Annotated in this window: 51 protein-coding genes and 2 riboswitches (2 of these 53 cut by a window edge); of the genes, 10 read left to right on the forward strand and 41 right to left on the reverse strand. The window is 25.2% G+C overall.

Annotated features, from left to right (window positions below):
* The 8 genes from SFLOR_RS04345 to SFLOR_RS04380 form a co-directional block, all read right to left on the reverse strand.
* On the reverse strand, nt 1–1275 hold the 5' portion of the coding sequence (locus SFLOR_RS04345; RefSeq protein WP_100916852.1) for a hypothetical protein. It extends 9 nt beyond the left edge of the window; only the first 1275 of its 1284 coding nucleotides appear in the window; the start codon lies at nt 1273–1275; its stop codon lies off the left edge, out of view.
* A gap of 128 nt (nt 1276–1403) precedes the next feature.
* A complete protein-coding gene (locus SFLOR_RS05950) occupies nt 1404–2561 on the reverse strand; it encodes a phosphatase PAP2 family protein (RefSeq protein WP_169919196.1) in 1158 nt (385 codons plus the stop codon).
* A gap of 149 nt (nt 2562–2710) precedes the next feature.
* On the reverse strand, nt 2711–4126 hold the full coding sequence (locus tag SFLOR_RS04355; protein WP_100916853.1) for an NADP-dependent glyceraldehyde-3-phosphate dehydrogenase: 1416 nt from the start codon (nt 4124–4126) through the stop codon (nt 2711–2713).
* A gap of 18 nt (nt 4127–4144) precedes the next feature.
* Complete coding sequence (locus SFLOR_RS04360; RefSeq protein ID WP_100916854.1) at nt 4145–4882, reverse strand: TrmH family RNA methyltransferase; 738 nt, start codon at nt 4880–4882, stop codon at nt 4145–4147.
* A 1-nt stretch (nt 4883) separates the two neighbouring features.
* The gene (locus tag SFLOR_RS04365; RefSeq protein ID WP_100916855.1) at nt 4884–5990 is read right to left on the reverse strand and encodes a hypothetical protein; all 1107 of its coding nucleotides are present in this window, start codon (nt 5988–5990) and stop codon (nt 4884–4886) included.
* Nucleotides 5991–6008: 18 nt separating this feature from the next.
* Complete coding sequence (locus SFLOR_RS04370; protein ID WP_100916856.1) at nt 6009–6512, reverse strand: dUTP diphosphatase; 504 nt, start codon at nt 6510–6512, stop codon at nt 6009–6011.
* 69 nt (nt 6513–6581) lie between these two features.
* The gene (locus SFLOR_RS04375) at nt 6582–7862 is read right to left on the reverse strand and encodes a glucose-6-phosphate isomerase (protein ID WP_100916857.1); all 1281 of its coding nucleotides are present in this window, start codon (nt 7860–7862) and stop codon (nt 6582–6584) included.
* A 20-nt stretch (nt 7863–7882) separates the two neighbouring features.
* The gene (locus SFLOR_RS04380; RefSeq protein ID WP_100916858.1) at nt 7883–8206 is read right to left on the reverse strand and encodes a S1 RNA-binding domain-containing protein; all 324 of its coding nucleotides are present in this window, start codon (nt 8204–8206) and stop codon (nt 7883–7885) included.
* A gap of 89 nt (nt 8207–8295) precedes the next feature.
* Between SFLOR_RS04380 and SFLOR_RS04385 the strand changes: the two genes are divergently transcribed.
* A complete protein-coding gene (locus SFLOR_RS04385) occupies nt 8296–8538 on the forward strand; it encodes a NifU family protein (RefSeq protein WP_245858710.1) in 243 nt (80 codons plus the stop codon).
* A gap of 17 nt (nt 8539–8555) precedes the next feature.
* A complete protein-coding gene (locus SFLOR_RS04390) occupies nt 8556–9008 on the forward strand; it encodes a hypothetical protein (protein WP_100916859.1) in 453 nt (150 codons plus the stop codon).
* Between the two features lie 13 nt (nt 9009–9021).
* On the opposite strand, the gene sufB is transcribed toward SFLOR_RS04390, so the two are convergent.
* Genes sufB through sufC form a run of 5 tightly spaced genes read right to left on the reverse strand, consistent with a single transcriptional unit; the run spans nt 9022 to nt 13614 of the window.
* Complete coding sequence (gene sufB, locus SFLOR_RS04395) at nt 9022–10434, reverse strand: Fe-S cluster assembly protein SufB (RefSeq protein WP_100916860.1); 1413 nt, start codon at nt 10432–10434, stop codon at nt 9022–9024.
* Between the two features lie 3 nt (nt 10435–10437).
* Nucleotides 10438–10872 (reverse strand): Fe-S cluster assembly sulfur transfer protein SufU, encoded by a 435-nt coding sequence (gene sufU, locus SFLOR_RS04400; RefSeq protein WP_100916861.1) that lies wholly within the window; start codon nt 10870–10872, stop codon nt 10438–10440.
* A 14-nt stretch (nt 10873–10886) separates the two neighbouring features.
* Complete coding sequence (locus tag SFLOR_RS04405) at nt 10887–12101, reverse strand: aminotransferase class V-fold PLP-dependent enzyme (RefSeq protein ID WP_100916862.1); 1215 nt, start codon at nt 12099–12101, stop codon at nt 10887–10889.
* Nucleotides 12101–12871, reverse strand: a complete 771-nt coding sequence (locus tag SFLOR_RS04410) for a SufB/SufD family protein (protein ID WP_100916863.1) — start codon at nt 12869–12871, stop codon at nt 12101–12103. The genes SFLOR_RS04405 and SFLOR_RS04410 overlap by 1 nt, the downstream gene beginning before the upstream one ends.
* A complete protein-coding gene (gene sufC, locus SFLOR_RS04415; RefSeq protein ID WP_100916864.1) occupies nt 12871–13614 on the reverse strand; it encodes a Fe-S cluster assembly ATPase SufC in 744 nt (247 codons plus the stop codon). The genes SFLOR_RS04410 and sufC overlap by 1 nt, the downstream gene beginning before the upstream one ends.
* A gap of 177 nt (nt 13615–13791) precedes the next feature.
* On the opposite strand from sufC, the gene SFLOR_RS04420 reads away from it, so the two are divergent.
* From SFLOR_RS04420 to SFLOR_RS04430, 3 genes are all read left to right on the forward strand, one after another.
* Nucleotides 13792–16101, forward strand: a complete 2310-nt coding sequence (locus SFLOR_RS04420; protein ID WP_100916865.1) for a lipoprotein — start codon at nt 13792–13794, stop codon at nt 16099–16101.
* Nucleotides 16101–17840, forward strand: a complete 1740-nt coding sequence (locus SFLOR_RS04425) for a lipoprotein (RefSeq protein ID WP_100916866.1) — start codon at nt 16101–16103, stop codon at nt 17838–17840. The genes SFLOR_RS04420 and SFLOR_RS04425 overlap by 1 nt, the downstream gene beginning before the upstream one ends.
* 64 nt (nt 17841–17904) lie before the next feature.
* On the forward strand, nt 17905–18306 hold the full coding sequence (locus tag SFLOR_RS04430; RefSeq protein ID WP_100916867.1) for an HIT family protein: 402 nt from the start codon (nt 17905–17907) through the stop codon (nt 18304–18306).
* Between the two features lie 10 nt (nt 18307–18316).
* Here the strand turns inward: SFLOR_RS04430 and SFLOR_RS04435 are convergent, their stop codons facing one another.
* Nucleotides 18317–19285: a 3'-5' exoribonuclease YhaM family protein gene (locus tag SFLOR_RS04435; RefSeq protein WP_100916868.1), complete on the reverse strand. Its 969-nt coding sequence runs from the start codon at nt 19283–19285 to the stop codon at nt 18317–18319.
* A gap of 402 nt (nt 19286–19687) precedes the next feature.
* Between SFLOR_RS04435 and SFLOR_RS04440 the strand changes: the two genes are divergently transcribed.
* From SFLOR_RS04440 to SFLOR_RS04455, 4 genes are all read left to right on the forward strand, one after another.
* Nucleotides 19688–20362, forward strand: a complete 675-nt coding sequence (locus SFLOR_RS04440) for a GntR family transcriptional regulator (protein WP_100916869.1) — start codon at nt 19688–19690, stop codon at nt 20360–20362.
* A gap of 173 nt (nt 20363–20535) precedes the next feature.
* The gene (locus SFLOR_RS04445; protein ID WP_100916870.1) at nt 20536–20958 is read left to right on the forward strand and encodes a hypothetical protein; all 423 of its coding nucleotides are present in this window, start codon (nt 20536–20538) and stop codon (nt 20956–20958) included.
* A 2-nt stretch (nt 20959–20960) separates the two neighbouring features.
* Nucleotides 20961–22619 carry a PTS transporter subunit EIIC gene (locus tag SFLOR_RS04450; protein WP_100916871.1) on the forward strand — a complete coding sequence of 553 codons (1659 nt, stop codon included), beginning with the start codon at nt 20961–20963 and terminating at the stop codon, nt 22617–22619.
* A gap of 9 nt (nt 22620–22628) precedes the next feature.
* Nucleotides 22629–22967 carry a hypothetical protein gene (locus tag SFLOR_RS04455; protein ID WP_100916872.1) on the forward strand — a complete coding sequence of 113 codons (339 nt, stop codon included), beginning with the start codon at nt 22629–22631 and terminating at the stop codon, nt 22965–22967.
* Nucleotides 22968–22999: 32 nt separating this feature from the next.
* Here the strand turns inward: SFLOR_RS04455 and SFLOR_RS04460 are convergent, their stop codons facing one another.
* The 12 genes from SFLOR_RS04460 to ftsY form a co-directional block, all read right to left on the reverse strand.
* The gene (locus SFLOR_RS04460) at nt 23000–23668 is read right to left on the reverse strand and encodes an HAD family hydrolase (protein ID WP_100916873.1); all 669 of its coding nucleotides are present in this window, start codon (nt 23666–23668) and stop codon (nt 23000–23002) included.
* A gap of 3 nt (nt 23669–23671) precedes the next feature.
* Nucleotides 23672–25939 (reverse strand): glycoside hydrolase family 65 protein, encoded by a 2268-nt coding sequence (locus tag SFLOR_RS04465; protein WP_100916874.1) that lies wholly within the window; start codon nt 25937–25939, stop codon nt 23672–23674.
* Nucleotides 25940–26094: 155 nt separating this feature from the next.
* Entirely contained in the window at nt 26095–27963 is a 1869-nt protein-coding gene (locus SFLOR_RS04470) for an acyl-CoA carboxylase biotin carboxyl carrier protein subunit (RefSeq protein WP_100916875.1), read from the reverse strand.
* Between the two features lie 81 nt (nt 27964–28044).
* The gene (locus SFLOR_RS04475; RefSeq protein ID WP_100916876.1) at nt 28045–28752 is read right to left on the reverse strand and encodes a hypothetical protein; all 708 of its coding nucleotides are present in this window, start codon (nt 28750–28752) and stop codon (nt 28045–28047) included.
* A 26-nt stretch (nt 28753–28778) separates the two neighbouring features.
* Complete coding sequence (gene trmFO / locus SFLOR_RS04480; protein ID WP_100916877.1) at nt 28779–30089, reverse strand: methylenetetrahydrofolate--tRNA-(uracil(54)-C(5))-methyltransferase (FADH(2)-oxidizing) TrmFO; 1311 nt, start codon at nt 30087–30089, stop codon at nt 28779–28781.
* The gene (locus tag SFLOR_RS04485) at nt 30086–30748 is read right to left on the reverse strand and encodes a copper homeostasis protein CutC (protein ID WP_100916878.1); all 663 of its coding nucleotides are present in this window, start codon (nt 30746–30748) and stop codon (nt 30086–30088) included. Before SFLOR_RS04485 ends, trmFO begins: the two co-directional genes overlap by 4 nt.
* Nucleotide 30749: 1 nt before the next feature.
* On the reverse strand, nt 30750–31883 hold the full coding sequence (gene metK / locus SFLOR_RS04490) for a methionine adenosyltransferase (RefSeq protein ID WP_100917138.1): 1134 nt from the start codon (nt 31881–31883) through the stop codon (nt 30750–30752).
* A gap of 53 nt (nt 31884–31936) precedes the next feature.
* A riboswitch (SAM riboswitch) is annotated at nt 31937–32030 on the reverse strand.
* Between the two features lie 36 nt (nt 32031–32066).
* On the reverse strand, nt 32067–33032 hold the full coding sequence (locus tag SFLOR_RS04495; protein ID WP_100916879.1) for a serine aminopeptidase domain-containing protein: 966 nt from the start codon (nt 33030–33032) through the stop codon (nt 32067–32069).
* 69 nt (nt 33033–33101) lie between these two features.
* Nucleotides 33102–33467: a hypothetical protein gene (locus SFLOR_RS04500; RefSeq protein WP_100916880.1), complete on the reverse strand. Its 366-nt coding sequence runs from the start codon at nt 33465–33467 to the stop codon at nt 33102–33104.
* Nucleotides 33468–33588: 121 nt separating this feature from the next.
* A complete protein-coding gene (locus SFLOR_RS04505) occupies nt 33589–34353 on the reverse strand; it encodes a TIGR00282 family metallophosphoesterase (protein ID WP_100916881.1) in 765 nt (254 codons plus the stop codon).
* Nucleotides 34353–34676, reverse strand: coding sequence for a YlxM family DNA-binding protein (ylxM, locus tag SFLOR_RS04510; protein ID WP_169919198.1), 324 nt, complete (start codon nt 34674–34676; stop codon nt 34353–34355). Before ylxM ends, SFLOR_RS04505 begins: the two co-directional genes overlap by 1 nt.
* The gene (gene ftsY, locus SFLOR_RS04515; protein WP_100916883.1) at nt 34669–35655 is read right to left on the reverse strand and encodes a signal recognition particle-docking protein FtsY; all 987 of its coding nucleotides are present in this window, start codon (nt 35653–35655) and stop codon (nt 34669–34671) included. The genes ylxM and ftsY overlap by 8 nt, the downstream gene beginning before the upstream one ends.
* Nucleotides 35656–35734: 79 nt before the next feature.
* On the opposite strand from ftsY, the gene SFLOR_RS04520 reads away from it, so the two are divergent.
* On the forward strand, nt 35735–36619 hold the full coding sequence (locus SFLOR_RS04520) for a hypothetical protein (RefSeq protein WP_100916884.1): 885 nt from the start codon (nt 35735–35737) through the stop codon (nt 36617–36619).
* A gap of 64 nt (nt 36620–36683) precedes the next feature.
* Here SFLOR_RS04520 and SFLOR_RS04525 read toward each other — a convergent pair whose 3' ends face one another.
* From SFLOR_RS04525 to SFLOR_RS04595, 15 genes are all read right to left on the reverse strand, one after another.
* The gene (locus tag SFLOR_RS04525; RefSeq protein WP_100916885.1) at nt 36684–37625 is read right to left on the reverse strand and encodes a DHH family phosphoesterase; all 942 of its coding nucleotides are present in this window, start codon (nt 37623–37625) and stop codon (nt 36684–36686) included.
* Nucleotides 37626–37629: 4 nt separating this feature from the next.
* A complete protein-coding gene (locus tag SFLOR_RS04530) occupies nt 37630–40260 on the reverse strand; it encodes a PhnE/PtxC family ABC transporter permease (protein WP_100916886.1) in 2631 nt (876 codons plus the stop codon).
* Entirely contained in the window at nt 40261–41025 is a 765-nt protein-coding gene (gene phnC / locus SFLOR_RS04535; protein WP_100916887.1) for a phosphonate ABC transporter ATP-binding protein, read from the reverse strand.
* Between the two features lie 63 nt (nt 41026–41088).
* Complete coding sequence (locus tag SFLOR_RS04540; RefSeq protein WP_100916888.1) at nt 41089–42378, reverse strand: PhnD/SsuA/transferrin family substrate-binding protein; 1290 nt, start codon at nt 42376–42378, stop codon at nt 41089–41091.
* A 130-nt stretch (nt 42379–42508) separates the two neighbouring features.
* Nucleotides 42509–42603, reverse strand: a riboswitch (purine riboswitch).
* Between the two features lie 58 nt (nt 42604–42661).
* Nucleotides 42662–43327: a LemA family protein gene (locus tag SFLOR_RS04545; RefSeq protein ID WP_100916889.1), complete on the reverse strand. Its 666-nt coding sequence runs from the start codon at nt 43325–43327 to the stop codon at nt 42662–42664.
* 34 nt (nt 43328–43361) lie between these two features.
* Nucleotides 43362–45188, reverse strand: coding sequence for an MAG1210 family protein (locus SFLOR_RS04550; RefSeq protein ID WP_100916890.1), 1827 nt, complete (start codon nt 45186–45188; stop codon nt 43362–43364).
* A gap of 108 nt (nt 45189–45296) precedes the next feature.
* Nucleotides 45297–45983, reverse strand: coding sequence for a phosphate signaling complex protein PhoU (gene phoU / locus SFLOR_RS04555; protein WP_100916891.1), 687 nt, complete (start codon nt 45981–45983; stop codon nt 45297–45299).
* A gap of 11 nt (nt 45984–45994) precedes the next feature.
* Nucleotides 45995–46879: a phosphate ABC transporter ATP-binding protein PstB gene (pstB, locus tag SFLOR_RS04560; protein ID WP_100916892.1), complete on the reverse strand. Its 885-nt coding sequence runs from the start codon at nt 46877–46879 to the stop codon at nt 45995–45997.
* Between the two features lie 3 nt (nt 46880–46882).
* Nucleotides 46883–49006 (reverse strand): phosphate ABC transporter permease PstA, encoded by a 2124-nt coding sequence (gene pstA / locus SFLOR_RS04565; protein ID WP_100916893.1) that lies wholly within the window; start codon nt 49004–49006, stop codon nt 46883–46885.
* A complete protein-coding gene (gene ptsS, locus SFLOR_RS04570) occupies nt 48999–50192 on the reverse strand; it encodes a phosphate ABC transporter substrate-binding protein (protein WP_157806958.1) in 1194 nt (397 codons plus the stop codon). Before ptsS ends, pstA begins: the two co-directional genes overlap by 8 nt.
* Nucleotides 50193–50219: 27 nt before the next feature.
* Entirely contained in the window at nt 50220–53171 is a 2952-nt protein-coding gene (locus SFLOR_RS04575; RefSeq protein ID WP_100916895.1) for a chromosome segregation protein SMC, read from the reverse strand.
* A gap of 131 nt (nt 53172–53302) precedes the next feature.
* Nucleotides 53303–53995 (reverse strand): ribonuclease III, encoded by a 693-nt coding sequence (rnc, locus tag SFLOR_RS04580; protein ID WP_100916896.1) that lies wholly within the window; start codon nt 53993–53995, stop codon nt 53303–53305.
* Nucleotides 53995–54999, reverse strand: coding sequence for a phosphate acyltransferase PlsX (plsX, locus tag SFLOR_RS04585; protein ID WP_100916897.1), 1005 nt, complete (start codon nt 54997–54999; stop codon nt 53995–53997). The genes rnc and plsX overlap by 1 nt, the downstream gene beginning before the upstream one ends.
* 75 nt (nt 55000–55074) lie before the next feature.
* Entirely contained in the window at nt 55075–55293 is a 219-nt protein-coding gene (locus SFLOR_RS04590) for a hypothetical protein (protein ID WP_100916898.1), read from the reverse strand.
* A gap of 45 nt (nt 55294–55338) precedes the next feature.
* A protein-coding gene (locus tag SFLOR_RS04595) for an ABC transporter permease (protein ID WP_100916899.1) crosses the window boundary here: on the reverse strand, nt 55339–57671 show its 3' portion. 1393 nt of this gene lie beyond the right edge of the window; the window shows 2333 of its 3726 coding nt (coding positions 1394–3726); the start codon falls outside the window, past its right edge; the stop codon is at nt 55339–55341.

Here is a 57671-nt window from a genome sequence, read left to right on the forward strand (position 1 = left end):
TCAATCAATTGTTGGTGTGAATTGATCGTCTTTTTTATTATTTACAGGATCTAAAATATTATCCATATTTATTTCCATAGTTTTTGTTTTTCCTCTACTTAAATTATTTACAGTGCTTGATTTGCTTAAACCTTGATCTGTTTTAAGTTTTTTTGGAGTCAATTTTCTATTTTGTTTTTTCATTGCCTCTCAAATTCTATCTGAGTCTCCTAAAAAGACTTTCCCTTGATAATTTTCATCTAATTTAGCTGTTTTTCTTATATTTCTTTGAACATAAGTTGGTTTTACAACATTTCCAATGGGTTGATCAAATTCTCCTGCTCTTTGAGCAGATCTTCTAGGAACTATAGTTTGTTTATATGGATCCTTAGGTTCTAAAATAGGAGGTAATTCTTCTAACTTAGGAATATCGTTAACAGGTGCTACATTTTTCATTGCCTTATTTGTTGCTTTTTTAATTGAGTTATTTTCAAATTCTTCATACTTATCTTCTTTTAAAATTGGTTTTTCTACTTTAAAAATTGGATTATTATCTAAAAATTCAACATCTAATGAGTTGTTTTCATATGCATTATTTTCTAAAGGAACATTTTCTAATGAATTGTCATCAAAAAAATCTTTTTCTAAAGGAATATTTTTTTCTTCTATCAACTCTTCTTCATGAAATTTATTATTATTAATATCTTCTTTTAATTTAGCAAGTTTATCTACCATATTAAATGTTTTTTCATTTGGAGTAGAAGTAAACTCTGGATTAAATTCAGGGCTTTTTTTTGAATTTTCACTAGAAGTAATTGATGATAAATCATTTAGTGATTTTTTTGATAATATATTATCTTTTTCTTTAATATTTTTATCAGTTTTTTTTGATAATAGGAAAATAGGTACTATTGAAGTTAACAAAAGTAATGAACTAATTGATAAAGTTATGATATTTTTTAAAAAATAACTTACTATTGATATTTGTAAACTTAATGAAGTAAATTTTTGCATTAAATTTACTAAAAAAACTATGTTTAAAATTGCTAAAACTATAGCTGGTATTGTATATAAAATTGGAATAATAACACCTTTTTTTATAGAAACTTCCAATATTCCAAAAATAAACAATAATATGATTAATAAAATTGAAGTTATTTGTAAACTTCTAAGTAATGAAAGTTCAGATGTTGAAACGAATATACCAAACTGTTCACCAATCAGAAAAAATCCTAAAAAACTTAAAACTGACGCTGTTACTCAACTAAATACGCTAAAAAATATATTAATTTTCATTTAAATGCCCCTATCTTATATAGCCCTAAAATACATAAATATTTTAGCACTTAAAAAAATGAAAGACAAGTAATAAAATTATAAAAAGAAAACGCCTAATAAAAGTTTTTTAATATCTATTCTCTAATTTAAATAGCTTTTGTGATATTTTTTTGTTTATTTTGCTTTATTTTTTGATTATTAGCAATTTTTTGCCTTAGTAAATCAATTATCCTTCCATTAAAAATTAATACTACCAAACATAAAATAATAGAAAATGATGTATCAGATATTCAGTGTGTTCTTGAAATTATTTGAGTGTATTGAATAATATTTAAATGAATAAATCAAATTATAATAGCAGATCAAATTTTTCAATTTAATTTCCTATTTCTTCCCATAAAAAAATAACATGCATATATCATTGTGAAACAAGATATCATATGACCTGATGGAAAATCTAAGTTTCATCATCCAGCTTTACCAGTTCCTAACGGATTAAAAAGATCTCCAATATTTGAAAAAAAATCATTTATTTGTCATCACTCTAAATAATTTACTCCATTTACACGCCCTGTTGTTTGGTTAATAACTCCCCAACTTTTTATTTTATGACCTGTTTCTAATCAATACTGTCTTCATAAAGGATCTACTCTGTCTGAATAAAAAATATTTTCAAAATCGACACTATAAAAATAAGGCCTACCAAAAATTACTTTCATTAAATAAACAACAAGACTAGTAAAAATAAAAGCACTAAAAGCTTTAATAGTATCAACTTTGTATTCGCAAAGAATAGAATAAGGCTTTTTAATAAAAATAAATCTTATATATCAAAATACAGCTGCTATAGCAAATGATTCAATTATAAATAAAACTATAAGTATTATTTGTCTGATATCATATGATTCTAAAAATCAACCACTAATTCCAATACCATAACCATCATCAATTTTAGTTGTAGTTACAATTCATATAGAATTTGCTGTAATTCAAAATATTAAAACAGCGCTATAAAATGCTCAAAGAACATATTTTCAAATTTTTTTATCTTTTTTTTCAATTACTTTTATCTCAAAATAAATAGCTATAAATAAAAATATAAATAAATAAGATTGTGTCATTCCAATTTCTTCATAAACTCAAGTTAAAATTTTTAATCAATATATATCCATTCCCTTTGCAAATCATGTATTTATTTTAAGATCATAAAAACTTGATAATATAAATGAAATTATTGAAAAAATTAAAAAGGATAGGAATAAAATTTTAAAAGTTGTATAACTTTTGTTACTTTTTTTAAACATTTTACCTCCTATTATAGTGATACTCTTAAAAAAACAAAAGACATCATTAGATGTCTAAAAAGATTATATTGAAAAATAATAAATATATAAAGTATTTATTGAAAATATTTAATTAATGTCTTTTATTGCTAATTCAATAAGTTTTATTTTTAATAATTAATAACAAGACCCTGATATCTTGTCATGCTTAATAGAGACTCTCTAATGCCTTGTACACCTTCTCCAGAGTCTTTAATTCCTAGAAAAGGAAAACTATCAGGTCCTCGTTGTGGTCTTGAGTTAATATTTACTGTACCTGTTTTTATTCTTTTGGCAGTCGATAGTGCTATTGAGATATCTTGACAAAATACACTTGCTTGCAAACCAAATTGTGAGTCATTTGCAATTTTAATCATTTCATCTATTGAATCAATTCTCATAACTGGTAAAACTGGTCCAAACGGTTCTTCTCATGCTACTTTCATATCAATTGTTACTTTATCAATTAATGTAGGTCACATTAAATTTTTTTCCCTCTTATTTCCTGTAATAATTTCCGCACCTTTATTTTTTGCATCATCAATTAAACCTTGAATAAAATCTGCTGATTTTTCATCAATTACAGGAGTAATAAATGCATTATCTTTTGGCATTCCAACACTCAATGAATTAATTTTCGTTTTTAATATAAGCACCAATTTATCAGCTATTTTATTGTTAACAAGAACTCTTTTAACTGCTGTACATCTTTGTCCAGAATATCCATAGGCACCATTTATTATTTCATCTGCATATTTTTCTAAATTCAAATCATCTAATACTAGAGCAGGATCTTTTCCTCCTAATTCTAATACTAAATCAGTTGTACTTCCCATTTTTCTTATTTGATTTCCTATTCCAACACTTCCAGTGAAAGAAATCATATCAATTTCTGGATTTGAAGTAATGATATCACCAATTTCTCTTCCTCTACCTGTAACAATATTAAAGATACCTTTTGGAAGTCCTGCTTGTATTACTAAATTAGACATATATGCTCCAACTAAGCTCCCTGCTGTTGCAGGTTTAAATACTACTGTATTTCCCATTACTAATGCTGGAATAATTTTTGCAAAAGCTAAATTAAAAGGATAATTAAAAGGTGAAATTGCAAGTACAACTCCTTTTGCAACTCTTGAAAAAATTCCAATTTTGTTTTTAGCTCCCATTCCTTCTCCAGTTAAAGCTAATGGTTCAATTCTTTTAGCTTCTTCAAAAGTATAATCTATAATTTCAATTGTTCTAATAACTTCTGAAAGTGATTCTTTTAAGTTTTTTGCAATTTCTTCTGAAATTATTTGAGCTATTTCATTTTTATTTTCATCAATTAAATCTCTAAATTTTCTTAAAATAGAGATTCTATCAAGTAACAGTACCTCTTCTCAACTTTGTTGAGAGTTTCTTGCAACACTAAAAGCTTTATTAATCTCTTCAGCAGTTAATGCTGTTACTTTTCCTGCAACATTTAAAGTTGCTGGATTCATTATTTCTAATCATTGTCCATTATCTATTAGTTCATTATTAATTAAGGCATTATATTGTCTCATTATTAAATTTCCTTTCCTTTATTTTAATGAATAGATATTGTTCATTAAAATTGATCCTGCAATTGCAACATTTAAGCTTTCCAATTCTGAATCTGTGTTTATTATTATATTTTTATCAATAGTTTTAGATACTTCTTTTGAAATACCGTTACCTTCATTTCCAAGTATTAAAGCTATTTGTTTATTTTTAATTTCATTTAGATTACAACTGTTTTTTCTTAATAAAGTACCTAAAATTATTATATTCCTTTGCTTTAATTTATTTATGAAATTTATTAGTTCTTCATTTTTAAGATTTAAATCAAAATGATTAGATTGAGTTGCTCTTAAAACTTTTGAATTATAAAAACTTACACAATCATTTGAGCAAATTATATTTTTAAAACCAAAAGCGAAAGCACTTCTTATTAAAGTTCCAAGATTTCCTGGATCTTGAACACCATCTAAAATAAGATAATTTCCTGGTAAATCTTCTTGTTTTATAATTTTGCAAACAGCAAAAATAGACTGAGTGGTTTTTAAGTCAGATATTTTTTTTGAAACATTATCAGATATTTCAACTACATTTTCAAAGTTTTTGTATTTTTCAAATAATTTTGTTTCCACTAAAATCATTTCAACTACATTTTTCTTTATAGCTAAATCAACCATTTTTATTCCTTCAATAAGATATTTATTTGTTTGTTTTTGAGTTTTTGTATCTTTGTAAGATAAAATTTCTTCAATTAAACTATTAGTAACCGATGTAATTTTCATTTTATTCAGTAAGAGCAAACCCTATTTCATATAATTTATTTTCAGGGTTTGCAAAATCCTTTCCTTTATATTTAGGATTATTAACAGGATATCCAAAAACTAATGATGCTCTTCGTGGTGGATCTAGCAATTTTGCTTGTATTGTTGACATACCAGATAATTTTTCACCTTTTTGTCTTTTTAATCTGTTTTCTTCCATTAAATCTTCAATATCTTTAACCTTAGTTTGTTTAACTAAAATTCGAATTTTATTTTCTTTATATCATTTAACTATTTTTTTATATTCTGCAAAAGTAAATTGAGTTGGTTTATCTGCTGCATAAAATCTATTTTTTTCTTTATTTCATCCAATCACAAAATCTCTTCAAATTATATTTCCTGTTTTACCTTTTATCATTAAATTTTTTGTTTTTTCAATCATTTCATCAAAATCATTATAACCATAACCTATAAAAGCATTTCCATTTCATAAATTTGAATAAGTACTTTTAATAGGATTTCAAATTTCTTCAAAACACGATGCTACAACCCAATATCGATTATCAGATGAGTTTTTAAAAATTTCAAAACCATACTTACTATTTTTAAGCACAACTTCTTTTTGAGTAACTTTTATAACTTTAATTTTAAAAGTACTTAAAATCTTTTTTATTTCCTTTTCTGTAAGCTTTATTCTAACCTCTTTGCGAGTTTTTTTAATTGTTTCTCTAGTTTTTGCTATATTTTCCATACTTCTATACTTATTATTTCTAATTATATTCAAAATATTTAATTCAGAGGTTGGATCTGGCATTATAAGTTCATTTGTTACAAGTTCATCATCTTGTGTTTTAGGTGAATTTTTTGATTCATTAAATTCTTTAATTCTAGCTATTATACTATTTGCATTTTGTTTATTATCTTCTAATCCTTCAATTAGAACTTCTGAATCGTTTTTAGAATTTTCAACAATATTTTTATTAATACTTGATTCAAAATAAAATTTGGAGTCATCAAATGAGCTAATATATTGATTACTTAGTTCTTGATCAAAAGAAGGTATTTTAGGATCATCTGGATTTGAGGGTTTATAGTTATAAATGTTTTTTAGATCTTTTTTTTCTGACATATAATACCCCCTTATATTTTAATAACCTGTATCTTGTCTATTAAAATTAATTTCGTTTTTTTTATTATAAACACTTAAGATTTCATCATTGCTTATATTTAATATATAAGTTATTGATAAAAATTCATCTAATAATTCATCATATGTTTGAACATTAAATTTCTCTTCAAAAAGTAAAGTTTTTTTATAAACATTAATGCTTCAAGAATCTATATCAGTTGCTTTTGTCATTTTACTGTCAAATTTAGAAAAATCAAAATTTACGTTAGTTCCTAAACTAATAATAAAATGTAAACAATCAATTAATTCTTCTAATATAGTTTGTCTTTCACTTGGACCTTTATTAGATCAGTATTTGAATTCTCTATATTCATTTATAAATTCAGAAATTTCTACTAGAAAAGCAATTATTTTCTTTTTAATTATTATTTTATTTAAAACTAAATTTTTTGCTTCCATTATATAGTTATCTAAAATTTTTTGTTTATCTCTTAAATAGATTAAATTATCTTTTGTTAACATATCTCATACTCCTATAACTTAATTTTAGTTTAAAAAAATGATAGTTTACTATCATTTTTTTATTTTTTTCTAAAATCCTGGTTTTTTAAGTAATTTAAACATATTTGTTTTATAAACTTCAACTCCTGGTTGATTAAAAGGATTAATTTCTAATAAATATCCGCTTAAAGCACAAGCCTTCATAAATCAGTAAGCTGCATAACCAAACATTTCAGCATCCATTTTTTCAAATTCCAATATTATATTAGGAACTTCCCCTGCATTTGCATGAGCATCAATTACACCTTCAATTGCAACTTCATTAATTTCATGAAAAGATTTGCTAGTTAAGTAATTTAAACCATCTAAATCTTCTTTATTCTTTGGTACATTTAAATCAAGATTTGGTTTTTTAACACTAATTATTGTTTCAAATAAAATATTTTTTGTTCCCTCTTGAATAAATTGTCCTAGTGAATGTAAATCTGTTGAAAATACACAGCTTGTAGGAAATAAACCTTTACCATCTTTTCCCTCTGATTCAGCAAATAATTGTTTTCATCATTCTGTAAACATTTGCATTTGCAATTCATAACTAATTAAAGTTTCTGCTTTATATCCTTTTTGAGCATTTAATATATATCTCGCAACTGCATACTTATATGCTTCATTGCCAATATTTTTTGTATCCTCCATAGCTTTTTTAGCTCCTTTAAAGATATCATCAACATTAATTCCCGATACTAGTAGAGGAAAAATCCCAACTGGAGTAAACACTGAAAATCTACCTCCAATATCATCTGGTATTGTAAAAGTTTCATAACCTTCAGCTGTTGCTAACTGTTTTAAAGCACCTTTTGTTTTATCTGTTACTGCAACAATTCTTTCTTTTGCTACTTCCTTTCCTTTTAAATCAACTAAAAGTTTTTTAAAAACTCTAAATGCAATACCAGGTTCTGTTGTAGTTCCTGATTTTGATATATTTACTATTCCAAATTCTTTATTTTTAATATAATTAACTATTTGCTCAGTGTATGTAGAAGATATTGTATTTCCAATATAAATTAGTTCAACTCTATCATTTGAGTATAATCCTCTAATCATCTCTTCTGCTGCACGAGCACCTAAATAACTTCCCCCAATACCAACTACTAATAAAACATTTATTTTTGTTCTTAAGTTATTAGCCACTTTTTTCATTTTACTTAATTCATCTTTATCAAAGGTTATTGGTCAGTTAACTCATCCTAGAAAATCACTTCCAACTCCTGTTTTATTTTCAATCATTTCATGTACTTTTTTTAATTTAGATTCATCAAATGATTTAACTTCCTTTTCAATTTTTGAATACTCCAAATTTATTTTTATCATTTTAATATTACTCCTTGTTACTATGATTCTACGCTATTTTTTAGGTTATCAAATCCACTTTTTGTTTCTTTAATTTTAGTTTCTGGTGTTTTTAATAACTCTGGTCTAATTGATTTATAGCTTAATTTAACTTGATTTTTATCAGTTAAAGTTTCTATAACTTCAACTTCATATTCTTCATTTAAAGCTAAAAATTCATCTACACTTTTAACGAAAAAATCTGATATTTCTGAAATATGAATTAAACCTTTTATTACTTGATCTTCATCTATTACTTCACAAAAAGCTCCATAGTTCACTATAGCAGTAATTTTAGCATTTACTTTTTGTCCTTTATTTAACATCCTATTGCTCTCCTTACAAATTAATTATAAACTTAATTTGTAATATCAATAAGAATTTTAAAAAAAATTTTTAAAAGAGAGGTGAAATTTTGGAAAAAATTAGCAATTTAGAAGAAAAAGTAAAAGCAACTCTTGAGCAATTAAGAATGTATATAACACAAGATGGTGGAGATATGGAATTTGTTGCTATAAAAAATAGATTAGTTTATATAAGGCTTAAGGGTAATTGTGTTGGTTGTGGTTTAACAGAACTTACTTTTAAAGAAGGTGTTGAAGGAGTTCTTATTGAAGAATTTCCTTATGACATTGATGGCGTAGAACTTGTGATGTAGAAAAGAGGACTTATTATATGATTTTTTTGACTCCAGAAACAGATATTATAATTGCAATATGCAATGGAATTTCAGCAACAACTTTAGTTACAGTATCTTTTATACTTCCATTTTTAATTAAAAAGTATAATGACAAAAAACAAAAAATTGATTCAGGAGAACGTTCACTTGCAGATGCTTTTGATAAATATTTTTCAGATCAATATCCTAAAAATGATTTTGAATGATATGTAGCAGAAATTAAAGCTATTATTAAAAGAAATGAAATTAAAACAATAAATTGTACAAATTGTAAGAAAAAATGTACAAGTAGTAAATATATGGAGTGATTTGAAACTGTTGACAAAACGATACCTGAAGTAAATAACTTCTCATTTAAAGTAGGAAAAATCGGATTTAAAATTGAACTTTCTGTTTTATTCTGCTATAAATGCATAACAAAAAAAGTAACAAAAAAAGCAATTAGTTAATTGCTTTTTTTTATTATCCTACAGAACCTTCCATATCCATTTTTATCAATTGATTTAACTCAACTGCATATTCTAATGGTAATTCCTTTGTAAAGGGCTCTAAAAAGCCCATAACAATGATTTCTAAGGCTTGTTGTTCATCTAATCCTCTACTCATTAAATAAAATAATTGTTCTTCACTTACTTTTGAAACTGTAGCTTCATGTTCAATTTGTGATTGATTATTGTGTACTTTATTTTGAGGAATAGTATCTGAATGTGATTGATTATCTAAAATTAACGTATCACATTCAACTCTTGCTTTAGAATTTATGGCATTAGGTCCAATATAAGCTAAACCTCTATAATTTGCAGTTCCACCTTGAAATGTAATTGATTTTGAAACAATTTTGGATTTTGTCTCTTTTCCTAAATGAATCATTTTACTTCCAGCATCTTGATAAACACCTTTTTTAGCAACAGCAATAGAGATTGTGTCTCCTTGTGCTCTATCTCCTTTTAAAATACATGATGGATATTTCATGTTTACTTTTGAACCAATATTTCCATCAATTCATTCCATTCTTCCATCTTCTTCAACAAGACTTCTCTTTGTAACTAAATTTAAAACATTATCACTTCAGTTTTGCACTGTTGTATATCTAACACTTGATCTTTTACCAACAAATATTTCAACTATAGCTGCATGTAAATTATTTTCTGAATAAATTGGAGCAGTACATCCTTCAATATAGTGTAATTCTGCATCATCTTCAACAACTATTAAAGTTCTTTCGAATTGACCTGATGCTTGATAATTAATTCTAAAATAAGCTTGTAAGGGTTTTTCTAATTTAACACCTTTTGGTACATAAATAAAAGTTCCCCCTGATCAAACAGCTCCATTTAACGAAGCATATTTGTTATCATCATTTTTAACTAATTGCCCAAAATATTTTTTAAATAATTCTGGATATTTGCTTAAAGCACTATCACAGTCTGTAAAAATAACTCCTTGTTTTTCTAACTCTTCGTTCATTCTTTCATAAACTGGGCGAGCATCTCATTGTGCATTAATACCTGCTAAAAAGTTCTTTTCAGCCTCTGGAATTCCTAAACGATCAAAAGTTCTTTTAATATTATCTGGTATTTCATCTCAAGTTTTTACAGTTTTGCCAGCACCTTCTGTATAGTAATAATAATCATTAAAATTAATTCAATTTAAGTCAGGTCCAAAGTTTGGTTGTGGTTTTTGTTCAAATATATTCAAACTTTCTAATCTATAATCTAACATTCATTTTGGTTCATTTTTATGTTTAGAGATCTCTTTTACAACATCTACATTTAATCCCTTTTGTACTTTATATGTAGAAACTTCACCTTCATTAAAACCATATTTATAGTCAGATATTTGTTTTATTTCTTCTTCTTGTTTTAATTTTTTCATTTTCTACACCTCCTTATTTAAAATAGATTTAAATCCATCTGCTCCTAATAGAGCACAATTTATTCTATTTCCTTGTTTGTTTATTTCTCAAAATGCTATTAATTCATCTAAAATTAGCTCATTATATTCATTTCCTGAAATCATATTGTAGTAATTTACAAGTTGTTCTTGAGCTTCTTTTATCTTTAAACCCTTTATTTTAGAACAAAGTATATCTGTTGAAGCTGTTGAAATAGCACATGCATTTCCATCAAATCTAGCATCAACAATATTGTCATTTTCTATTAATAGTTGAACATTTATTTCATCACTGCATGTAGGTGAATCTTGAAACTTTATAAGTGCTTTATCATTTTCAATTAAACCTTTAAAGTCTGGTTCAGTATAATGTTCCATTATTATTTGTCTTAACTGTATTTTATCATTTTTATCAAACATTATATTAAACCTCCTTATATTAATTCGTTGATTCAACTATCACAATCTTTTAATGCTTCTATAAACTTATCAATATCTTCTTTTGTGTTATATATTGAAAAACTTGCTCTTATTGTTGAATTAACTTTAAGCAAATCAGTTGCTAATCTAGCACAATGTTTACCAACTCTAACTGATATATTATATTTTTTATTTAAAAAAGCTCCAAAATCTTGTGAATTTACATTTTTTAAGTTAAATAAAACAATTGGTTGGTCATTTTCTATATTATAGAATTCAAATTTTGTTTTATCTATTTGTTTTAATTTACTTCTAAAATATATTTTTAATTCTTTTTCATAAGCGATTAAATTTTGCATTTTTATTGTATTGATAATATCTAAACACTTATTAAAAGCATATATGGCAGATAAATTTAAAGTTCCTGCTTCAAATTTATCTGGAATAGGAGCAAGTTTATAATTGCTAATATCAATACTCGCATTATTTCCCCCACCATAAAATATTGGTTTTAACCACTGTAAAATTTCTTTTTTGGCTCACAATATTCCTAAACCAAAAGGTCCATAAACTTTGTGTGTTGAAAATGCTATACAATCAACATTCAAATCTTTTACGTTTATTATATTGTGAGCAATTGATTGAGCTAGATCTAATATTACGATTATTTCTTTATTAAAACTTTTTATTTTCTTTACAATTTCTTTAACGTTATTTAAACCTGCAGTAGTGTTTGAATTCATTGCAAATGAAATAACTTTTGTATTTTTTGTTAATTTGTCTTTAATTTTTGAAATATCTATTAAAAAATTCTCATCTAATTCTAAATAATCTATTTTTAATTGACACTCATCGCTTAAAACTCTTCAAGGCAATAAATTTGAAGAATGTTCAATTTTTGTCAATAAAATTTCATCATTTACTTTTAAGTAATTTCTCATTCCAAATGCTAATTGATTTAGTGAATGAGTTGTTCCACTTGTAAAAATAATCTCATTTTTATCTTCTACACCAATAAAATTAGCTATTTTTTCTCTTGTTTCACTCAATATTTGATTAGCTTTATAAGCATTATTAAATAAATTATTATGAGCATTTGCACCTATTTTTAAGTCATACTCACTTTGTGCTTTAATAACTTCATCAAATTTAATAGAAGTTGCTGCTGAATCAAAATAAATTTCATTAGAATTATTTTTAAAATATGAGAAGTTATCTTTAAAATTCATTAAATCATTTCCTTTAATTTTTCTTTTAAGTAGTCAAGTAATTTTTCATCTTTAATTTCTTGAAATATTGGTTCAAAATAACCATTAATAATTAACTCCTGAGCTTGTACTTTATTTAAACCTCTTGATAACAAATAAAATACTTGATCTGGGTCAAGCATGCCAATAGCATTGGCATGACTTGCTACAATATCATTTTCATCAATTAATAAAACTGGATCAGAATCTGCTTTTGCCTCTTTATCTAGAACTAATAATCTTAATTCTTGATGAGCTTCAGCTTGATTAGAACCTTTTTTAATATCACTAATACATCTTATAAAACCTTTTGAAGTATCTTTTAAAACTTCATAAGTTTTAATATTTGAATAAGAGTTTCGAGCATTATGAATTGATTTAATAATTGAGTTTTTATTAAAATTCTTATTAATGATGGTTGCATTGTAAAATTCCACTGCTGTATTTTCTTCATTCAAATTAATTGAAAAATTATCATCACAATTATAATTTGCTATATTTGATATTTTTAAATTTAATTTTGAATTTTTACTTAAGTTAAAATTAATATTAAAGTCTTTTTTTGAATTGTTCTTTGATGGAAGAAATAAAATAATAATAGTTATTTCAACATCTTCTTGTAAATTTAAATCAACTGTTCCAAATTTATTTTCCAACAATATTATTTTATTTTCATTGCTATCAAAAGTAAAACTTGAAGGTAAGTTATCTCTAAAATCTATATATGATTTATTTAGTTCAAAATTAGTCATTATTTAGCTAATTCCTTTACTCATGAATAACCTTCTTTATTAATTCTATCAACAATTTCATTTCCTCCACTTGTTACTATTTTTCCCTCAATAATAACGTGTGCATGTGTAGGTTTTACTTTTTTGAAAAATCTATCATAATGAGAAACAATAATCATAGCATTTCTTGCTAAATCAACTTGGTTTAGGTTTTTTGAAACCACTTTCAATGCATCAACATCTAGTCCTGAGTCAATTTCATCAATTAAACTAAATATGGGGTTTAACATTTTTAACTGTAAAATCTCATTTTTTTTCTTTTCCCCCCCACTAAATCCATCATTTACAAATCTTTTAAGCATATTTAAATCAAAATCTAAATCCTTTGCTCCAGATTTAATATCTTTAAAAATCTCTTGCAGTTTTTTCTTTTCATCACTGTGAGCATTGACAATATATTTTAAGAACTCCAAATTTGATACTCCAGGAATAGTTTGTGGATTTTGCATTGCTAAAAATAATCCAGCTTTACTCCTTTCATCAACGCTCATTTCTAAAATTGATTCCCCATCAATCAAAACATCTCCTGATATAATTTCATACTTCGGATGTCCCATAATAGCCATAAGTAATGTTGATTTTCCATTACCATTAGGACCCATAAGAGCGTGAATTTCTCCTGAATTAACAGTTAAATTAACTCCTTTTAAAATTTCTTTTTCTTCTATACTTACATATAGATTTTTTATTTCTAATTTATGCATTTCAAAAACTCCTTGCTTTATTATTATAAATACTTATCAATGAAAAAATTATTCATTTTTAAATGGTTTCTTAATAACTAAGTAATATTTTATTTAATAATTAATTGTTAATTTAATGTCTTTTTATTTATTTTTTCTTTATAATTATTTTGATACAAAAACCAAGGAGTGAATGGTGTGAAAAAATTATTAACACTGTTAGGAAGTGTTAGTTTAGTTGCAACAACAGCACAAATGGCTGTTGCTTGTAGTACAAACTATGACAAAAAAGATAAAGACGGAAACTCAATTCTTATTCAATTTTTACAATCAATAAATGGAAAAGCACAAATTAGTACAAATGATATACTTGTTAAACTAATTAATGCTGAAAATGGTCCAAAAAATAAAGAAAAACTTACTTTGGATCTTTTAAAAATGATAAATTTATCTATTTTAGCAAATTCAGATAAAAATACAGATCTTATAAATGATAAAAACATTTATACAAATTATGATTTATCAACAATCTTGAAAGATAGATGAAGTGCTTTAAATGACGCAGTAGATAGACAAATATCTTCTGAAAAAGATAAATATAAAAAAGACAAAGGTAAAAAATGAGAAAAAGAATGAAATAAAATGCTTGTTAACAAGTATAGTGTTTATCAAGATGATGTAAAGTCAATGGACAAAGACTTCCTAGAAAACAAATATAAATCAGATATTTTATTGTCAGATGCAAATAATAATGCTTCAAAAACATTATTAGATATTTTAATTAACACAGATCAAATGGGTGTTACTTGAATAAGCTCAAACGATATTGTTAAAAAATATAGTTCTTTAGAAAGAATTGTTAAGGCAACAGATGCAAATGATTCAAGTATTGCAAATTATTTGAGAACAGATTTAGATCAATTATCTCAAATTAAAAACTCAGTAGAAAAAGACACAAATAACTGAGAACAAACAAAAATAAATTCATCAATGTCAGATAAAGAATTAGCTGACAAAGCTAGAGAAGTTATTAATGATACAAATATTACAAGAGAAAAAATTCAATATGATGCACCAGTTAATTTAAATAACTTCACAGTTAGTGATACAAATAGTTCAAGAGCTGGATTCTTAAGTAATTCTCAAAGATTCTTTTTGGACAAATGATACAATACACAAGCTCCACTTGCAATAAGTGAAGTTGTAATACCTTTTTCTGAAGGTGGAACATTTGATAAAGGATTTACTAAAAATAGTTTTATGTCAAAAGATAAACAAGATGAATCTAAAACTAATAATCTTTTAAAAGCAGCAGTTGATACTACTTATGGAGATGCTAGTTGAAATCGTTGAATGATAGCAGGAAAAGCAGACTATAGAGAAGATGCTACTGTTAAACATTATGATAAATTAATGACTTTAAGTAACTCAACAGACTTTACTCAAGATATGAGAACTGTTGTTTATGATTATGTTTTGGGTGGTAATGAAAAAAATGGTATAGCATTACCACTAGATGAAACAACAAAAGCACCTACAGTTGAAAGTTTAATTGATAAAATCTCAAGAAAAAAAGGAACTGAAAAAAATTTCTATGCTTACAATGATAAAGGACAAGTATTCTATGTAGATGCTTCAGGACTTCATATTGTTAAAATTGATAGATATGATCTTTTAAATAAAACTGCAACTGATAAAAAAGGTATAAAACAAGAAGGATTAGATGGAACAAAAATAAATTCTAATACAACAAATGAATTAAATACATTTAAAAACTTTAATAAACTAAAACCAGAACAAAAAGTTGAAGAACTTCAAAATATTAGCAATGCAGAAAAAGAAAAAGAAGGAAGTTATTATAGAAGTTTAAACTCAACAGTTAAAAATGATTATCTTCACTATTTAGTTAATACTTCAATGTTAAAAGGTCTTTCTGGATCAGCTTCTAGTTTTGATATTATGACAGAAGTTAAGAAATGAGCTCAAGTAAGTTCAACTGCAAGTGACTCTTCAAGTACTTATTGAATGACTTGTGTATTAGATTATTTCTTTGAAATTTCTATAGGAACTGAAAAAAATCTATCTCAAGAACAATTTATACAAAACTATGTAGAATTTGGTAAAAGTGATAATTCAACAACGCAAGAAACAATAGACAAAACAAAAGACTGATTTGACAGTCAAGTTAGAACAAAGCAAAGTTGAATTGGGCAAAGCTCTTCAAGAGCATTTTATAGTGCAAATAACAAATGAGCTGATGAAATAGAAGCTAAAACAGATGCAAGTAATTATCCAAAAAAAACTATAAAAAATACTTGATATGATGGAGAAATTGTAACAAAAGTAGATGAGAAATTTTGAAAACCTACAAATGATGTTACAGTTTCAAAAGCAAAAAGTAATAAAAAGACATCAGAAACAAATCAACAAATTTCAAGAAACTATAATTTAGTTTATACAAATATTGAAAACTCATATGCTTTTTATAAAAATGGAGGTGCTAAATAATGAAAAAATTACTAGGAATACTTAGTGCAGTTTCATTAACTGTCTCTTCCCCTTCTTTAGTTGTTGCTTGTGCAACAAAAGAAAGAATAACAAGTCCAAAATTAAACAGAGATTTGGCAAAACAATTGCTAGTCTCTATTTCAGGAAATAAAGATTTAGCAAATATTGATTTTGGTTCAATGTTTACTGATTCAGAAATTGAATCAGTAGTAGTCAATATGGTAAATGAATTACTTTCATTACAATATTCATTTGACTCTACAAATAGTATCTATGATAGATTAGGTTTCAAAGAAAAATATACTTCTACTAGTGAAGGTATTGAAAATTTATTTAAAGATAAATATAAATTAGAGACAAGAACAATTGCAGAAAATAAACTTTTTGAAGAATATACTAAATCAATAAAAGGTGACAGACTTGACTATTGAAGTGTTCAAAACAGTTACAGTTTAAATATTCAAAAGGCTACAAAAGTAAAATCATTTGATGGAACAGAAGATATTAGTGTTTCAAAGAAAAATAAATATATTTATTTTAATAGTGGAGATACTGCTAGTGAAGATAAAATTTGAAGATTTACATATGAAGATTCAAAAAATAAATCAGCACATCTTCCAGAAATAAAAGATTTAACAAGTGAATATAGTGGAGAAAAAAAAGCAGTCTTTGGAGTAGTAGATGACAGTGGAAAATATCATAAGATAAGTTCAAAAACAGCTTTATATCTAAGATTCCAAGATTATTTTGAATCAAAAATCTTAGAAGAATTAAATGAAAACTTATTAACAACAGCGTATTTAAAATCAACAATGTTTGATATTAAAGATAGCAAAGACAAAGGAAAAAGTCCATATATAAACTCTTCTTCTTCTGTTTTTTCTAAAACACAAACTTTAAGTGATAGTTCAAGTGAATCATGAAAAACTAATGTTAAAATGGTTTGAACTATTAGATTTGATATTACAGAACCAAGTACAATTGATATAATAAATCAAGAATTAAGAAAACAAAGTATCATTGACCCAAGTAATGGAGCTTTAAAAACAGGAAAATCTATAAGTGAAATATATAATTTATTTCCTACTACATCTTCTAAAGATGGAGTTCCAAAACCAGTAATTGATAATAAATCAGGATATGATTCATACTTTGGTTGAAGTGGATATCAAGGATTAACAATTTATAACGGAGATAGTTCACTAGGTGATAGTCCTATTTCAGGAAAAGCTTATGAAGCAAATGTTAAATCATGAACTAAAGGAGCAGGAATTGTTAAAAATGGTTCTAACTTCTTAACAGTTGATTCATCAAATTCAAATTATGCAGATTTAGTTCTAGTTTTACCAGTTTATATGATCGAATTATTAGGTGGATCAAATCCAACTGAAAGTACATATGAAATAACTGGTAAAGGTAAAGATGACAAAAAAGCAATGATTTTCAGTAATACAATTGGTAATGACAATGTATATACAGATAGATGAAACAATAACAACAATAAAGATCTTCATTCTAAAGATATTCAAGATTTAGTAAATAATCAAAATACAGGAAAACAAGCTCAAGCTGCTTTACTAAATCAAATTATGTATGGAATTTCAAAAGATAGCTCTTCAAGTGATTTGGCAAAAACAATAATATATTCAAAATATTTAGACAAAGACGAAGTATATTATGCAGGATTATGAAATAAAATTGGTTCATACATTAAAAATGAAAATGATAAAGACGAATAAAAATGAAATAAACCTAATTTAAGGTTTATTTTTTTGTAAAATATTAATGAAATGAGGTTTAAAAATGGATTGCATATTTTGTAAAATTATTGATAAAGAGATGAATGCAAAAATTATTTATGAAAATGACTATACATTGGCTTTTTTAGATATATTTCCAAATAGTAATGGTCACTCACTTGTTATTCCAAAAAAACATTTTGAAGATTATGAGCAAACTGATGATTTTTACTTACAAGAAGTTGCAAAAACTAAAAAAATAGTGGCAAAAATATTAAAAGAAAAACTAAATGCTAAAGGGATTAATTATGTCTCAAATCAAGGTTCTGAGGCCTTTCAAGTAGTATTTCATTATCACGAGCATATTGTTCCAAAATATATAAAAGAAAAAGGATATACTTTTAAAATTAATACTGAACCTGGAGATTTATTAGATTTAGATATTATTTATAAAAAATTAAAATAAAAAAAGAAAACTATTTAGTTTTCTTTTTTTGATAATGATTTAAATAACTTCTACCTTCTTCTGAAAGAATTCTTGCAGTTCAACTACCCTTTTCTACTTTTGACAATTCATCATTAATTTTATAAATTCTTGCATCTAAAGCATCTAATGATGAAATTAAAACTGCTTCAATTAAATTTGGTTCAACTGGTGAACCATATTCATTTTTACCATGACTTGCTAAAATAACATGTTGCAGTTTTAAAACATCTTTATTGTCTTTTAAACCTAATTCAATAGCTTTATTAGAAACAAAAGTATTTCCAATTGAAATATGACCTAATAATTTTCCTTCATCTGTATATTCTGATGCATTTTTTCCATCCATTTCAATCACTTTTCCAATATCGTGAAGTATTGCTCCACAATAAACTAATTCTCAATCAATTTCTGCATATTTATATACTTCTTTAATTGCTTTTGCTCCCATTAATAAGGAATAACTGTGTCAAAATAAACCCCCAATAACATTGTGGTGAATGCTTACTGCAGCTGGATAGGATTTAAATTCTACTTCATATTCTTTCAATATAGATAATGTAATTTTTTTATAATGTTCATTTTCAATTGTTTCTAAAAAATCGATTAGTTTATCATAATTTGTTTCAACATTTATAGGAGCACTTATACTAAACATTTCTGCACTAATACTATGTTTTTCGAAATCTTCTTCTTTTATGATTTCATAAGAATTTATTTTTAGTTGCAGTTGTTGTCTATAAACATTTGTTGCTGCTTCAATTTTAACAATTTCTCCTGTTTTTAACTCTTCTACATCAACATCTGTTGAATTTCAAAGTCTTGCTTCAATTCTTCCTGACATATCTATTAAGTTTAAAATTAAGTAATTAGAACCATTATTTCCTGTCGACAAGATTGTTTTTTCAATTCTAGCTATCAAAGTTATTAATTTACTATCTGAATTTATTTGATTAATCATATTTATTCTCCCCAAAGATAAATTAATTTTAACAAAAAATAACTAAATATATCAATTAGAAAAAATTAACAATTTATAAGGTCTTTTAATAATATAAATGATATAAAAATTACAAATAATAGTAATAAAATAGTTTTTATTTAGTTTTTTTTTAAAATATAGCTTATATTGAGAGTTATAAATTAGATATGCAAAAAGTTAACTAATATTTGTATTATTGATCTAATTAAAATACATTCTATTTTTCTAAAGCAGATATTCTTCAAAAGGTAATTCAAATGACAATAAAAAAAATGATTATATAAAAATTAGATATAGTCATAAAGAAATATGCCTTTTATAATCCTATTAAATATTTATAAAACTTGCCTTGTATTTTATATAATTACTTTGGGTGAAAAAATGAATAAAAGTAAAATGATAGAAGAATATCTTTTAAAATTAATAAAGGAAAATAACAAAGTAAAGACTTTTCCAAGTGAAAATTTTTTAGCAACAAAATTCAAAACTACAAGACAAACAGCAAGAAATGAATTGTTAAAACTATTGAATAAAGGATTTTTAAAAGTTAAAAAAGGAAGTGGCTATTATATAAACCCCCATATTTCTACTATAAAGTTAACAAGCATGGGTGAGAAACTTAAAGAAGAGAAAAAAGAGGTATTCGAACATAATTCTGGAAGATTACCCTTGATTCTTGAAAATTTAAATATTAAAAATGCAAATGAGAGTAATTTTCATTCTTATAGAAAAATATATTATAGAGATAAAGAAGAAAGTTTCTACATTGATTCTTTCATTAATAAAGAAGTTATTAGTAGTTTAGATTTGTTTAAAATAAAAAACTCATTAATTGATTTCATTAATGAAAATGAGATAGAACTTGATAATCAAATAAATTATCTAAAAATGGAACCTAAAAATAAAGATGATATAGAAATATTGAAAGACAATGTCTCTAATTTTACCCCTGTTGTTTATGGTATTTTGTTTTCAAAAGAGAACAAAATAATAGAAATCTTTGAACGAAGATATAAAAATAACACTTTTGATGTAAGATTTTCAAAGTTCTACTAATATGTATATACAACATATTTATTTTCATATTCTAAGGAAAAAAATTAAAAAACCCCTATTTTAAAGGGTTTTTTTAATATTTTAGAAAAAATTCCTTATAATCTATGTTTTTTGGAGATTGATTTTTTGCAATAAAAGCTTTTTAATTAAATTGGATACAACCAAAGAAAGGAATGATTACAATTAAAAAGTTATTAAGTGTTTTAGCTAGTTTACAAGTTATTACATTAACATCAAGTACAGTTGTTGCATGCACTGGTCCACATTACAGTCTAAATTATTCAAAAGATTCAGGCAAATTGCAACAAACTATAAAAATTGATAATGAAAAGCTAAAAGAATTTGATAATACTACTACTCTTGTAAATTATATTCAAAAGCAAACAAAGGATTTAAATAAAAAACCATATCAAGTTACAATAAATGTAAAAAATTCATCAAAAAATGAAGTTAAAGAAGAAGATTATGATAAATCTAAGGAAATGAGATTTGTTATAGTTTATCTAAAAGCATTTCTAGAAACAGAGGATGAAAAACAATGAGAAGAAGTGAGTTCTTTAGCAGAAAATGCTTCTTTTGCTTTGTTAAATAAATAATTATGTCTAAAAAAAGGAAATTAGAATTTTTAACTGATGAATATTTAGATACTCTTCTTAGTGCTTTGGGTGGTAAAGAAAATATTGCTTATTCTACTCATTGTATTACACGTTTTAGAATAGTAGCTAAAGATAGTAGTTTAATAAATGAAAATAAAATTAGATCTATGGATGGTGTTAAAGGAACCTTTACAGCTTCAGGGCAATTCCAAATAGTTTATGGAACTGATGTTGGAGATGTATATAATACTTTTACAAATAAATTTAATTTAGAAAAATCAACAAAACAAGATGTAAAACAAATAGTTAATAAGAAAGGTAATTTATTTAAAAGATTTCTAAACTATATGTCAGATATCTTTATACCTATTGTTCCAGTTTTAGTTTCTGGGGGAATAATATTGGGAATAAGAAATATATTTGAAGCTAACTTTAATGAAACATTCTTTACAGGCCGTTTTAATGCTGATGGAACACCTATACTTGGATGAAGTATGGTAAATGTAAGTCAATTCATTAATGGATTAAATGCTTTTCTATGAATACCAGCTCAAGTCTGTTTCTGGTGGCTACCTGTAAGTATTTGTTGAAGTATCTTTAAAAAAATGGGAGCTGATGAAATATTAGGAGTTCTTGTAGGACTTACTTTACTAGTTGGTCCTCTACTTAACGTTTATGATGTTTTCTCATCAGGAGAAATGCAAAGTCTTTGAATCTGAGATATAGTCAAAGAATTAGAAAAAGCGGGAAAAGATGTAGCATTTGATTGAGGATTTATGCAATACCCATGAAAAATTGCATATACATCACAAGTTATCCCAGCAATGGGAGTTGGAGTTGTTGGAGCTTACTTAAACTTATGAATTAAAAGAGTAAGTCCAAATGTAATAAATCAAATCTCTGTACCAACAGTTACACTATTAGGTTCATATACATTAGCATTATTTATAATTGGTCCACTTGGATATATACTTGGTAGTGCTATTGGAATTGGATTTCAATGAGCATTAACAAACTCAGTTGCAAAATACTTCTTTGCATTAATTATTGGTGCTCTACATGCAGGACTGGTCATTACAGGAATGCATCATTTATTAAATGCAGTTATGATACAAAATGTAGCTCAATATGGAGGAGACTTTATATTTATGAGTGTCTGTGCCCAAGCTATTGGTCAAGGTAGTGCAGTAATTGGATGAATGATATTAAACAAAAAAGACCCAAAAGCTCGTGAAGTTGGAGCAGCTTCAGTAACAGCAGCTTATCTAGGAGTAACTGAACCAGCACTTTATGGGGTTAACTTAAAATACTTATTCCCATTCATTGCAGGTTGTATATCAGCTGCTATTGGATTAGAAATCTTAGTAATTAGTGGTGTTACTGCTCAAGCCATTGGTAATGGTAGTTGATTAGGAGTACTTAGTGTACAAATTAACTCTAAAGTTGAAGGAGTTAAAACTTTCCCTGGTACTGCTTACCTATGATTTATGATAGCTAACATAATAAATATGGGAGTTTCAATTGTATTGACTATGGTACTTGGAAAAATCTCATGATTCAAAAAATTTGATCCAAATTATATTGAATTAGAAAATACAAAAAATACAAATCTAGAAAATAAAAAAGCAAATAAAAAAATAAAAGAAGCAGTTACTTCTTAGGAGATAAATATGGCAAGAGCAGTTGATAATTCAGAAAGTATAAAAAAAGGAAGTTTTATGTTAGGTGGTGTTTGATCTGCTACTTTACTTATAGCAACAATTTATATAGCTATTAGTTCAAGATTCCCTTTTTGATGAATTCTGATACTTTTATCTATAGTTAGCATTACTCTATTTATAATTCATATTATTATTTTTATAAATATAGCAATAAATAAAAATACTGAAAAAAATATTAGCAAATTATATTGGCTATGCATAATTCAATTAATTACTTTAAACATACCTCTATTTGCTTATGAGTTAATTGGCACATTACATTTTAAAAAAGCATTCTATACGCTTTAATAAAAAAATCTTGGATTTACTTCAAGATTTTTTTATTTTAAATTATAAGCTTGTATTATTTTATTAATGTCTATTTCATCTAAATTATTAAAGATAATATTGGCTTTTGCCAATAATTGTCTATCTCCAATTCCTATAGAGAAAATATTTGCCTTATTAATTGAAGTTATTCCTGCTTGAGAATCTTCTACTCCTCAACAATCTTTTGGATCTATTTTTAGAACTTCATAAGGTTTAATAAATATTTCTGGGTCAGGTTTTGGTGCTACTTCATCAGGATTAGTTATATATGAAAAATACTTAGTTAATTTTAAAGTATCTAACATTCTTTCAGAGTTTTTAGAAGCTGAAGCTAGAGCCAACTTTATGTTCTTATTATAAAGTTTTTTTATCAAATTTATAGTTCCTTGAAAGACTCTTAAAGCATTTTTATCTGAAAGTGTTTCTAAATATATATAATTTTTTTTATTAACTATTTCATTAAATGAAAATTTAATTTTATCTATATCAATTTTATAATCTTTTAATAAAATCTCAAGACATTTTTCTCTCTTAATTCCTCTAAATTTATCAAGATAAATTTCATCAATTTCAATACCAAAATAATCAAAAAATACTTTATATCATGCTTTAAAATGAATTGGTGCTGTGTCTGCAATTACTCCATCAAAATCAAAAATGACTAGCTTTGGTAATTTCATATTTTAAAGTTCTATTTCCAATTTTTCTGTCAAACTATATTTTTTATCATAGCAAATTATTTCGATTGCTTGATCTGATTTTGATTTTTCTATAACTAACTTTTTGTTTTTTAAACAAAATGATATATCTTCTTGTAAATACTCTATATTTATTTTAAATTCTGATATTATTTCATTATATCTTGGATTTATTGCTATATTATTTTTATGTATGTTTAAGCCTAATAGCCCATATATTATAAACATTCTTGCTCCACCCATATTGGCCATATGAAGTCCTCTGCTTGTATTTTTATGAATGTCTAAAATATCTAAGTTAATACTTTCTTTGAAATAGTCAAAACCAAAGTCTCCTATTTCTAATCTAGCTGCCATAATTGCATAAATACATTTTGATAATGAAGAATCAGCTGTATCTGTTTCATCATAGAATTTTCAATTATTGATCATTGTAGATTTTTTTTCTTTATCAAAAAAGAATAAATTAGCTAAAACAACATCGGCTTGTTTTGTTACTCTTAAAGTATTTATTGATAAAGGATGTAAAGTTCTAAGAAGAGGTTTATACTTCTCAATTTCTTCTTTTGATATTGGTTTTCGTTTTAAAAAATTATCGTGTTGAGGATTTAAATCCAACTTATTATTGTAAGGAATTACTAAGATTTTGCTTAAATAATCTCAATCTTTTATTTCTTGTTTATCAATTTTTAATTGTTCGACTTTTTTATCATATAAATTTTTATTAGTTTTTTCTAATAAATTCAATATCTCTACTGCACTTTGCAAATTATATTTGGCAACACAATTTGTTCAATAATCATCATTTACAAGTATTTGATATTCATCAGGACCTGTAATTGTATTAATGTGACCTTTTTCATTAGTTACTACTATTTTGTCTTCTCACAGTCTTGAGGTCTCTACAAGAATGTCTAAACCATAGTTATAAATAAATTCATAATCTTTTGTGGCATTAAAATAATTCATAACTGTAAAACTTATATCTCCATTTATATGATATTGAGCTGTTCCTGCTGGATAATATGTACTTGTTTCTTCACCATTTATTGTTCTTCAAGGATAAAGTGCTCCCTTAGGATGATTTAGTACTCTTGCTCTTTGTCTTGCCTTATCTAAAGTATTATATCTGAACATTAACATTAGCTTTGCTAATTTACTATCAAAAAGAGTTAAAGCAGTTATTATATAAATTTCTGAATCTCAAAAATAATGTCCTCCATAACCTTCTCCTGAAAGACCTTTAGCTGCAATATTAGTTCAAGCTAACTTACCAACATTAGTTCATAATTGAAACATATTATAATTATTTGCTGTTTCAATTTGCTTATTATTATTTCCAAAATCAGCATATGCCTTTTTTCAAAAGTTTTTAAAAAATAAAATATGTTCTTGTAAGTGTTCAAGATAATTTTTTTTGCTATATGTCTCAACTGATTCTTGTGCAATTTTTACACTAACTTCTTTCAATCTTGATTCATATATTGAACTTATTTTATAAATGTTTACATCTTCTTGTAAAACACTTTTAGTAAAAATTAAACCCTCTTCATCATGATTCAACTCAAAATTTTCTAATCCTTTTATTTTTGTTGAATAAATATAGTTTAATTTTGATTTTAAAGTTTGATAAATAATAGATTGATGATTTTTATTAAAACTTTTTTCAATTGTTGTAAAACTTTCTTGACCTTTTAATAACGATCTTGGATCATTTGGAATACCCTTATCAGTGTCTTGTTCCTTAAATATTAAGGGAAATTTTAATTTTAATTCAGTCTGAACTTTAAAATTTGTTCTAATATTTATATTCTGTAAAAATAAGTCAAAGTTTTTTTGAGATAATAATTTTTTAAATGATAACTCCAAGTAATTTTCACTATTAATAAGTACTTTATAACATCTTCTAATTTCTCCTGTTGACATGTCAAATTCTAATTTATAATCTTGAACTTTTGACTCATCAAATAAATACCTTTCATTATTTACAAAAATCTCAATATTTTGTGCATTAACAATTGGCACCATTCTTTGATATACATCAGGATAGCCTGTATATTTTGCAGCATATTGAATATCAAATAAATCATAAAATGCGTTTATATAGGTTCCTTCAATACTACTTATAGAAGAAATACTACCCTCTTCAAACGAGGCTCTCATTCCTAAATAACCATTTGATATAGAAAAAACAGATTCTTCAACTTGTCTCTCTCTAGCGATAAATTCACTCTTTTTTATTAATAAACTCATTCTTTCACTCCTATTCAACTTAATTTTAATTACTTAACATTTTAGTTTTTGTAAAATTACAATTTTCTTGTATATACAGATAAAATGTTTTTAGAGTTACTATTTTGATTAAAATTAAAAAAACACTGTTAATTAAAAATTAATAGTGTTTCTTATTATATTAAAAATCCTGGATTTCTTAAAATACTTACAAATTCTTTTCCAAACATTACTGCATCTTCTATCTCTATTACATTTTGATTAAATGCAAACGAAATTTTTACAAAACTTGATAAATTTCCATCTTCTTTAAAATAGTTAGATAGAGATGAAATATAAATTGATATTACTGAGTTATTTGATAATCCAAAATTTGCATTATCAATTCCCAAATTTGAAAGATCAAAAATTGATACTTTAATATTATGATTATTCATTTTATTATTTTGAGCTATTTGCTTAGAAATATCTAAAATATTTGAGTCTCTTTCAATTTTAACAACAGTATCTTTTATTGAATTATTATCAGCTTTAATTAGCCTTATAAATGAATCCTTTGAGTCTAATTCATTGTATTTATTTAAAGTTTTTTTAAGAGCTTTTGTATAAAATGCATTAAGTTCTAAATCTACTCCTGATTCTTTTAATGGTTCAATCATAAGTGCTTGTAAATTAACAAGTGCTGTAATATCTAATTTAAATGAAAATGTTGCTATATCTTTTTTAGTTAAAAGAACTGTTTTTTCATTAACATGGTCATTATTTCTAGAGTTTTTCAATGATAGTGAAGATATTTCTTTAACTTTTTCATCTAAATTATTAATTTTTTGATTAACTTTTGTTAATAATGAGGAAATTGCTTTTGAACTATTCTCTTTTGATTCAGATATAAATTTATTTACTCTTGTATTTACTTCTTCAAATTTATTATTAAATTTATTTATATCATTTTCAATTTCTCTATTAGAATCTTTTATCTTTTGATATAACTTTGAATTAAAATTATTAATTTTTATATCAATATCTTTAATTTTATCTTTAACTTCTTTTTCTTTTTCTTCAATTACACTAAATTTATTTTCAAACTGCTCATTATTTTTTATTATTTTTTCTATTTGATTAATGTCTACATTTATTGAACTTTTATAATTAGAGTTTTTAATTTCTTTTGCAGTTTCTTGATTTTCGCTTGAAACCGCTTCACTTTCATGAATTAAAGTGTTTCTTTCATCTTTTTGAGATTCTTCTTCAATTATATTTGAGGTAACTAATACTTCCTGAGTATTTTCAATAATTTCATTATTTTCTTCAATTGAATCAGGTGATTTCAATTCTTGATTATCTTGTTTGATTTCTTCTGCTAAATTTGAACTAACTAAGATTTCTTGAGTATCTGCAATAATTTGATCACTATTTTCATTTGAACTTGAAGTAGTAATGATTTCTTGACTATATTCTATAATTTCTTTATTATTGTCATTTTCTTCTTTATTTAACTTTTCCATAATTGAGTAAGATAAGTTTGACATTTCTTGTGTTAATAATCCAGGAGCTTCTTCTTTTTCTTCTTGAATAGATTCAATTTGATAATCTTTTTCTAATTTCTCTGGTGCACCTAAATTAGTTTCTTGTTCAAAATCCTGACTAAAGTTTTGCAATTTAGATAGGTCATCATCGTTTTCAAAAGTCATTTCAATTTCTTCCTCATCAATTTCAGATCCATTTATTAATTTTTCTAAATAGCCAAATTCATTTAATCCCTCTCTTAAAGTATCATTAATATTTGATGGTTTTTTTAAAAGAACTTTTATCTCTTTATCTGAAAAAATATCAAAAACAGTATCCCCATGTGAAACTATTAAAGACTCTATTACATAAATATTTCTAATAACACCATCAATTGTAGATAATATCTCAAATTTTTCTAATTGAGTTGAAATTACAGCAAGAACTTGATTTTTTTTAACTGGTTGTCCTTCTTTTACAAAAACACTCTCTACAATACCTTTATATTTCTTAGGATTTTTAAACTTAATTTTCTCCATAAATAGCCCCTTTTAATTAAATTATGATTAAACACTATACCTTCTTATTTTACACTAGTTTAAGCATGTATTTAATTTTTTTTATAGAGCCTCAAGTATCAACTTATTATTCTCTGACATATCAAGTAACCTTTTATAGCAGCCCTTAAATAAAGGAGTTCTATTATAATGTTCTATTTTTAAACCTTTACACTGAATAATTAATTGAGAAGCTTGCTTTGCAAAGTCAATCATCTCATTTTTATCTGAAGGTCATATTGGTCCAAATCCTCTATAAAGTAGCATTGCATTAGAGATTAAATTTATAAAAATAAGAGTATACTGACCCAATGGTCTTTCAATTGCAAAATAAATAAAAGTTATCAACATATCTTCTATAAATAATTCTAAAGTTGCTTCTTCAATTAAACTCTCTTCAAAAAACTCTATCATCTTAAGAGTTTTTGATTTTTCATCTTTTATCTTTTGAAAAACATATTCAAATTCGCCTGCTTCATCAAGGAGCATATAAATTTTTATGTAATCTTCTATTTTAAATGCCCATTTATGGACATTATCTCTTCTATAATTTTCCTTAGACTCTATTATTTTTTGTCTAATAAGCTCTCAAATTTGAAGAAAATTAATTAGTTTTTTTCCATAAATTTCTTGTGAATCATCAATTAAATATTCCTCATTTGCTATCAATTCATATAATTCTTCTTCTGAAAAAATATATTCTTTATAAAAAGACATATTTGATATTATGCGTGATCCTACTGTAGCTCAAAGCTTTTTATTTTTATACAAAAAAAATACCTCCTTATAAACTAATTTTATAGTTCAAATTCGGTAAAATTTTTTAGAATTGTTAAAGAGTTTTTATAAACAAATTTATTTTTTTCTTCTTTAGAATTAAATTCTAGATTTTTATCAATTGTTATTAAGCCCATATTTGCTTTCATAGGTTTTAGTTTTTTATGTTTTGGATTGGTAATATAGTTTATTAAACTTCCTATTACCGTTTCTTCAGGAAAAGGTACAAATTTTCTATTATTAATAAAACTAATAATTCCTTTTGCTGCAACTAATCCAGTAGCAAAAGACTCAATATATCCTTCAACTCCTGTTATTTGTCCAGCAAAAAAAACATTTTTCTTTCTCATCATTTGCAATCTCTTATTAAGTATTTTAGGTGAGTTTATAAAGTTATTTTTGTGCATAACACCAAATCTTTTAAAAACAGCTTTTTCAAGTCCTGGAAGAGTTGAAAATACTTCCTTTTGTGCCTTTCAAGTCAAATTTGTTTGAAAACCTACCATATTATATAGACTATCAATAGCATCATCTTTTCTTAATTGAACTACAGAGTATGGTTTAATTCCATTTTTATTTTCAAGATTATTCGAAGACATTGCAGATTTTAACAATACTTTTTTAGAAATTTTTGCTAATTGTTCAATTGGTTGACACCCTTTAAAAAATATTTCTTGTTCAAAATCTTTTAATTTAACTTGTTGAGCATTTATTAATTTTTCATGAAAAATGTTAAATTCTTCTTCATTTAAAGGAATACAAATATAGCTATTATCATCACTATGTCTAGATTTATAATAAACCTTTGTAAAATCAATAGACTCTTTCTCTAAAATTGGTGATGAAGCATCTAAATAAAATAACTTCTGTTTTCCTAACATTTTTTCTATTTTTAATTGAAAAGCATTAGAAGATAAAGGGCCTGTTGCAATTAAAATAATGTCTTGATTATCTTTATCTATTTCTAAGAATTCCTCTTCAAAAACTTCTATATTTTTATGCTTTCTTATTCTTTCATCTACAAGTTTAGAAAAAGATTCTCTATCAACAGCAAGAGCATCATCTGAGGGTATTTGAGTTTTATAAGCACAGTCCAATATAAATGATTCTAACTGTTCAAGTTCTTTTTTAAGTATTCCCACTGCATTTTGAGTTGAAACACTTCTAAAAGTGTTTGAACAAACTAATTCAGAAAAAGTATCTAACTTTTGAATTTCATTTTTTTGAAGTTTCTTTTTTTCATAAAGATGAACTTTAATTCCTTTTTCAGCTAACTGTCATGCAGCTTCACATCCAGCTAAACCAGCTCCAACTACTATAACTTTCACTATTCTAACTCCAACAATTCATTTATTTTATTTAAATTGACTGATTTATCTCAACTTAAATCATCTCTTACACATGAACCAACATGAATATTATTTGATATTTTTTTAAAGCTTAAAAAATTTTGTTGATTTATTCCCCCACCAACTAAAATTTTTGTTGATAAATTTAAAGAACATAATTCTTCTATTATTTGCTTACCTTTTTCAATATCATGTCCACCACTTGTTAAAACATTTGTTATTTTAAGTTCATTTAAAGTTTTATAAGATATTATAAAATCTTTTACTTCATCAAAAGCTTTATGGAAAGTTATATCCAAATTACCTTTTATTTTAATAACTTGTTTAATGAATTCAACATCAATTGTTAAGTCTTTATTCAAAGCTCCAATAACTATTCCATTTGCTTTAGTTTTTGAAATAAATTTAACTTGTTCTAACATTTCATTTTTTTCATCTTCAGTGTAAAAAAAATCTCTTGCTGTATTTCTTACAATAACATTAACTGGTAATTTAGATCTATTACAAGCACTTATTATATCTTCACTAAATGGTGTTAATCCTCCAATTTTTAACTCTCTACAAAATTCAATTCTATTTGCTTTTGAGTTATTTATAAGCTCTATATCATTTAAATCTTTTGCAATTACTTCTAATAACATTTTATAAATATGCCTCTAATTCTCTTATTTTATCTAATTTTTCTCAATTAAATTCTTTTTTACCAAAATGTCCATATTTGCTTGTTCTAAAATAAACTGGCAGTTTTAATTCTAATTTATCAATAATTGAACTAACTTTAAAATCAAAATTTTCTTTTAAAGCTTTATACATTATATCCATTGATACTTTATTTGTTCCAAAAGTTTCAATAAATATTGAAACAGGTTCTGATTTACCGATTGCATAACTTACTTGAATTTCTACTTTATCTGCTAATTTAGCAGCTACCATATTTTTTGCAGCATAACGACACATGTAAGCAGCACTTCTATCTACTTTACTTGGATCTTTTCCTGAGAAAGCTCCACCTCCATGACGTGAATAACCTCCATAAGTATCAACTATTATTTTTCTTCCAGTAAGTCCAGTATCTCCTTTTGGCCCCCCAATTACAAATCTTCCTGTTGGATTTATTAATACATTAAAATCAGTATTTAAATTATATCTTTTTGCTATTACATCCATAATATTGACTTTAACAAATTTTTCAAATTCCTCTTTATTATAATCTTCATCATGTTGAATTGACATTAAAATCGTTTCAATTCTAGGATTATTTTCATTTGTATAGTCCATTGTAACTTGTGATTTCATATCAGGTTGAGCTCATTTAAATTGCTTTGCTTTTCTCAATTTTGAAGCAATATGAACTAAATCATGAGCAACTTGAATTGAATAAGGCATATAAGTTGGTGTTTCACTATTGGCATAACCAAACATAATTCCTTGATCTCCTGCACCCATTTCCTTTTGCTCTACACCCATTGCAATATCTGGTGATTGAGTATTTATTCTCACTATAATCTCACAAGTTTTTGGATCGATTCCAGTTTCAGAATTATTATATCCAACTCTTTCTAAAACTCATTTTGCAATTGATGCATAATCAACTTTAGCTTTTGTTGTAATTTCTCCCCCAATTAATAAGTAATTTTCTGTAACAAAAGTTTCGCATGCTACTTTTGCATTTGGATCTTGTTTTAAGCATTCATCTAAAATAGCATCACTGATTTGATCACAAATCTTATCAGGATGTCCTTCAGAAACTGATTCACTAGTAAATAATCTTTTCATAATTTTTCTCCTTTTAAAATAAAAACTTCTCCCAACAAAAGAGAAGTTTTTTTCTCTCATCGTTGGTTTCCCCTTAATTTAAGCACCTAATTGAATAGGTTGCTACCACTTCATAGAGTTTTTTCTCTCAGCAGTTCTTAATAAGAATTTTTTTAAGTTTTCTAAAGTAATAATATCAAATATTTATAAACTTTTAATTATTAATTCAAATATTTTTTCAGAATTATTAGTATTTAAAATATAATGCTTATATCCCTTAACTTTTTCAAAAATATATTTATCTTTATTAAGTTTTGATAAATATTTAGCAATTTTTTTTGAATTACAATAAAAATCATTATTCGAAAGTATTAATAACATCTTTTCTTTTGATTTATTAATATTTTTGATACTAATTTTATTAGCTTTTTTTCATAAGTAATAATCTTTGGTATTAAATAAATTTTTAGTTAAATTTTCATCTTCAATTTTCTTGGCAAAAACACTATCATCTGTTAAATCTATACCATTAATAGGACTTATAAGTTTTGTATCTGCTTTAAATAAAGTTCCCCATCAAAGTTTTAGATAAAATCCAAAAGTTTTTTGATAAGCATGATTTAATCTTAATGAACAAGAAATAATTTTATAAACCTTTTCATTATCTGATAAAAAACTTGCTATTGTTGCTCCAAAACCTTCTCCCAACAAAATAATTTTCGCTGTAGGATTTTTTTCACTAATATCTTTAATTATTTCTCTTAAATCAGAAATTGTTCAGCCAAAATGGAATTGTTTTTCAACTATATTTTCTCCACAATTTCTTTGATCAAAAGAAACTAATGAACAATTACTCTTTTTATTCTTATTTAATCAAACTTCCATTTTATCAAAATCTTTTCGATTTCTAAACATATCATGAATTCCAATAATTATATACTCACTATTTGGATTAATTTCTCCAAATCATCTAAGTTCATAACCATCACTTGTTTTAAACATTTTCTTTTTAATTAATTCACTTTTAATAATTGGTTTTCTTTTAGTTTTAAGTTTATTAAAATTAATAATTCTAATTATTAAAGCTAATAAAAAAATTAAAACAAATGTACCCAATATTGAATAAATAATTATACTTAATAAGTCTCAAACAGCTTCTCAAACTCCCATAAAATCACCTTTCTTAATTATAAAGAAAAAAACACCTTTTTTTCAGTGTTTATTATCGTAAATATTTTATTAATTTTTATTTGATAAATCTAATGCATAGACATCAAATTGTCCCATAAATCAAAATGCAAATATAACACTTTGTTTTCTAACTATAAACTCTTGACCACCCATAACATTAATTGCTTCATATATAAGATTACCAGCATCTTGTTCAAGATTAATTCTAGTATTTTCAAAATCAGAAACTGATGGTCTACCATATATTTCATTTTTACTTTCCAGTTCAATTTCTGTTATAACTCTTTTAAATGTATCTTTATATTTTAAAGCTTTTCCAAGCTTTTGTTCTATACCTGCACAAATATTTTGAATTTCCTTGTCCAAAGCAAATAATGTTTCGTGTAAATTTCTAAGTTTATCATATCTTTTCATATTTTATGCTCCTAAAAATATCCTTTGTCAAAAATATTATACACAAATTTTTATTAAATCTTTTTTCTAATAAATTGTCAATTAAATATTAATTTATTTAATTAAAATCTTTTTTCAATTATTACTTAATTTGCAATCTTTCTATAGAAATAGCTTTATTTTTATCATTTATAGATAAAATAACACCACAAAGTAAACCTTGATTTTCTGAAGGTTTAAATTTCACTGGTAATCCAGTTTTTTCTTTATGTATAACTTCTTCTGGATTTGCCCCAATTATTGAGTTAATTGGTCCTGTCATTCCTAAATCTGTAATAAATGCTGTTCCCTTTGGAAGTATTCTTTCATCAGCTGTTTGCACATGAGTGTGTGTTCCAACAAGAGCTGTAATAATACCATCATAATTTCAAGCAAATGCTATTTTTTCTGCACTTGTTTCAGCATGAAAATCTACTATATGAATATCAGAATCATCATTTTCAATTATTTTATCCATAATTTCATAAGGATTATTAACGTGCTCCATAAAGCTTTTACCCATCAAATTTGTTATTCTTATTTTTTTATTTTTTCAATTATATTGATTTGTTCCAATACCTAAATTGTAAGAATTCATATTTGCAGGTCTTAAAAGATCATTAACTTCATTAATGTATTCTAATGTTTCTTTTACTTTAAAAACATGATTTCCTGTAGTAATAACATCAACTCCAAGTTTCTTAAGAAAATCATAATGATTCTTATTTATCCCTTTTCCATGACTTATATTTTCTCCATTAACAACAATAAAGTCGATACTATTTTTTTTCACAATTGATTTTAAATGTTTTTCTAATATATCTCTTCCTGATTTAGAGTAAACATCTCCTATTATTAAAAAATTCATTATAAATTTTGCTCCACTTCCACTATCAATTGGTCAATTGATATTTTATTAATTTTGGCTTTATCTAAAATATCTTTAATTTTTGTATTTTTTAATTTTAAATTTAATTTTTCTTCTAAATCTATCAATATTATTGAAGTTTTATTTATACTATCATAAACTGCATTTCTTGATACACCAAACTCTTCTGAAATTTCTTGTAAAGTTAAATCTTCAAAAAAATATAGTTCAAAGTATTGAGATTGTTTTTCTGTTAATAAATTTTTATAGTAATCATACAATTCTGCTAAATTAGCTGTTTTTTGAATATCTTGATTAATCATTTTTATCATTTTCCATAAAATCAGATGTTAATTCTCAAATATAATTATCAACATCAAATTCTTCTATATCATTGACAGTTTCACCTGTTCCAATTAACTTAACAGGTATATTTAAAGTATCTTTAATTGCAAGAGCTATTCCACCCTTACTAGTACCATCCATTTTTGTAAGAACTATTCCTGTTACATTAGTTGTTTCTGAAAATGCTTTTGCTTGACTTATTCCATTTTGTCCTGTTTGAGCATCAATAACTAGTAATCTTTCATGAGGACCATCAACTACACTTTTTTGAATAATTTTAGTCATTTTTTCTAATTCTCTCATTAAATTTTCTTTATTTTGAAGTCTTCCTGCTGTATCAATTAATAATAAATCATATTTTTCTTCACTTGCTTTTTTAATACCATCAAAAACTACACTTGCTGGATCTTTAGAATTATTTTGTGATTTTACTAAGTCTACATTTTTAAGTCTTTTATCACATCACTCTTGTAATTGTTCAACAGCTCCTGCTCTAAATGTATCTGCTGCTGCAATTAAGACTTTTTTGCCCATATTTGAATAATAATTTGCTATTTTTGCAATACTTGTTGTTTTTCCTACACCATTTACACCAACCATTATAAAAACATTTAATCTTTTATCTTTATAATTTAACTCTGTTTTAAATTTTCCACTATCTGTGTAAGTTTCATAAATTTGCTCTACTAATATCTCTTTTATTTCATTAAATGAGTGTTTAGGCTTTGATTTTTTTTGCACTCTATTAGAAATTTCCAAAACCATTTTCATACCCATATCAGTTTTAATTAAAATATTTTCTAATTCTTCAAAAAAGTCAGAATTTGGTTCTTTATAATTTTTACTTAATTTTTTAATATCACTTGAAAAAGTTAATGTATTTTTATGGTCCTTTTTGTGTTTTTTAATTTGTTTTTTTGTTTCTCTTCTTTGTTTTAAATTACTTCAAAATCCCATAAAATTTCCTCTTTTCTCTTTATTAATTGTATAATAAAAATAATGTATTATAAATATATTAATGTGTGAGGGAAAAATTATGAAAAAACTACTATCAGTTTGACTATCTTTAAGTTTAGCTGTTTCAGCTGGAGTTACTTCAACTCTAAAAAATGAAAATAAATACGCAAGTAAATATACAAGATACTTATTAGCTATGGATGACTTTTTATATCACAGAGTTGAAAACAAAATGGATATAAAGAATTTAACAAATGAGAATTTTGAAGAAATTCTAAAAGAAGCTTTTTATGTAGATGATTTTGGAAAGGAATTATTTAACAATATAACTTTTGAAGTTTTAAAAATTGAAGATGGAGAATTAACTATTCTTTTTAAAGATAAAAACAATTTAAAACTTTTAAATGAAAATATAATACTTAAATTTAATTTAGTATTATTTAATTACGATAAAATCAATGATTTCATTTATGTAATGAATAATTTTTTAAAGAATAATCCATTAATTCTAACAAAAAGTAATTATATTCAATTAGAAGTTGAAGATTTATTAAAGTCTAAGTTTAAAAAAATCTTCGATAGATATTCTTCATCAGTATTATTTTTAGATAATATTAATGAATTTTGAGAATTTATAGATTTTGAAGAATTAGAAAATGAGAACCCTAAATATTTAAATGCTAGTTTCTTAAATGATACAAAATTAGATTTTAAATTATTAAGAGATTCACAATCTTTTGGAAATGAAGGATTTGATAAATATATTAACTTTTCTGTAAATGAAAACATATTTAAAAGAGAAATCTTTAATTGAATAAAAAAACATTCTTTCTTTAAAGAAAATGTTAAAAATTATGATGATATTTTTACAATAGAAGAAATAAGAAAAAATAAAGTTACAATTTCTTTATCAGATAAATTATTTACAGTTCCAAAATTAATTACTTTAAATAAAATAAAATAAAAAGAAGAAGAACAATTTTGCTCTTCTTCTTTTTATTTAACTGAGACTATATTTGTTTTAATAATTAAATATTACTCAATTTAGAGTTTAAATATTTAACTATTTTTTTACAAGTTTGCATATCTTGTACTTTTGCTCCTGATGCAGTTTTATGACCTCCACCACCAAAATGTTTTGCAACTTTTGATACATTTATACTATCTGATCTAAATTCAACTCTGACATAATCTTTATTTTCTACAAAAAAGATTCATACTTTTGCAGAATTTATCTCTCCTAGCATATTAACTCAAAGTGCTATTTTATTAACATCTGATATATTATAATCGCTTAATATCTCCTTTGTTAATTCAATATATGCTATTTTATTTTCAGACATTTTATAATTTTGCAAAATATAAGCTTTTAATTTAATTTCATTTCCATCTAAACCATATATATTTTTATAAATTAAATTTAAGTCTATATTTTTCGACATTAAGATACTTGCCATTCTAAAAGTTCTTTCAGTGACATTTCTATACATAAATCTGTCAGTGTCTGTTACTAAACCATGATATAAATTAAAAGCTGTTTCTTTTGAAAAAATTAAATCAGTTTGTGAAAATATATCTGTTAAAAGTTCACAAGTAGCAGGACAAGAACTATTAACTATTTCATAATTTCCATATTTCTCAACATTTATATGATGATCTATTTTGAATACACAACTAGCTTTTTTAAGTCATTCTATATTTGATATATCGATTCTTGAAGTTATTGCAGTATCTGTAATAATAACTAGTGCATCTTGAAAATCATTTTCTTGTAACTTATCATTTTTGCCAATACATTCATATTCTATTGGCAATTCTCCACCGCAAAGCACTATTTTATTTGAGAAATTTTCTTTTATAAATCTATATAATCCCATTTGTGACCCAATTGCATCAAAATCAGGAAAAATATGTCTTAATAATATTATCTTCTTATGTTCCTTAATTTTTTCTAGAAATTTTTTAATCATATTCTTAATAATCTAAACTTTCTAATTTAATTTTTGTGCTTTTTTTAATAAAACTAACTGCTTTTTTTACTTCTAAACTTTGAATTTTAAATTCTTTTTTAGATAATTCATCTTTCTTATTTTTTAAATTATCAAGAATAACTTTAATTTGAGTTTTCTTTTTATTTAAAATTATTTCAATATCATTTTTTCTATCTACTTTTTTTAATTTGATTTTTGTATTAAAGTTCTTATTGTGTTCTAAATAGATTTTTTTTGCTTCTTTATAATCTTTTATTTTTTCTTTTGATAATTTAAAGTAATCTATATAACTTAAATATCAAGCTAAATTGAATTTTATTTTTTGAGCTTTAGATATTTCTTTTGCCTTTTTATAAATTTCTTTATTAGTATATGAATAAAATGCCTCTGATTGAGAATAATCTAATTTTTCACTACCAAATACTAAATACTCATTGGCTTTATAAACTGCAAAATTTTTATGTTTAAAAAATAATATAACTCTATCTACATATCATGGATTTATACCTAAATTTAACTTTGCTCTTAAAACAGTTGATACATACTCTACAAAGAATGTAAAGAGCATTATTCCAAATAATAAGGCCCCAAATTCATGGAAGTAATGTTGACTAAAATAACTATTTAATAAGTAACCCATATTTCCTGCTCCAACTACTCCCAAAACTGAAACTTCTTTAAAATTAATATCAAATCTATAAACTATATAAGAAACAATACTACTTGTAGTTTGAGGCATAATTCCATATTTGAATACTTGAAATTTATTTAATCCTGTTGATTCCAATTGATAAACTATTTTTAAATTAATTTCATCAAAAATTTCTCTGTTATATTTTGTTAACATCCCTATTGTTCCCATTGCAATTGCAAGAGTTGCAGTAAATGGTCCCATACCAACTAAGGTAATAAAGAATATTGCATAAATATAAGTTGGTACTGATCTTAATATTGATGTGAATACAACAAAGAATTTTGCAACATAGTAATTTACAACTTTTTCAGAACTTAATAATCCATAAATATAGGCGAATATAGCACCTATTAAAGTTCCAACAATTGCAATAGAGAGTGTTTCAAATATTAAATAAAGTACAGAGTAAGGAGCATTACCACTCGCTCTAAAAAAAGAAGCTCAATTAAATTTCAACATTTCAAGTAAATTATTATTTGTATTTTGAATTGTTTGAGAACTTTCAAGGTGAAAACTAATAAATGAAAGTGAATATATAAAAATTGTAAATAATATTAAATATAATGAAACTCTTTTAATTCATTTTCTTGGATTTTTCTTAATTACTTCATTTATTGTCAAAGTTTTTAAGTATTCTTTATGCTCATTTAAAGCACTCTCTTCTATTTCCTTTATCATTTGTTCTTTTAAAAACATAACTTTAAAATTAAAATCTGATAGATACTTTTTATCTCTTCTAATATTAATTTTTTTATCATCATCTCAAATAAATCATGATTTTGAGTTTATATTTTCTAATTTAAATTTTTCAAATTCTTTTTTCTCTTTATTCAGATTATTTTTAAATTCTTGTTTAAAATCATGTTTAGTTTTTTTGATTTCTTGCTTTATTAAAAGAACTTTCTCATTATCTTTATTATTTTTTGCTTCTATTAAACTTTCATTTAAATCTTTTTGTAATATAAATTTTATATAAAAGTTTACATTATTAAGTTTTGATATTTGTTTAATTAAGTTATTATATTTCTTTTGATCCTTTTGATCTAAAATGAAATCTCTATCTAAAAGTATATAATTTTTAACAAAATAAATTAAAACTTCTAAAAAGACTACTGTTAATATCAATAATGTAAGTAAAAAACCAACTCTTCCTCATTCATCATATTCAATAGAACTATCTATCATTCTACCAATACCAAATTTTGTAACTCCTCCAATAACTGAAATATATCTTATATTAGTCTCTAAGGCATAAAATGTAGCAGATGTAATATGATTTGATATTTGAGGAACAACAGCAGTTCTAAAGGCCCTAAATTTTCCTGCTCCTGTTGCTTGTTGAGAAATAAATATCCTAGTATTAATGTGTTCTATTCTTTCAAAAAATATTTTTGAAGTTATTGAAAATGTAAAGATAGCAAGAACTATAGTAACTGTTAAATTTGTTTGACCGAAGTATCCAACAAAAATTAGTGCATATACAAAAGAAGGTACTGTTCTAAAAAATGCAATTATAGTTTTTGCAGTATTATTTATAAATTTATTTTGAACAATGTTTCCAGCAGCAAGAATTGAAACTGGAATGGCTAATATAACACCAATTATAGTTCCAGAAAAAGCTATCAACATTGTTAAAAATATAGAAGACATTGCCTTGTTAAAAAACACATTTCCTAAACTATCAGGTTTTAAAAAATCTTTTCAATCTCATTTAAATAAATCTGAAATTCTGGATACAAATAAATCAAAACTTGAAAACAGTTCTCCTCAATTTGCATCCAAAACTTTAAAACCAAAAATAATTAATACTATTAAACATACTATAGAAAAAATTAGAAAAGTCTTTTTAGGTGCTTTTGTATAACTATTATTTATTGCAAAAACATTTCTAGATTTTATTGACTCAAATTTCCTTTTCATCTAATAATTATCTCCATAAATTTCTTTAAGAATATCTTTGGTTAATTTTTCTGGTTTATCATCAAAAACTATTTTTCCATCTCTTAAACCTATAATTCTTGTTGCAAATTTTATTGCTAAATCAACATGGTGAATATTCAAAATAATTGTCATATTTTCATTCTTATTAACATTTTGAAAATCTTGAATAACTTGACTTGCCAAAATTGGATCTAAAGCAGATACAGGTTCATCAGCAATTATAAGTTCTGGTTCTTGTGAAAGAGTTCTTGCCAAAGCAACTCTTTGTTGTTGTCCTCCACTTAAGTTATCTGCTCTAATATATGCATAATCTAGTAAATTTAATTTTTCCAAAGATCTTAAAGCAACTTCTTTATCTTTTTTTCTAAAAATACCAAATAGTGATCTTCAAAAAGATAATTTGGATATTCTTGAGTTTAAGACATTTGCCAAAACTGTTTGTTTTTCTATATTGTTATATTCTTGAGACATTAATCCAATTTTGTTTCTTAACTTTCTTAGTCTTTTATTACTTATTTTACTTAAATTATATTCCTCAATTTCTTCACCTTCTTTTCAAGATATCAATAACTCTCCAGAAGATATTTTGTTAATTCCATTAATTGTTTTTAAAAGAGTGGTTTTACCAGCACCTGAAAGTCCTATTATAGCTACAAATTCTCCATCATTAATAGTAATATTTATATCTCTTAAGACTTGCTTTCCATTAGGTCATACTTTATTTACATTAGTGAATTTTATCATAACTTAAAAAAATACAAATAGAATTTAATCTAATTGTATTTTCTCCTTTTCTATTTTAACTAATTATCAATTTTTCATTAATTCTAACATTTTTGCAGTTTCCACAGTTGCTCTTGTTATTGAACTATCCATGTCTACTTCGAAACTTTCACTAGCTTCTTTAGAAGTTGGTCCAATATAACCTGTATGACTGTAAATATTAAATATTTCTTTATTTTCTGGTTTTGCAATAAGGTTAATAAATGCTGTTCTTAAATCATCTTTATATTGTTCGTCATTAATTCTTTTTTTAGAGTAAACAATTAAATCATTTGGAATTGCATCAGTTGCTCCTATAACTGTTGAGTTTGCAAAAGCCTTTTTAACTTTATTATCATCTTTTTGTTCAGATCTAATATCACTGAATCCTACTGCATAGTTTGCTGCCCCATCATTTTGTGCATTTGAAATATTTTCAGCAGCTTGTGGATAGCTTTCTTGTTGACTTGCTTTTTTTCACAGTCCTTGTAATTCACTATCTTCAAATCCAAGAACATTTTTAAGTCAAAGCATTGGATATAAAACTCCTGCACTTGATGTCTTACTTTTTCCAAAAGAGAATTTAAACTTATCTTCTGTGGCTCCTTTTAAAATCAATGCTTTTAAATCAGCTTTATATTGTTCAGAAGATTCAACGCTTTCTTCTCTTGTTAAATTTTCTTTACCATATTTAGTTATATCAAATCCGCTAGCGCTTAAAAATGCATTATTTGCATAAATATATGATCTATAATATGAAGCAGTATTTTCAGAATCCTCCAGTTTTTCTTTTGCTTGTTGTAAATTTTCAATTCCTGTTGCAGTTTTATTATAATATTGTGCTAATTGCATAGAAGTTTGAGCATCAATTGCTTTATTTTGTGCTTTTGAAGAATCAAATTTTCCATCAGTTTGAAATGGTTCAAAACCTTTTGTTTCAGGAGTTACACCACTTCTTGAAGCACTTAAAAGTACACCTTCTGAAGAGAATTTTCCTTCATTATCTTTACCTCTATATTTTACATATGTGTTAATAGGTAAAAATGCTAAGTCAGCTTTACCATCTTGTAAAGTTTTTCCTGCTACTTCATAGTTTGTTGAAGTTGAAATCTTAACTTTTTTATTTAAAGTTCTACCATCTTTTTGAGCAATACTAGATAATTCTGTTGCTAATTTTTGTTCTAATGGTTTAACAGTATTTATTATTTCTGTACTATTATTTGAAGGAATAAATAATATATTTATTGTATCTGAACTTCCCCCACATGAAACAACTGTTGATACTGATGATGCGATTAGTGTGCTTACAGCAAAAAGTGATAATAATTTTTTCATTATTTCTATTTTTCCTTTTCCTTAAAATTATTTTGTGTAAATAAACAAAGAGCTCATTGTTAACTAATTATTGTTTAAAAAAAAAAAAAAAAACTTATAAAACCTTTTTTCATAAAGTTTTTGATAAGTTCCTTTCTAAAAATTTGCTTATAGAGATATATAGGTATATCGTAGAGACACCAACCCAATATGTTGGTTTATACAAGCTTTTTATTTAATTTACATTTTCTATTTTATATTAATAAATAAAAAAGTCTATATTTTAAAATAAAAAATCACTCTTTTAAAAGAATGATTCTCTAGCTTTTTGTTTAACTTCTACAGAAGCTGTAAATGGAATTCTTGTTGTATATCCTTGTTTTGCAGCAACTATTTTTTTAGTTGGTCAAACTTGAACATCTTGATTTCATCTTGAAACATAGTCATTATAGTTACTTCTTGCAGCAGATATTTCTCTTTGAGTATAATCATTTTTTTGCATTGCTGCTATAATTGTTTCTTGTGATTTTAAATCTGGATATCTTTCAAAAGCAACATTAATTATTCCATATGCTTTATCTAATTGTTCAGACAATTCGCTACTTCTTGCAGCATCAAAATTATTTCCTGATCTTAGCGCTGCAACACCTTTCATAACATCCTTATCTAAATTAATTGATTTTTCTAAAAGACCTGCCACATTTTGAAGTATTTGATAACGTTGTTCTAAATAATTATCAACTTCACTAGCTGAAGCTTGAATTCTTTGTTCTAATTTTGAAAAATAATTTCTTGCTCCTATTTTTTTAAAAGTAAATATTAAACCTGGTAATATTAACATTAATCATAAAAATATTTCAAATACTTTTGATCCAGTACCAACTTTAATTTCTATTTGTTTATTTATAACTTTAATATCTTGTCCTTCTTCTTTAAAAGGACCACTTTGTTCATCTAATAAATTTGCCATTTTTTTCTCTCCTACTAACTTATTTTATCAAGTTTTACTTGTTATTATTCATTTTTTCTAACAGTATTCTTTGGTTTTCTGTTAATCCTTCTTCGCCTAAAATTGTTGCTAGAATATTATTTGTTTTAACCATTCCTTCAGTATCAATTGAAAGTTTTGAAGTAAATTCATTTAAACTATCAATAATTTTATTTGAATTTACTGAAGTTTTATCATCATTTAAAGTACTAATCACTATATTAGATTCTTTAATTACTTTATTATACTCATCTCAAGGTACTGGAACAGAGTGTATTCCTCCATCTCCTCCACTAACTAAAACATAATCAACTCTTGGAGTTATACTATATCCTTCAGCAATAACATTTACATATTCATTATTGCCTTCTTTTTTTACAAAACTAGTTTTTAAAATACTAGGTGTAACAGAATTTCCATGCCCTAATGCTTTTTTATAATATTTATTTGCAATAGCTTCATATTCTCAATTTGATAGACTTTGTTCTTGAGGATTACCTGCTGATATTTTTGTTTCTCATTTTTCTTGATAAATAGGAATTGCAAGTAAAGGTGAAAATGCTAAAAAAAAGTTATTAAAAGAACCCATATTAAGTGCCATAAAATTATTTCTAATTTTTTCAAAACTGAAATGTTTATATTGCTCTACATCTCTTTCTAAAGATAAATTATCAATATAATTATTAAATAGAATACTTAAATTTGAAACTTTTTTCAATCTAAAGTTATTGCTAGAATCAAAATAAGGTGCTTTAATTAAATCTATTAATTGTTTTTGAGCCAGAGCTGAAAACATCATTCTGAATTCAATTTCATTTGATCTTTCAAAACAATCAAAATACAATTCAAATTCTTTATTATTCATTAAATTAAGTTTTTGATTATTTTTAATTGCCTTTTCTGCTTTTTTATCTAGTTGATTCAATTCTTTTTGAAATTCTTTATCACTTAAATCTTTTCTAGATTTACTTGGATTTCGATCAAAACTTAAATTAGGACAATGTTCACTATAATAAAATATAGAAGACTTTTTATAATAAAAAGGCATTGGTTTAACAACACTTGCAAAAAGAGTTTCAGATCTTGTTCGTGTTTTTGAGTTTCCATCTGAATCAGTATAACTTTCAGTTCATGTTATAAGTAAAGATCCAGTATATTCTTTTTTTCTCATTTCATGAATTCTTGTTTTTACTACTACAAATGGATTCTTTGCAAGTTCTCCACTTGATAAATCAACTATTGATTTATCTCTTTCAAAATCCTTAAGACCAATACTTTTTAGAAAGTTAAATTTATTATTATGTAAGTAATTATCGAATTTAACTGAACCTAATGTACTTTCAATTAGGTTTTTTGATAATCTACTATAAAATAAATTATTTAAAGGTCTCATTTGTTCCCAAGCCTTTTGAGTCAATTCATTAATTTCTGACTGAATTTTTTCTGCCATTTTTGAAAAGTCTTTTATTAATTTATTTATTCTTAAAAAAATTAATAATAAAAATGTAATAAACAATATTGCACATATCGAACTTGTTATTGAGATATACAATATAAATTTATCTAAATCTTTCAAAAAATAAAAAGCAACAACTGGCACTAAAACAAAAACTATACACATTATTATAAGAAATACTCTTAATGCTTTATATTTACCTATAACTTTTTTTGTGCTGTTTAATTTTTTTTCTTGTTTTTCAATTGTTTTTACAGTTGTAATATTTAAATTTTCATCAACTTTTGCTATTTTTAAAAGTCTTTCAAATTCCTTTTCACAGTTCAATTGATGTTCAGATTGGTAACTTTGAAATTCTTTCGCTGGATTATATATAATTTGCTCCACTTTTTTTGTTCCTCCAAAATTAAATAAATTATATTACAGTTTTTTATAAAAATCTCACCTTTTTGCAGAAAATAGAAAAAAATTCCATAAAAAGAATGGAATTTTTTATTATTTAGTTTCTAAATTATTAATGATTGTTTCTTGAAGCTCTTCAAATTTTCCTGTTCTAATAAATTGTAAAGTTTCTTCAATATTAATTAAGCATTCTCCAGCTCTTTCTAAATTCTTTAATTGTCTCACTATTGTAATAATTTTTTTTGATTCAACTTGATTTTTGGCTTCAAAATTTCTTAAAGCCAATGTATTTGAAAGTGTTGAGAACTCTATACTTAACTGTTCTTCTGCTTTTAAAACCTTTTGATGTTGATCATTGTCATAATTTTCAATTAAAGCTGAAACTATGTTTAACATTTTATTTACAAGATCAAACATTTTTGAAATATATTCAATTTCTATTGGTTCAGGATTGTATTTAATTGTAAATGCACAAATATGTTTTGCAACGTCAGCAATTCTTTCAATTTCACGACTTATTAAAACTCCCCCAACAGCTAATCTTAAATCACCTGCTACCATTTGTTGTTTTGCAATTTTTCATAAAGCCATTTTTGTAAATGTGTTTTGCATGTCGTTAATTTTTAAGTCATTTTCAACTACTTCTTTTGCTAGTTCAAAATTTTGTGCTTTTAGAGATTCGAAAGTGTTTGCATACTGAGATTTAGTAGCTTCAACTAACTTAATTAATTCTCGCTTAATAGTTTTAATATCATTATCTAAAATTTTATTGTATGACATTTTCGTTCCTCCTATCCAAATCTTCCTGAAATATAATCTTCTGTTTTTTGATTTTTTGGATTTGTAAATATTTTTTTTGTTCTATCGTATTCGATTAACTCTCCTTGTAAAAAGAATGCTGTATAATCACTTACTCTTGTAGCTTGTGCCATTGAATGGGTAACTATTACTATTGTATATTCATTTTTCAATTTTAAAATAAGTTCTTCAACTTTCAAAGTTGCAATTGGATCCAAAGCACTTGTAGGCTCATCCATTAATAATATTTTTGGTCTCATAGCAATTGCTCTTGCTATACATAATCTTTGTTGTTGTCCCCCACTTAATCCCAAAGCTGAATCTTTTAAATAATCTTTTACATCTTCTCAAAGTGCAGCTTTTTTTAATGAATCTTCAACAATCTGATTTAAAGCATTTTTATCTGTAATTCCCTGATTTCTAGGACCAAAAGCAACATTATCATAAATTGACATTGGAAATGGATTAGCTTTTTGAAAAACCATTCCTACCTCTGTTCTTAATTTTACAACATCTGTTCCCTTTTCATACACATCTTTGTTATGAACTTTAATTGAACCATCAATTGCAATATTATCCACTAAATCATTCATTCTATTAATTGATCTTAGAAGTGTTGATTTACCACAACCTGAAGGACCAATAAATGCTGTTACTGTATTTTCTTTAACAGCCATATTTATATCAAATAAAGCTTGTTTTGAACCACCATTATAATAAAAATTAAAATTTTCAATTTCAATTACATTAGATCTTTGCTTTAATGGTAATTTCTTAGGTTTTTGAAATATTTTTTCTTCTGATATAAGTTCCAATTCATCAGTATTAGCAGGTATTATATTTTCATTTTCTACCACTGTTTTTTTATCTAAAGGCATTTTTTACTCTTCCTTTTCTTTTGCAATCTTTTTGACATCTTTATTAGAGTTATTTTTTGCTTCTAATTTAATTGTTTTAATTACTTTATTTCTAACTTTTGAATTTTTATAATAAGTTTTCCACCTATGTATATTGAAATAAGATATTCATTTTTTGTACAGTGATACTGTATCTTTTTTAGTTTTTTTAGCAACCTTTTTTATATGAGATATTGTAAATATAGATATAAAAGCTTTAAATTTAACTTTAAATGGTATTTTTTTATGAACTGGATTTAATTTGACTCCAATATATTTACTTAAGAAATTTAAACCTAGTACTAAGAATATTGTAACAAGTGCAATTTGATATGCAACACCTAATGTATGTGGATCATTTCCTTCTGAAGCCATCATATATATTTGAGTTGTTAAAGTAGCACCTGATGAGAAGAAACCTTCTGAAGGCATTCTAACTGCTGTTCCCAATGTTAGATATACAGGAGCTGATTCACCAATGATTCTTGCAACAGCTAAAATAGTTCCTGTCACAAGTCCCTTAGTTGAGTTTGGAATAATAATTTTGAATAGTACTCCTGTTTTTGTCATACCCATTCCATATGCAGCTTCTTTATATAAAGAAGGAACAGATGTTATTGAGTCTTCAAATGCTGTAATCATTGAAGGAAGAATAACTATTGTCATTGTTAAACTTGAAGCAAATACTGACATTGGTATTCCCATTGTAACAACAAATAAACTTAAACCAAACACACCAAATACAATACTTGGAGTTGATGCTAGAACATTTATTGAGAATCTAATTACTTTAGCAAATTTACTATCTTTATGAGCATATTCTGCTAAATAGATTGCCACAATTAATGCTAATGGTATTGCAAATATAATAGTTCCTAGCACTAAAAGTATTGTTGTAAACAATAGTGCAAATATACCACTTCTTTGCCCTTCAATTTCTATAAATGCACCAGGATCAAAGCCACCAATCCCTTTAAACATAACAGTTAACAATATTCAACTTGTAAATCCAATAATTATCGTAGTTGAAGTTATCATAAAGAAATTTAAAATAGCACTCTCCATTTTTTTTCCAAATCTTTTTTCAGTATATGTTTGTACTAAAATATTTAAATTGTGACTATCATATTCATAATTATTTTTTCTAACTTTAATTTTTTTATGTTTAATCTTATTAATTGATTTACTTTTCTTTTTATTAATATTTCCAACAGCTATAATTAATAAATTAATAAGAATAACTATTATAAATAAAACCATACCAATTGCATATAATGCAGATTCATGAGTTGATCCATGATTTTCTAGCATTTCTAAACCAATTGTTCCTGCTAAAGTTCTAATTGATGAAAAAATAAATCCAATGAAACCATCATCTGTATTTAAACCTTTTGTTGAGTTTCCAGCAATTAAAATAACTGCCATAGTTTCTCCAATAATTCTTGCAACTCCAGTAATGATAGCTGTAATAATTTTTGGCATTGCAGAAACTAAAACTACTCCAAAGGTTGTTTTTTCCTTTGTCATACCTAATCCTAACGAAGCATATCTATGACCTTCTGGAACTGCTTCAATAGCATTAATTGATAATGTTATCATTGTTGGCAAAGCCATAAAAGCTAACGTAAAACTAGCTGTCATCATGTTACCACTTGTTGGAGCTCCCATTGCTACAAAAATTGGTCCAATTTGATCTAAAGCAAATAGACCAAAAACAACTGAAGGAATTCCTGCAAGTAATTGAATTACAGTAACTACAAATTTTTTAGTTCTATTTTTTAAATACTCAGTTATGAATAATGAACTAAATATTGTTAATGGAATAGCAAATAATAATGTAAAAAACATCATCATTAAAGTTGAAAGAATTATCTTACCTAAACCGTATTTACCTGCACCATCTTTTCCAGGTGATCAATCTCCTGAAAATAGGAATTTAAAAAATGAAAATTCTTTAAAAACTGGAACTGATTTGTATAAAATAAATCCTACTAAAACTGCCAATATTAATAAAACAATAGTTGTTATAGTTAAAATAGATATTTTAGTTGATAAGTCCATTTTAGATGCTTTTGCTTTAGGAAGTTTTTTTACATGTGTTTTAAGCATAATTACCTCCTAATACTTTTTTAGGAGATGGAGATTGATAATTCATATCTCTTACAAGTCCCTCATCTTCAAAAACTGATTTTGCTTCATCTGCATTGTGCATTCATTCAAATAATTGAATTAATTGTTCTAAATTTTTATTATATATATTAAAAATTGCTATAAATGGTCTTTTAAAAGTATATGCCTTTTTAATAAAATCTTCTGAGTTTCCATCTTCACCATTTATTTTTCAATTTTCTCATTTATGATCGGTTTTGTTTCATTCTTTTGGTTTATTGCTCTTGTTAATAGCCAATTTTTTACCATCAATACCTGCTAATTTAATTGCTCCCTGATCTGTTAATTGTCCTAAGAAACCATTTGAAACATATCCTATACTTGGAACATTACTCATATTTTCAATCATTGAACCATTAGAATTAACCACATTTGATGAGTGCATATCTTTTATTCCTGTTAAATCTGAAAAAGCTGATCTAGTTCCTGAACCATCTTCTCTTGTAAAAGTAACTATTTTAGTTTTATTACTTGTTGGGATTTTTGCATTTAATTGAGAATAAAATGTGCTATTCTCATAACCTTTTAGTACTTCTTTTGCCAATTCTTCTCAATACATATTTCCTGAATAAATTTTTGCCAATAATTCTTTATTATTATTTAAGTCAAAATTCATTAAATCATTTAATGATATAGTTTTTTGATCCTCATCGTAAGTAATTACTTCATTTCAATAACTTGGTGAGTTAAAAATCACACCAATCGCATCAATTGCAAATTCTAAAGCAATATATGAATTATTTTTTGAAATATCATTATTTTCATTTTTTCAATGATTTAAATCAACATTTTCAAACCTACATTCTTCTTCTTTTGGATTTGCACATACATTTGAAAAAGTATTTCCTTTTGACAATGTAGTATCACTTATTTTTTTAGAAATAAACCCTGCACTATACATTCCTTTTTCTACGCCTCCAACACCAGCTTGACTACCTGTTGAATTGTAAATAAAGTCTTTTTCTGATTCATGATAATATTTTTTTGTTAATTTTTGCATAAATGGATTAACACTTGTGCTTCCACCTAAAATAATTGAATTTTTAGGTGCTGCAACACTTCAAATTCATAGACCTAACACCACTGACAATAATGCCAACAGTATTATGCTTATTTTCCTACTCATAAAGTTTCTCCTAGCTGAATGCTAATATTAATTCGTATTTGATAATTTTTTTGCCTCAATAAGTTTAATTTGAACAAGTTTTGTAATACCTTTTTGTTCCATTGTTGCTCCAAATAGAGTATCACAATTTTCCATAGTACCCATTCTGTGAGTAACAATCATAAATTGTGTATTTTTTGTAAAAGTTTTAATATATTTTGCAAAGCGTTCTACATTGGCAATATCAAGAGGAGCTTCAACCTCATCTAATATAACTAAAGGTATTGGTTTAACTTTTAGAATTGAAAATAAAACTGAAAGTGCAACCATTGATTTTTCTCCACCACTCAATAAATTTAAGTTAGCAATTTTTTTACCCGGTGGTGACATTTTTAAATCAATACCTGTATTTAAAATATCATCTGGATTTGTATAAATAATTGAAGCTGTTCCTCCACCAAATAGAGTTGCAAAAGTATCTGGTAATACTTTATTTACATCTGTGATAATTTTTCTAAATTGAATTATCATTTGTTGATCCATATCACCAATTGCTTCTTTTAAGTTTTTTATTGACTCAAGTATATCTTGAGTTTGTTCAATATAATTTTGATATCTTATATTTTCTTCTTCATACTCCTCTATTGAATCCAAATTAACATTTCCTAATAAATTTATTTCTTTTCTTAAAAAATTAATTCTATCTCTAACTTCTGATTCAGTTTCCATAACATTTGTACTTAATTCTAAAGCTGATTCAAATGTTAAATTATAATTTAAAGATAATCTTGATGTTGCATTTGATTGTTTTTCAAAGATTAAAGTACCATCAGAGTTTAGACTAGCATATTTATCTTTTAATGAGAAAAGCATTTTTCTATCTTGCTCAATTATTGAATTTAAATTATTTTGTCTTTCATTTGATTTATCTTTTAAAGATCTAATTACATTTATTTGTTGTTGAATTGCATCTTTCTTATTTTCTTGTTCAGATATTTCGGAAATAATTTTAATAATTTGTTCATCAAGAGATTGGAATTCTTGTTCTCCACCATCAAGTTCTTTTCCTGTAATTACTCTAAATTCTTCTTTAACTTCGCTTGCTTCTTTTTCAATTAATTCTGATGAATGTCTTGAAGCTCCAATTGCTGTTTGAATTTCAGCTAGTTCCTCACGAAGAATTTCTATTTCATTACTATATAAAGTTACTTTTTTAGAAATTGAGTTTTCTTTTTCATCAAGATCTTTTTTTCTTAACTCTAAATCCTCTATTTGTTGTGAGTCATTTAATAAGACTTTCTTATTTTTTCTACTTCCCCCAACAATAGCACCATGTGGTAAAATTCTTTGGCCATCTAAAGTTACGATATGATATTTTTTATTAGTTAATTTTGAAAGTTCAATTGCATTTTCATAACTATCTACAACTATATAATTTGAAAGTAAATAATCTAAAACAACTTGATATTTTTTTTCTATTTTAACTAATTCATTTCCAAATCCAATGAAACCATTTGCTTTTTGAATTATAAATCTAGTTTCATTATTTATATAATTTGGTTTTAAATTGTCTAAAGGTAGAAATGTAGCATATCCTGCTTTATTATTTTTTAAAAATTCTATTAAAGCTTTTACATCAGTTGTTGATTTAACAACTATATTTTGTAATCCATTTTGAATTACAGTAGAGATTGCAATTTCGTAATTTTTATCAACTTTAATTAGATCTTGAACTGTACCAATAATACCTGAAAGTGTTTTTTTATTTTCAAGAATTGTTTTTACACCTTCAAATAAATTATCTAAAGAGTTTTTTCTTAACATTAAACTTTCTAAAGTTGATTCAGTTTTTGCTAATTGTTTTCTTATTAAATCCAATTCTTGATTTAAGTTGAAGCGTTTTCCACTAGTTTCATCAAGTAATTCTCTTTTATCAACTTTATCTTTTAATAATTTTCCTAATTTTTGTTCTTCAGCTTCTAATCTAATTTCTAGTTCTTTAGCTTTATTTTTTAATTCTGATGATTTAAATTCCTTATCATCAATATCAACTTTACTTTTTTTAGATTCTAATGAGATTCTAGAAACTTTTAATTCACTAATTTTTTCAACTATTTTAGTAAATTCTTTATTTAACTTAGATAATTCTTTTTCATTATTATAACTTGATTGAGAAATACTATTAAATTCTTCATTTTTTTTATTTATTTGCTTTTCAAGAGAGTTAATTTCAATTTTTAGTTCTGTTTTTTGATCATTTAATTCAATAATTTTTTGCTTATAAAGTTTAATATCATTTACTAATACTGAAACTTCTATGTTTTTTAATTCATTAAAAAGTTCCTTATATGATATTGCTTTTTTAGATTGTCTTTTTAAAGAAGGTAATTTTCTTTCAATTTCATTTATTATGTCATTTAATCTATCTAAATTTTCTTGAGTTCTTGAAAGTTTTCTAATTGCTTCTTCTTTTCTTTTTTTATATCGAGCAATACCTGCTGCTTCATCAAAAAGTCTTCTTCTATCTTCTGGTTTCGATTCCACAAAATTACTAATTGAACCTTGCGAAATAATAGCTAGACTTGATTTTGTTAAGCCAGTTTCTAAAGCAACTTCTTGAATATCTTTTAAACGAACTCTACTTCCATTTATAAAATACTCTGATTCTTTTGTTGGTCTAAAAAACTTTCTTGTAATTGATACTTCATTATAATCTAATGAGCTAAATGCTCTATTACTATTGTCGAATACAAGGGTAACTTCAGCCATATTTAATGGTTTTTTTTCACTACTTCCTGAAAATACAATGTCTTCCATTGAATCTCCACGTAATGTTTTATATGATTGTTCTCCAAGAGCTCACATGATAGCATCGTTTATATTAGATTTACCACTACCATTGGGACCTACAATCCCTGTCATTGAAAAATCGAAATTTAAATTTGTTGGTTCAGCAAAAGATTTGAACCCATACGCTTCAATTTTTTTTAAGAATATCATTTTTTTACCTCGTGTAATCGTATATAGCCGTCCTATATAACAAAATCATTATATAGATTTTAATTAATTTATACAATTTTTTAATAATTTTATAAAGATAAAAAACCCCTTATTTACTGGGTTTTTTGACTTTACTTATTTTTTTTAATTTTAGACAAAGCATTTTTAGCAGCTTCTTGTTCTGCTTGCTTTTTATTGCTTCCAATACCTGTTCCAAATACCATTCCATTAAGCGTTACATTAACAGTAAATGAAATTGTATTATTTTTAAACTTTTTACAAGCAACAGTTACATATTGAAGTTCACTTCTCATCTCTATTTGAATTAATTCTTGTAATTCAGATTTAAAATCATGGGTTTTATCTAAAAATTGATCAATTATATAATTGCTAAAAATAGTTTTTTCTAATCACTTGTTTAAAATTTGATCACCTTGATCTAAAAATATAGCTGCTGTCATACTTTCAAATATATCTGAAAGTATAGAGTCTTTTTCATAGCCTTTTGAGTCTAATTCTCCTACACCAAGTCTAATAAATTTACCTAAACCTATTTTTCTTGAAATTTCAGCTAATGCAGTTTGTTTAACAATTGAACTTCTATATTTAGTTAATAAACCCTCATTTGATTTTGGAAACAATTTATAAAGATATTCACTTACTTTCATTTGTAAGATAGCATCTCCTAAAAATTCTAATCTCTGATAATTTTTAGCACTTCTATTTTCATTTGAAAAAGAATTATGAGTTAAAGCTTCAAAATAGTGATTTTTTTCCTTAACCTGAATTGAAAATTCTTTTAAAAGAAAATTTATTATATCCATTATTCAGCTAAAGCCTTTTTAACTTTATTTACAACATCATTTTTAATTGCATTATAAGTCATTTTTAATGTTGCATAAAAAGCTATTTTATCACTAGAACCATGTGATTTAAAAGCAATACCATTTGCTCCTAATAATATTGCACCTGCATGATTTTTGTAATCAAATTTTGCTCTAACTTCTTTAAATGCTCTTTTTAATCTTAATGCTGCTAATTTCCTAAATAGAGTTTTTGTAATGGCTGATTTAATTTCACTTAGTAAAGCTTTACCCATACCTTCTGCTGCTTTTAAAGCAATATTTCCTGTATATCCATCAGTTACAATAATATCTACAATACCATTTGCCAAATATCTAGATTCAATGTTTCCAACAAAATTAATATCTTTATTTTCTTCTAATAATTTATATGTTTGTTTATGTAATTCTAATCCTTTTGATTTTTCTTCTCCAATATTTAATAGAGCTACTTTAGGTTCTTTTACACCGTTAACAGCTTTTGAATAAGCTGTTGCCATAATTGCAAAATTAACCAAATCTTCTGGATCACATTCTAAATTTGCACCAACATCTAATAAAAGAGTAATTTTTCCTTTAACTAATGTTGGAATAACTGGCATAAAACCAGGTCTTTCAATACCATCAAGTTTTTTTATAATAAAGTGACAACCAGCAATAAATGGAGCTGTTGCTCCTCCAGTTGTTATGCCATCAGCTTTACCTTCATTTACTAACTCAAGAGCTTTTACCATACTTGAGTTCTTTTTTCTTCTAATATCCATAATTCCGTCAGTCATTTCAATAACTTCTGTTGTATTAACGATTTCAACTTGATCAGGATTATATTTTTTTGATGAAAGAGCTTTATTTAATTCTGTTTCATTACCTACAAAGATTATTTTTAAATCTTTTTGCTCACCTAAAAGTTTAATAGCAGCATCAACTGCTGGAATTAAACCATTATCTGAACCCATAACGTCAAACGCTATTTTTTTATATTCCATATTTATTCTCCTTTTCAATAGTGATTATATAGGTATTTAGAATTTAAAGCAAAAAAAATAAAACATATTAATGTTTTATTTATTATATTTTTTTGCATTTTCTTGTTGTCTTGCAGTTCCATTACTACAACATGGACATTGTTTAGATAAGCATACTTGACAACTTATACATTTTAAGCAACTTCTACATCCATGGAATGAAGCGCTACATACTCTACAAGTATAACAATTGTGAGCTCCTCCTGGACAACAAATATCTTTATTTATTTCTGGTTTTTGATTTGGCAATGGCATAAAAATACCCCCTATGTATAATCATACTATTATTATACATAATTACTAGTTTACTAACAAGGTTAGAGGTCTTTTTTTAATTTGCATCATTGCAGCCATTCATCCAATGTATAGAATTGCTCCTAGAATGATAGCTGATACAAATGGTATCCATGGTAAGCTAGGTAAAGCAATTAAGACTTTAAATTTACCTCAAACAAATATCTGAATGAGTTTCCATACTCCTATTGATGCAAAGAATGCAAATATATAACTTATTGCAGCTCCACTGACATATTTACCCATGACCATTCAATTAATTTGAGCATTTGTATATCCAAGTGATCTCATAATAGTAATTACATTAATTGAATCTGTAATAATAATATTCATAATTACTATTAATAAAATAATTAGTAAAACTACATCAATTAAAATATACAATAGCATTGCATTTGTCATTTTTCCTAAAATTTGATTTATGACTGATTTTAATATTGGTAAAGTAATTACTGATGAGCTCATGAAAAAGTTTCTTGATTTTGGTGATGTAGGTTTATAATCTCCAACTGAAGGAGCTAATATACTTGCTAGTCATGGTTCATTTTTAGTTGAAGCCATTGTATATGTATCTCTTGAATAGGTAAAGTTTTTTTGAGATCCAGCTATATCTTGTAAATCAACTTTTCCATAACTTGCTTTTTTTGTACTAACAATTGAGTTGAACATTAAATCATTCTGATCAAAAGAGTCTGATTTATTTACTTTTTTAAGAGTTGTTGTGTAATCTAGATAGATATCTTGCATTAATGTATCATTTTCATTAATTGCAGCAATTCTTATTTTTAATAGAACATCTTTTCCTACAATAATATCAAATGTATCTCCTACTTTTTTATTTAATATTTTTGAAAGTCTATAAGAAATTATTCCATTTAAATACTCATCATTATTTTCTCTTAACTCTTCTCATTGTGAGTTTTTTACAGATTTAAAGTTAACAACACTTCTTGCATCTCCCCCAATTTCACTTGTTGTATCAATTAACTTAATAAGTGAGTTTTCTATATCAACTTCACTATTATTTGTAATGTGATATGAAAGACTAGTTTGAAGTGCTTCTTTGTTACCATTAAAAATAACATTATTTACACTTATTAAAGAATTAACTCCACTTTGCATTTTTGCAAAGGTAGACATAAGAGTTAAAAACTCATTACTAAATACTGGAGTCATATCTTTAGTAGCATAATTCTCACTACTAGTATTTTGATTTTGTGTATAGTCAATAATATATTTTTTAAATGACTCTATATCTCCACAACTGCCTTTATAGTTAATAGCAAAAGGAGAAATACAAGCAAATTTACCAATATCATCTAAAAATATTCCACCCATTTCTTCTGGTTTAATAGTTAAAATTGATTTGTCCATTGGTTTAACTATTTCTTTAATATTAATTTCACTAGGATTTTTATCTAGTGGAAAATTCAGTGCAATTAATGAAAATAGAGTTGCTTCTGTGGTACCTCAATTACTTGATGAATCTCTAATATCAGATATGATATTCATTAATTTTGAAAAATTATTTGTTGTTTGGTAAATAGAATCAGCTTGATTTGAGTTTTTTACATAATCTTCTACTTTTTGATCTTTTATATTAGTAAATTTAATACCATAATCTTCTCTTGTTATATCTTTAGAAATTTTCTTAGATTTAGCAGTAATATGCATTGCTTTATTGAAGTTATATGTATGATCAACTTCTTTAGAATAAATGTTGTATCCACCTTCAATCATATTTGTAATTACAGGCATTGCTCTTAATTGCAATGTAAACAAAAAGGAGCTAAATAAAAATAATCCCATAATTAAAGCAAATTTACCTTTTCCAGCAGAAACAAAAGCATGTTGCATCCTAAATGTAAATCCTTTATTTTTATTTTTTAATGATTTTAATATTAGTCAATTTACAAATGAGTAAATTAAAGCTGGAAAGAATATTATTTTTAATACCAGTACAATATAATCTGATTTTCCTTTTTTAGGACCTGTTGTTAATAAAGCAAGAGCTCCTTCATTTAAAAATCTAAATATTATTAAATAACTCAGTCCAGCAAATAGTAAAGGAATAATTACTATTATTATAAATAAAAATACTGGCGAAGTATAAATTGTCTGATAGTCAAATATAACAAATGTATTAAATTGTTTTGTTGCAGAATCTATTTGAAATGGAAATGATAATAGATACCCTATTCCTATCCCTATAATCATTGTTAAAAATGTCTTTACAGAAAATACCCATGTAAGTTCTGTTGTTTTATAACCAAGAGATTTAAATACTCCAAGTTGTTTTCTTGTATTATTTATTTCTTTTTTAAGGACAAATAATATAA

It is taken from the genome of Spiroplasma floricola 23-6 (genome assembly GCF_002813555.1).
GTDB classification, from domain to species: domain Bacteria; phylum Bacillota_I; class Bacilli_A; order Mycoplasmatales; family Mycoplasmataceae; genus Spiroplasma_A; species Spiroplasma_A floricola.